Genomic DNA, 49,405 nt, shown 5'->3' with positions numbered 1-49,405 from the left:
CACCGGGCGGGGCCGCCGGCCCATCGGTGGCGCCCACACCCTGCGCGTCGGCCGACCCGGGTCGAGGCTCCGCCGGCTCGGCGGGGCGTGTCGTCGGGGCCTCGCCCGGTGCCGGCGCGGCGTCAGCCTGCGGCTGGTCGCCGCGGTCGGCGTTGCGTGCCGCCTCGCGGTCGGCGCGGGCGGCGGCGAGCAGTTCGGCGCCGCGGCGGCGGGAGGTGGGGGCGGCGGGCGCGGAAGGGGGTGCGGGGGTGGCGGTTTCGCGGTCGTCGGCGCGCGGGGCGCCGCCCGGCGCGGGGGCGGCCGGGATCGCGCCGCCGGCGAGACCGCGTTCGAGCCGTTCCAGCCGCTGGAGGGTCGCCGACTCGGCGTCGGAGACCGAGGGCAGGAGCATGCGCGCGCAGATGACCTCGAGCAGCAGGCGGGGGGCCGTGGCGCCGCGCATCTCGCCGAGGCCGGCGTGCAGGAGTTCGGCGTAGCGGGCGAGGGTGGCGGGGCCGAGGCGGTCGGCCTGGTCGCGCATGCGCTCGAGCACGTCGCCGGGGCCCGAGACCAGGCCGCGCTCGGCGGCATCGGGCACGGCGCGCAGCAGGATCAGGTCGCGGAGGCGTTCGAGCAGGTCGACGGCGAAGCGGCGCGGATCGTGACCCGCTTCCATCACCCGGTCGACGGTCCCGAACAGGGCCGCGCCGTCGGCGGCGGCCAGCGCGTCGATCGCGTCGTCGATGAGGGCGATGTCGGTGACGCCGAGCAGGGCGACCGCGCGGGGGTAGGTGACGCCCTCGGGACCGGCGCCCGCCAGCAGCTGATCGAGGACGCTGAGGCTGTCGCGCGGGGAACCGCCGCCCGCCCGGATGACCAGCGGATAGACCGACTCCTCGACCGGCACGTGCTCCTGTTCGCAGATCTTGCCGAGCAGGCCGCGCATGGTGGCGGGCGGCAGCAGGCGGAACGGGTAGTGGTGGGTGCGCGAGCGGATGGTCGGCAGCACCTTGTCCGGCTCGGTGGTGGCGAAGATGAAGATGAGGTGCGCGGGCGGCTCCTCGACGATCTTGAGCAGCGCGTTGAAGCCCGCGGTGGTGACCATGTGCGCCTCGTCGACGATGAACACCCGGTACCGCGACTCGGCGGGCGCGTAGAACGCGCGGTCGCGCAGCTCGCGGGTGTCGTCGACGCCGCCGTGGCTGGCGGCGTCGAGCTCGATGACGTCGAGGTTGCCCGCGCCGCCGGGGCCGAGCGCCACGCAGGAGGCGCAGGTGCCGCAGGGCGTGGAGGTGGGGCCCTGCGCACAGTTCAGCGAGCGGGCCAGGATGCGCGCGGACGACGTCTTGCCGCAGCCGCGCGGACCGGAGAAGAGATAGGCATGACTGATACGGCCGGTGTCCAGCGCTGTACTGAGGGGTTCGGTGACGTGCTCCTGCCCTACCACCTCAGCGAACGTTGCCGGTCGATACTTCCGGTACAGAGCCACGCCAAGAATCTACAGACAACCACCGACAGGCGGCACCGCGGCCGGAGCCCCAGGTTGTAACCGATTTGCACCCGGCCAAACAGTGATCTAAATCACACATACACGCAGGGTGGGCATCTCCGGGCGTTTTCCGAGTTACCCCATCCGGACGGGGCGATCCCACCGACTTCCGGTACGCCGAAGACGCCCGTAACGACCGCGCGGTGCACAACCGTCGCGATCAACGGACATTGCCTCGGCTGAACGCCGTTTTTCCGGAAGTCACGAAAGCATCACCCGCCATGACAAGTGCGCAATTCGCTGGCTACCGTTGATAACGGCAACTTCGGTGGCCAAACCTTCATCAGGTTGGTGACCCCGGCCGGTCCCTCATCCCGACCGGGGCACAACATTCACGCACTCCATATCGCCCCCTCGCATCCGGCGTTACACCCCCGCGCCATGCCCGTCGATCGCTCCCCCACCGCGCCTACGGAGGAACGTTTCACCGTGCTGTCGTGTGACGACATCGCAGCCGCCTGGCTCGCCAACACCGACTTCGCCGGCGACGTCGCCGCTGTCGGCCTGCTCAGCCGCGCCATCAGCCCGCAGGACTACGCCATCAAACGCGATTCGCTACCGGTCGCCGCCGCGGCCGACCCGGCGACCTCGGCGGCCATTCTGGAACTCCTCGAACGCGGCCAGGTCCCCACGATGGCGGCGATCCGCACGCTCACCGCGCAGAACGAGATGCGCCGCGAAGCCGAGCGCATCGAACGCCTCGGCCGGCGCGCGCAGCGGCACATCGACGAGTTCGGCCGCATCCTCGCCCGGGTGGCGGCCACGCACTGGAGCGAGCACGGCGTCGGCCCGACCCGCCGGGACGCGCTCGGCGACCCGCAGATCATGGCCCTGATCCAGGAGAAGGTCGGCGACATCGCGCCGTCGGCGGTCAAGCACCTGTGGCTGATCGAGCGCGCGCAGCGCGCCGGCTGGATCGCCTCCAGCGCCGCACCGGGTTCGCTGTGCGCGGCGCGGCGCTGGCACACCACCAAGTACGGCAACCGGGTGTCGCAGAAGCCGGTGAACATGATCGGCAAGATGGTCGCCGCGTTCGCCGCCGACTACGCCGCGACCCGGGAGCGGCCGCCGTCGTGGGCGACGCTGTCGCGGGATCTGCGCGACGATCGCGGGCGCCGGGTCTTCTTCGACGTCGCCGACGCGCACCGCCAGCGGCTGTGGCTCACCACCGCCGAATGGCTCACCGACGGCACCGAGCTGCCCGTTCCCGGCAGGCGCGGACTGCGTGCCCTGGCCAAGGGCCAACGCGCCTGAAACCCATCTGCCGCAGGTGGGGCCGGTGACTGTTCGGTAATTTCTTCGCGACGCATTCACGCGTGAAAGGAGTTACCGTGCCCGCAACGATCGATCCCGCGGCCACCGCCTGGCTTCTCGCGGCCACCGCCATGGTGCTGCTGATGACGCCGGCGCTGGCCGTGTTCTACGGCGGGATGGTGCGCTCGTCAGGCGTGCTGAACATGCTGATGATGAGCTTCATCGCGATCCCGCTGGTCACCGTGGTCTGGCTGATCGCCGGATACACCCTCGCGTTCGGCGACGACGCGGGCGCCGGGCTCATCGGGGGGCTCGAGCATCTCGGCCTGGCCGGGATCAATCCGGAGTCCGTCCGCGGATCGGTGCCGGAGCTGCTGTTCGTCACCTTCCAGCTGACCTTCGCGGTGCTGACCGCGGCCCTGGTCTCGGGCGCCATCGCCGACCGCGCCAAGTTCTCCGGCTGGATGCTGTTCGTGCCGCTGTGGACCCTGGCCGTGTACGCGCCGATCGCGCACTGGGTGTGGGGTCCGGACGGCTGGCTGAGCGCCTTCGGCGCCCTGGACTACGCGGGCGGCCTCGTCGTGGAGATCGCCTCGGGCGCCTCCGCCCTCGCGCTGGCGCTGGTGCTCGGCCCGCGCATCGGGTTCAACGTCGAGGCGATGCGCCCGCACAGCCTGCCGCTGGTGCTGCTCGGCGCGGGCCTGCTGTGGTTCGGCTGGTTCGGTTTCAACTCCGGCTCCGCCCTCGGCGCCAACGGCACGGCCGCGGCCGTCTTCCTCAACACCCTCGTGGCGGGCAGCCTCGGCATGCTGGGCTGGCTGCTGGTCGAGCAGGTCCGCGACGGCAGGCCGACGACCTTCGGCGCGGCGTCGGGCGCGGTGGCGGGCCTGGTCGCCATCACCCCGTCCTGCGGCGTGGTCAACACCGTCGGCGCGGTCGTGGTCGGCCTGGCCGCGGGCGTGGTGTGTTCCTTCGCGGTCGGCTGGAAGCACAAGGGGGGCTACGACGATTCGCTCGACGTGGTCGGCGTGCACTTCGTCGGCGGCGTGATCGGCACCCTGCTCATCGGCCTGCTGGCCACGCATGTGATGACCGGCGGCGTCGACGGGCTGTTCTACGGCGGCGGGCTCGCCCAGCTCGGCAAGCAGATCGTCGGCGTCCTCGTGGTCGCCGCCTGGGCGTTCGGGATGTCGTTCGGCCTCGGCAAGCTCATCGACAAGGTGATCGGATTCCGGATCAGCCCCGAGGACGAGACCTCCGGCATCGACTTCGCGCTGCACGCGGAGACCGCCTACCCGGAGGGTGTCCAGGCGCACGGCCAGCGCCGCTTCGGGCACTGACATACGAACGAGGGGCCCGTCGTCGGGAAGACGGCGGGCCCCTCGGGTGTTCCGGGTCAGCTGACGTCGCTCGCCGAGGCGGTGAAGGTGTTGCACTGGGCCGTGCGATTGCGGTCGAGACCGAGCTCGAACCACTCGCCGCCGTGCTGGGAACTGCCGTGGTCGCGCATGTCGCCGGGACCGTCGCCGCGGCCGTACGCGTCGCGCTTGGCGACGGTGACCTGCCCCGCGCTCAGCGAGCCCGCCTTGTTGGACACCCCGATGTACATGCCGTCGAAGCAGTTGGCCTGCAACTCGACCCGCCGCGAGAGCTCGAGGCCCTTGGCGGACCGCACGCCCGCGTCGACCCGATCGCTGTTGGCCTTCTTCAGGATTCCGGACTGCGCCTGCACGTGGTGCCCGAACTCGTGGGCGAACACCGACAGGTAGACCACCCAGTTGTCCTTGAAGATGTCGGTCTGCAACTGGCTGATCGGCATGTAGATGGTCTTGTTCGCCGCGCAGTAGAAGGCGGCGAAATTACTGGTCGACCCCGTGCAGGGGGTGGTGATGCCGTCGGTCGTCGCGGTGACGCTCAGCGCGGGCGACTGGTACGGCAGCTGGTTCTTCTCCAGCAGCGGTTTCCACGCCGACTCCAGGCAGCGTGCCGCGGATTCGAAGAACGCCCGCGCCTTGGCCTCGGCGGTGCCCCACGGGGCGTAGTCGCAGGAGGCGGGCACGAGGGCGCCGTTGCTGTCGGTGAGCAACGGGTTGGTGCCGGTCTCGGCGGGCGCGGCCGCGCCGCTGGTCGGGGTGAAGGTGAAACTCGGTGCGAGGCCGCCCGTTCCGGCCTCCAGGTCGAAGCCGTGCCGGACGCCGTAGCGGACCAGGCCGCCGACGACGAGGAACAGCACGACGAGCAGGAAGGCGGTGAAGCCGCCACCGCGCTTGCGCCGGGGCGGCGGCTGACGGCCGGGCGGCCCGTACGGCATGGGCGGCGGCCGGTATCCCTGCGGCTGCCCGTACCCCGCGGGCGGGTATCCGGGCTGCTGGTACCCGGGATGGCCGTACTGCGGCGGGTAACCGGGCGCGCCGTAGCCGGGCCGGTAGCCGGGCGGACCCTGCGGTGCGCCGTAGCCGGGCCGGGGCGGGATCGGACGTCCACCGGGCCCGGTGGGCCCATATCCGTACGGTGGTTGTGTCACCCCGCCGTACCCCCTCGTCTAGTAGGTAGCCGACAGCAGGATAGCAAGCTGTCTAGAGTAGTCAGCCATGCTCACATTTCGGGGGGGCACCGCCGCCGCACTGCTGCTCGCCACGGCGGGCCTGCTCGCGTCCGCGCCGGTAGCCCACGCGGAGCCCTCGCCAACCGCCGTCTCCATCACCGCCGACCTGACCCTGGACCGGGCCGGCGTGCTGAAGGTCGACGAGACCGTCTCGGTGCCGCCGGAGGGCTCGTTCACCATGTCGCTGCCGCTGCGGGTGAAGATCGGCGAGGACGTCGAACGGGTCTTCCGGGTCACCGACGTGCAGGCCGAGGGCACGGGCACGGCGACGACCGTCGGCGAACAGTTCGTCGTCAAGTCCTCGCCGGGCGAATCCCGGTTCCGCTATTCGGTGCACAACACCGTCGCCGACGCCCCGGGGACGCAGACCTTCCACTGGGTCGGCGCGGTCGGCGCCGACATCGCGAAACTGGACGTCTCGGTGATCAGCCCGAGCTTCCAGATGGGCATCGTCGACTGCAAACTCGGCTCGGCGGGCAACAGCCGCGGCTGTGCCGACGTCCGGGTCGAACCGGACGGCACGCTCTACCTCACCCAGACCGACGTGCGCAGAGGCGACGTCATCGACCTGACCCTGCAGCTGCCGCCGGGCACGGTGCCCGCCAACGCCGACATCCGGGACGGCAAGTCCGGCAACGCCTTCGCCTTCACCACGCCGGTGCTGGTCGCCTTCGGCGTGCTGCTCGCCGCCCTTGCCGCGATGGTGGCCTGGGTGCTGCTGGCCCGCAGGCGCGCGGCCGCGGCGGTCGCGGGCACCGAGGAGTTCGATCCGCTGGTGACCGGGCCGGGCGGCGACCTCGCCTTCGCCTCCCCCGACGGCGTCCTGCCCGGCGAGGCGGGCCTGGTGCTCGACGAGCACGTCGATCCGGTCGACATCACCGCCACCGTGGTCGATCTCGCGGTCCGCCGCTACCTGTGGATCGCGCCGGTGAACGCGCGCGGCGAGGACGACTGGCGGCTGACCCGGGTGAACCCGCCCGACGATCAGCTGCGCGACTACGAGCGGGCGGTCTACGAGGCGCTGCTGCCCGAGGGCACCGATTCGGTCGCCGTGCGGGAGCTGCGCGCGCCGGGCAGGCTCGCGCTGGAGCCGCTGCGCGCCGCCATGCGCGCCGACGCCGTGTCCGGCGGCCTGCTCGCCGATGCCAGGCAGCGCTCGCTGCCGCTGTGGGTCGGCGGCGCGCTGATCGTGCTCGGCGTGATCGCCACCGTCGCGCTGGCGCTGGCGTCCGGGCAGGCGCTGGTCGGCGTCGCCGTCGCGCTCGGCGGCGTGGCCGCGGCGCTGCTGCCCAAGTACCTGCCGGTGCGCACCCCGCACGGCGATGTGCTCGCCGGGCGGATCCGGGCCATGCAGCGAGGCCTGGACAACGTGCGGCGCGAACAGATCCCGCCGCAGGACCAGGAGACGGTGTTCTCCCGCGCCCTGCCCTACACGGTCATCAGCGGCCGCGCCGACAATTGGATCCGCGCGTTCCGCGACCTGGACCCGAGCGCCGACTCCCAGCCCGGCCTGTACTGGTTCGGCGGCTACGACAACGACCGCAACCTGTACCGCTTCGCCTCCCAGTTCCCGTTCTTCATCACGGCACTGGAGTCGGCGTTCAAGTAGCGTCCCCGAAACGTGCGGCGCCCCGGCGGTTTCCCGCCGGGCGCCGTCGTCGGTGCGGTCAGACCCGCCGCAGGGCGGCGAGCGGGTCGGCGTAGATCGCGCTCAGCGAGGTGACCACGGCCGCGAATTCCTGCACCTTGCCGCCGAATCCGCTGATCCGGATGTCGGTGGGCGGCAGCTGGGTGCTCGCGGTGAAGGCGCGCGCGGCGTGCGCGACGGCCGGGCGGTAGCCGGTGAACGCCTGGCCGCCGAGCACGACGCGGTCGGGGTTGAGCATGTCGCGGACCAGCGCCACGGTCTGGCCGAGCATGGTGGCGCGCTCGGCGAGCAGTTCCCGCGCGTCCTCGGAACCGGATTCGGCGGCCCGGTAGACATCGGTGATCGCGGTCGGGGTGGTGCCGTTGTAGGCGGGGACGATGCCGCGGCCCACCGCCCTGGCGTGCAGCGCCCGGTCACCGACGGTCACCTCGAGGCAGCCGCGTCGGCCGCAGTCGCACTGCACGTCCGAGCCGGTCGGCAGGTGGGCGATGGAGCCGGGCCCGTTGCTCGGGGTGTGCACGCGGCCGTCGAGGGTGACCGCGATGCCCGCGGTCTCGCGGACGTAGAAGTACAGGCTGGAGCCGCGCTGCGGATCGGTGCCGGCCGTGCGGTCGACGCGGCGCGCGTCGACGGTGGGCAGCAGCAGTTCGGAGGCGGCCATGGCCTCCACGTGCGGCGCCACCGAGACCGGCAGTTCGAGCACCTCGGACAGCACCGCGCCGATGGGGGCGCCCTGCCAGCCGAGCTTGGGGTGGTCGACCACACCGGTCAGCGCGTCGACCCGGCCGCCGATGGCGATACCGGCCCACAGCGGCTTGCGGCGATGCCAGCGCTGCAGGAACGCCTTGGCGCTGCGGGCGACGGTGGTCACCGCGAATTCCTGGCCGGTCTGCGGGGTCGCGATGGCCAGGCCACCGAGGATGCGGCCGCGCAGGTCGGCGGCGACGATCTTGGTGGCCGCGGCGCCGATGTGGATGCCGAGGGTGAGGTAGGCCTCGTGGTCGATCTCGAACGGCACGCGAGGACGGCCGACCGCGCCCGCGGCGGTGAGGTCGGGGCGTTCCCGCAGGAGACCGGCGGTGAGCAGCGCGGCGACCTGGCGGTTGACCGTGGCGATGCTCAGGCCCGTCGCCCGCGCGGCGTTGTCGCGCGAGACCGGGCCGGAGGCGGCGGTCCGCAGGACGGCGGCGGCGGGGTTGTCGCTGCGACGGAGCTCGGGGGCGACGACGGGGCGGACGGCGCGGGCGCGACCGCTACCGGCCCGGGAAACGCCAGGACGGTCGAGAATGGGGGCAGACATATGAAGTTCCTTGCTGAAATCCCGTTGTCCCAACGGAATTGCCTACACGGGCCACGTGGCAGCACACGAGCCGGAGAGGGCTCAGCTGCAGCAGCAGGAACGACACAGTTCACGAGTCAACGGCAGACGCAGACCCAGCGCGGTGGTCACGTAGGTGACCCGCGGGAGGAGAGCGTGGGTGCCGGACATAACGATCAGGCTAACCCGAATCCGGATGCCAGACAACCGAAACCGGCGCAATGTGGGGTTGGCAACAGAATAGTCGCTGGTCAGCGCCCCGCCACCGGGCTCGCGGAGCAGCGCGAAACCCCACCCGAAGTATTCGGGTGGGGTCGCGGGACCTGACCGGGCGGTATTACTTGGCCGGGGTCGGCGCAGGCTGGTTGATGGTGCTGAAGTACTGGATCGCGGCGGCGATGGCGACCGGCGCGGTGATGAAGATCTGGCCGATCAGGGTGCCGAGGAAGCCGACACCGGCGGCGCCGACGACGCAACCCGCGATCGGGCCCGCACCGAACAGGGCGAGCAGGACGCCGGTGGCGGCCAGACCGGCGATGGCGCCGGCGACGCAACCGATGGCCGCGCCGCTCAGGCCGCCGACCAGGGTGCCGATGGTGGCGCCCATGGAGATGGTGGAAGTCAGACGCGACCAGGCCGCGACCTCACGGTCGTACTCGTTCTTGAACGGGGCCTTGTCCTCGTAGGGCAGGGCGACCGGCTTGTACACGGCCTGGGAGGCGTCGACCACGGGGGTCAGGGTGGCGGTGTTGCCCGCGATCTCGGCGGCGATGGGCAGCTCGAAGTCGTCGATGCGGTACTTGAGCTCGGTGCCCGCGACCGTGGTGCCGTTGGCGGCCTTGATCTTGAAGACGCCGTCCTCGACGACCAGCGAGCCTGCGTCGGTGGTGATGACGGACTTCTGGCCGTCGACGACCTTGGCCTCGTAGTTGATCGGGGCAGCGGCCTCGGCAGCCGGTTCGGCGTAGGAGGTGCCGGAGACAACCGCGGTGGTCGCCGCAACCAGTGCCGCGACCACGGCGAACTTCCGCATCTTCATATCTGTGTCCTCATCTGGAGTGGAGCTTGCGGCAGCCAGCCTGAAGCACATCCACCGAGGGCGCGAGACATAAAAACAACGTGATTCGGACTATCAGAACTTTCTATTCACGACGCGGATCGCGCGGCCGCCTTGGCCCGCTTCTTGAAATCTCTTACCTCGCTCAACGTTTCGGCGTCGACGACATCGGCCACCGAACGCCGAGATCCTTCATCTCCGTAGGAACCGGCCGATTCGCGCCATCCGGTAGGACGAACGTCACATTGTTTTCCGAGAAGTGCCAGGAAGATTTTCGCTTTCTGTTCACCGAAACCGGGGAGTTCGCGCAATCTGCGCAACACCTCTTTTCCATCGGGTTCGCCCTCGGTCCAGATCCGCGACGGCTCCCCGTCGTAGTGCTCGATGATGTACTGCGCGAGCGCCTGGGCGCGCCGGGCCATCGAACGGCCGTAACGGTGAATGGCGGGTGGCGTCGCGGCCAATTCCTCGAACGCGGCCGGATCGGCCTCCGCGATCGCGCGCAGACCGAATCCACCCATCCGCTCCGCCAGTTTTTGCGGTCCGCGAAATGCGTGTTCCATCGGATACTGCTGATCGAGCAGCATCCCGAGCAGCAGCGCGAAGTCGTCCGTGCTCAGCAATCGGTCGGCTTCGGGATCCTGGGCCAGGCGGAGGCTGCGAGGTCTGCGGGGCATGCTCCCATCGTGGCACAACTCACATTAGGCTCGATACATGTCGTCGTCCCTCGTGTTCACCCCACGTCCCGACCGATTCGACCAGGCGGGCCGGGATCAACTCGTCGATGCCCACGATCTCGCCCTGACCGCGGCGGGCCTACAGCGGCTGCGGCAGTGGACCCACGGCGCGCTGGCGCTACAACCGGGTGAGCGGGCCCTCGACGTCGGCTCGGGCACCGGTTCGGAGGTCTTCGCCTTCGCCGAGGCCGTGGGGCCGACCGGCGCCGCGATCGGCGTCGAACCCGATCCGCGGCTGCTCGCCACCGCCGAGCGCAAGGCCGCGACCAGCGGTTCCAGCGCGACCTTCCACACCGGCGACGCCTACGGCCTGCCGTTCGGACCGGAGAGTTTCGACGCGGTGCTGTGCGAGCAGGTGTTCCAGCACCTCACCGCGCCCGCGCGGGCGGCCGCCGAGATCGCCCGCGTGCTGCGTCCCGGCGGCCGGACCGTCGTCGCCGACGCCGACTGGGCCACCGCCATCGTCCACCCGGGCGACCCGCGCGTGGTGCGCGCGGTGGTCGACACCCTGATCTCGGCGACCACCAATCCGCTCTCGGGCAGGCGGCTGCCCGGCCTGCTGACCGGGGCCGGACTCACCGTCACCGACATCGGCTCGGCGGCGCTCATCCAGGACGACGCCGCCGGGGCGGGCGCGCTGGTCGGGCGGATCTCCTCGATGGCGGTCCAGCGCGGCGCGATCACCGTCGCCGAGCGCGATCAGCTCCTGGCGGACCTGACCGCGGGCGCCGCCCGCGGGGACGTGCACATCTCGGTGACGCTGTTCGCCGTGCTGGCCGTCCGCTAGCCGAGCAGCTTCTCGGTCGCCGCGAGCAGCACGCAGGTGGCCAGTCCGTCCATCGCCTTCGCCAGCTCCTCCTCCTTGGGGAAGCTGGGGGCGATGCGGATGTTGCGGTCCTCGGGGTCCTTGCCGTACGGGAAGGTCGCGCCCGCCGCGGTGAGCGCGATACCCGCCGCCTTCGCCAGCTCGACCACCCGGGAGGCGGTGCCCTCGAGCACGTCGAGGCTGATGAAGTAGCCGCCCTTCGGCTCGGTCCAGGACGCCACCTTGGACGGGCCGAGGCGGTCCTCGAGGATCTTGCGGACCAGGGCGAACTTGGGCTCGAGCAGCGCGCGGTGCTTCTGCATGTGCTCGCGGACGCCGTCCGCGTCGGTGAAGAAGCGCAGGTGCCGGAGCTGGTTGACCTTGTCCGGGCCGATGGTCTTCTTGGCGGCGTGCCCGAGGTACCAGTCCAGGTTCGCCTTCGAGGCGCCGAAGAAGCTCACGCCCGCGCCGGCGAAGGTGATCTTGGAGGTGGACGCGAAGACCAGCGGGCGATTCGGGTTGCCCGCGGCCGCGGCCATGCCGAGCACGTCGAGCACCGGGGCCGCGGTCGCGGTCAGCGGATGCACCGCGTAGGCGTTGTCCCAGAACAGCCGGAAGTCCGGCGCGGCGGCGGGCAGCGAGACCAGCTCGCGCACAACCTCTTCGGAGAAGACGACGCCGGTCGGGTTGGCGTAGTTGGGCACCGCCCACAGGCCCTTGATCTGCGGATCGTTCGCGATCAGCTCGGCGATCGCGCGCACGTCCGGGCCGTCGTGGCGCATCGGCACGGTGATCATCTCGATGCCGAGGCTCTCGGTGATGGCGAAGTGGCGGTCGTAGCCCGGGGCGGGACACAGCCACTTGATCGTCTCCTCCGACGCCCAGCGCCGCGGCGAGTCCGGGGTGCCGTGGAGCATGGCGAAGACGATGTTGTCGTGCATCAGCTCGAGGCTGGCGTTGTTGCCCGCGATGAGGTTCTCGACCGGCAGGTTCAGCAGTTCGGCGAAGATCGCGCGCAGCTCGGGCAGGCCGTGCAGCCCGCCGTAGTTGCGGCAGTCCGTTCCCGCGGCGTCGCGGAAGTCACCGTCGCCGGGCAGCGAGAGCAGCGCCGCCGATAGGTCGAGTTGTTCCGGAGACGGCTTACCTCGGGTGAGATCCAGCGTGAGCTTCTCGGTGCGGAGCGTCGCGTAGTTGGCGTTCTGGGACTCGTGCTCGGACACGAGCTCCTCGTGGCTCATCAAACCGATCTGCAATTGCCGGGGCATCCTGGGCAGCCTTTCAAGCAGCAAGGTGACGGGGGGTTGTCGATGCCAACGTTACCCGGCGTTTGCCCGAAATCGGTGGGGTATCCGGGGCGGATCGGATCGCCGGACCCCGACAGAGGATTGAGGGGACCCCGCGCACCCGGCAGAGCCCGTTGACCCTTGCTGCCTTCCGGCCCTGGGGGAGTTCACAGGATGCGCGCCGCGCGGGATCCGTCGGCCAGTGTAGCGGGTCACCGGGCTGCGTCCAACGTGGCCGGTCATCGGGTACTCCGCGGGCCGTTCGCGGCGCCGGCGGCTACGATCCGACCGGCAGCCGGGGAACGCCCGCACTGACCGAGGGGAGCGTGCAGTGAGCGACGACAGGAACAAGGACGAGCAGGCCGACCGGCAGTGGTGGTCGACCCCCGCGCCGGGCGCCGTCCCCGACCCGACCGTGTTCAACGCGAATCCCGGTGTCCCGCAGGCCGACCCGACGCTGTTCAACGCGAATCCCGGTGTCCCGCCCGCGGACCCGACCCTGTTCAACCCCAACGCCGCCGTCCCGCAGACCGGTCCGGGCGTCTTCGACGGTGGCGGCGCCTCCCGGGCGGATCCGACCATCCTGGCGGGCGGGCAGCAGCCCTACACCGCGCCGCCGCAGGGCTACGGCGCGCCGCCGTCCACGCCCGCCTACCCGCAGGCGTCGGCGCCCGCGTATCCCCAGGCGTCCACACCGGCCCATCCCCAGGCCGGTGGGTACGTCCCACCGTCCGTGCCCGCCTATCCCCAGGCCGGCTACCAGCAGGCGGTGCCGCAGCCGCCGGTCGCCCAGCCGTACGGCTACGGCGCGGCGCCCGGCTATCCGCCGCGGCCCCCGCAGCGCTCGGGCGGCAGCACCACCTGGATCGTGCTCGGCGTGCTCGGCGCGGTCGTCCTGCTCGTCGGCGGCGTCATCGCCGCGTTCGCCCTCGGCGGCGGCGCGGGCGACGAGAAGAACGCCTGGGACGGCGACTACAGCATGAGCAAGGTCACCGACGCGTGCGCGCTGCTCGACCGTTCCGTACTCGACACGTGGGCCACCCGCCAGAACAAGGCTCCCGAGCACACCGAGCAGCAGCCGAACAGCCGCACCGGCGGCGGTTCGCTGCGCTGCTCGATGGAGAACGAGACCGCCCCGACCAAGTACGGCAGCACCGACGACGCGAGCCTCGCGGTCGACGTCGACTTCGCCAGCAAGTACGGCAGCGACCGGATGGAGACCTGGAAGTCCTCGCACCTGTCGACCACCGGCTCGGGCCGCACCTCGGGCGCCGTGCCGGGCCTCGGCAGCGAGGCGCACTTCAGCGCCTGGAGCGTGTCCGACACGACCTACCACTACACCCTCGCGGTCAAGGACAGCAACGTCTTCTTCGAGGTCGAGCTGGACGTCTCGATGATCTTCAGCGACCGCACGGTCGACCAGCTCCAGGTCGCCACGGCGGCCGAGGGCCAGGCCCGCAAGGTCCTCGCCGCGCTGCGCAAGTAGCCGCCCGCGAGGGGGCGATTTGCCTTGCCAGGGGGTGCTCCCGCTATGCTGCTCAGCGGAGGATTCGCCTAGTGGCCTATGGCGCTCGCCTGGAACGCGGGTTGGGTTAACGCCCTCAGGGGTTCAAATCCCCTATCCTCCGCCATCGGGAACGCCCGTGACCGTCCGGTCACGGGCGTTTCTCGTGGAAACCCGTTGAACCTGTCGGTGGTCACCCGTATGGTTCTTCTCGGCCGGGCCAGGGGGCCTGCCGGCCGACCCCTACTCCTTCTCACCACGCCGCACCACGCGGCGCCCCTCGCGAAACTGTCGCCGTTCGGATGCGTGCCGACGTGCCGCAGGGGGTACTCATCCGCATGCCGCGCGATAACGCCGCGGTATGCGCGCGTCGATGTCGCTGTGCCGCCCGATGCGCACGAACCAGAAAGCCGACATACCCGTGTTGAAGACTTCCGACACCGACATCGGTCGCCGAACGGCCGAGTCACCCGTCCGCCTGCTGCTGCGCGACCGGGACACCGCTCCCGGGCCGATCGACGGCGCGTGGTGGCCGCGTACCCTGCGTCCCGTCGACGAGATGCACGAGGTCGTCAGTGCCGTCGCGCCGCGCATCGGCCGCCTCGTGCGCCTGGTGTTCGACTGGCGCGGCGCCGAGACCGGTTCCACGGCGCCCAACGCCCGCATCATGCACCTCGAGGGCAGCAACGGCGCCCGGCTCGCACTGCTCGTCGTGCCCGCGGGCACCGCGCCCGAGTCGGCGCGCAGCCAGATGCGCTGGGCGATCGGCCTGCCGCTGATCCTGGACACCCCGGCCGAGCCGGGTCAGTTCTCCCCCGTGTAGGCGGGGTCGAACGCGCGCGGCGCACCACGGCGGGCCAGCAGCCGGTCGAACCATTCGCCCAGGATGACGCCCGCGGCGAGCGCGCACCCCACGCCGAAGGCGCCGAGCACCTGCCCGAGCCCGAGCACGAGCTCGTCGTGCAGCAGGGCGTACAGCCCGCGGTAGACCTTCAGGCCGGGCAGCAGCGGCGTGATGCCCGCGACCGCGACGACCAGCGGCGGCGTCAGCGCCCGCCGGGCGAGCAGACCACCGGCCAGGCCGATCAGGATCGCCGCCATGCCCGAGGACGTGACCGGCCCGAAGCCGAAGTCCTGCGCGACCAGGTAGACCAGCGTGCCGCCCGCGCCGCTGAGGCCGGCGCTGAACACCGCCCGCCGCTCGGCGTAGCAGGCGAGCACGAAGGCCATCGCCGCGGCCGCACCGGCCAGCAGCTTGACCGGCAGGTTCTCGATGTCGCGCCCGACGGCGGTGCCGATGCCGGGGACGGCGAGCCCGAGCACGGTGGCGAACCGCAGCGCCAGACCGATGCCCGCGACGATCCCGCCGGTCATCATCACCACCTCGAGCATGCGCGCGGCCGCGGTGATCGGCGCGCCGGTGATGGCGTCCTGCACCGAACCGACCAGCTGCTGCCCGGACAGCAGCACCGTGATGCCCGCGGCCACGATGAGCGCCGCGTCGGCGCGCTGGGTACCGACCGCCGCCAGTGCGATGGCGGGCGCCGCGGCCAGCACGCCGCCGACCATGTGCTGGAAGAACATCGGCAGGCCCAGGTGGTTGAGCCCCCGGTTGACCACGTCGATCACCGCCGTCGCCGCGAAACTCACCGCGACGACGAGCAGGCCGCCGCCGAGCAGCACCGCGATGGAGGCCGCCAGCAGCGACCAGCCCAGCGTGGACACCCAGCGCGGATACGGGTGGCGCACCGCGATGATCTCGTCCAGCGCCGCGTGCGCCTGGTCGACCGGCACGGCCAGGGTGCGGATGCGCCGGGTGAGGCGGTCGACGGCGGCCAGCCGGGTGAAGTCGAGCGAGCGGTAGGTCACCACGCGCATGTCGCTGGCGGGCGGCAGCCGCGGGCCCCGGTCGGCCCAGATGCGGATGGCGTCGAAGGTGACGTCGATGTCGCAGCTGTCCAGGCCGTAGGTCGAGGCGATGAACCGGACCTGCGCGGAGGTGTCGGTGACACCGGTGCCCGCCGCGAGCACCACCTCCCCGACCCGGACCGCCAGGTCGAGGACCTGCGCGACCTCGGCGTCGTCGGTGAGGTCGATCGGCTTGAGCGGGGTGGGGGCGGTGATGATGTTGTCGGCGGTGGCGCGCTGACTGGGCAGGCGGAACGGCCTGCGCAGCCGCAGGCGGTCGCGCCAGCCCTGCCGCAGCGGCAGGGCCAGGATGTCGTCCTCGGGGAGCGCGTCGGACATACTCGCGACGGTAGCGGCGGATCGCGCCCGGGTCAGGTTGCGGGACGCGATCGTCCGCGTGTCGAAATATTCGCCACCGGGATGCCGAGTAGCCTGCGTCACCCCGCGAACTGCCCCGCCGTCGGCGGGAATTCGGGCGTGGAGGGGTCAACAGTCGTCGATCAGCCCGGTGCTGTAGGCGGTTGCCGCCAGGTGCTGCAGGCAGGTGGGGCCGCAGCGGCCGTGCTGGTTCAGCACGAAACGAGCCTGCTGCAGCGAAGAAATGGAAGAATCGGCGGCGCAGTCGGCATGGTCGGCGCGCCACCGGTCGTGGAGGCGGGCGCGCGCACCGCCCTGCGCTGCGCGGGTTTCGGGGTGCACGGGTTCGGGCAGGGGTTGACGGTAGGGGCCGGCAGGAGAGGCGATGACTGAATGAACACCGGAACGGGGAAGGTGATCCAGGAGCGGCGGCGGCTGCTCGGGCTGTCGCAGCCCGCGCTGGCCGCCGCGATCGGGGTGAGCTCGCGGCAGATCACCCGGTACGAATCGGAGGAACAGTCGCCCACGCTGCCGGTCGCCATCCGGCTGGCCGACGCGCTGGAGATCTCGCTGGCCGAGCTGGCGGGCATCGTGGACACCCGCGTCGACCTGGGCGGCGACTGGTGGGCCGCATGGCAGCGCCCCGAGCACGGCGACGACGTCGAGGTGGCGCCGGTGACCATCCGGCACGAGGGCGACCACCTGCTCATCGACTCCGCCGCCGAAGCGCTTGCCGCCGAGGTGGATTCGGCCCGGGTGCGCGGCGAGATGCGGATGTGGGACGGCGAGGCGCTGACCGGCTGGGTCCGCGGCATGGATATCGCACGCCCCGTCGGCACCATCTACTACGCGCTCGATCCTCAGGGCGCGCACGCGGTCGGCTCCTGGGTGACGAAATCCGTTGACGGCCGGGTCCTCCGGGGGTGGAGCGCCCTGGCGCGCGACCGGTCGGACGTGGAGAAGCTCCTCACCGAGCTGGTGCGCGGCGAGGGGGCCGCGCCGGGCCTGCCCGGCGCGCGCCGGTGACGGCCCGGCTCCGCCGGGACGCCCAACGACGCGTGGGTGATGCTGCCGAAAACCAGTAAACCCACGACGATCCACACGAATACGTCCATCGGATCCCTTTCGGAACAGTCCTGCGTGAACGGGGCGGGGGGTAGGGTGACTCTCGAAGGCGCCGGATCCGAGTATGGTCGCCGCCAAGACCTTTAGGACAGCAAAAACCGTCTACAGATCGTCTACACCTTCTACGATGTGCGCCATGTCCAGTCGGGGCGAGCATCGGAACGAGGCCGGGATCGTCGGAACGCGGTTGCGGCGGCTACGGGAGCAGGCGGGGCTGTCCCTCACCGCCATGGCCGCCCGCGTGCCCTACAGCAGGGCGGCGCTCGGCCACTACGAAACCGGCACGCGCGCCGCGCCTTCCGCCGTGGTCGCCTGGTACGAGCGGCTGTGCGCCGACCCCGGCGGCGGCCGGGTCCTCATCGAGATCGGGATCCCACGGCGCACCGGCGCCGCCGCGGACTACTCCTGCCCGTTCCGCATCGACGGGCTGGTCTCGGGCGCGGCAGCGGGCACCGACGCGGTCGCCGCGGTCTACTCCGCGCTGCACGTCGTGGGGACCGAGCTGGAGCGGGCGGGCGGGCCCTGCGGCGCGCCCGTCGCGCTGGCCGACCTGCTCGATCAGGTGCTGCCGCCCGACCCGTCCCGCAGGGCCGCGCCGACCTCGGCGACCGCCGAATCCAGCAGCGCCAGATAGCGTTCCGGATCCGGCAGCACGGCGGCGTCGGCGTGGACCGACAGCGTCACCGTGTCGCCGAGCCCGTGCACACCGTGGGTCAGGTGCATGACCGTGCCCAGCGCCGGGAAGCCGCCCGTCCAGCGCACGTCGCCGCCCGCCAGCGCCAGGTCGGCGGGCCCGCGGTGCACGCTCGACACGACGGTGTTGCCGTCCAGTGCGCCGGGCACCGAGGACAGGTCGGCGCGCGCGATGTCGCGCGCCGCGAAAACCGCTGGGACGACGGCGTCGACGGCGTCCTGCGCGTCCTGTAGGGGGTGCGTGGCGCGGGCGCGGCGGGTCCGCAGGGACTCGGCGAGGGCGGCGGCGCGCACACGGAGATCCGGTTCGTCCACCCGCAGATCGATCGACAGCCCCCGGTAGTGGTTGCCCGCGGCGCCCGCGCCGGGCAGCGCCATCGGCACCTGGGCGCCGAGCCGGTCCGCGGGCGAGAACCGCTCGAGCGCACGGGATATGGCGGTGAGCGCGGACACGGTGACCGTGTACCCGGGCACCCGCAGCTCGGCCGCGTCGTAAACCCGGACGCCGGCCCGATGCGCGCACGCGTCGACGGGATGCGGCGGGTTGAGCGCGGTAGGCGCGAAAGGCACGGTGGGCGCGGGGATCTCGCCCGCCGCGGTGCGCCCGGCCAGTTCCCGGCGGGCGCGACCCGCGGCCGTGCCGCGGATCACCGTCCGGCGCAGCTGATTCGGGAATCGGGCGATTCCGGCGATGGCCGAGTTGTCCACAACCGCCGACCCGAGTTGTCCACAGGCTGTGGGCTTTTCCGGGGAGTGATCCACAGGGTTATCCACAGGCTTGGGGAAATCCATGCCCGGCGCGAACAGCGCGCGGGCGATCGCCGCCGCGCGGGTGCCGTCGGCCAGCGCGTGGGACAGCTGCAGGACGACCACGACCGAGGGACCGTCCGTCGCGGGCGCGCCGTCGACGCCCCGGAAGACGTGGGCCCGCCACGGGCAGCGGGTGGCGTCCAGCCCGGTGCCCAGAAGTTCGCCGAGGCGAGCAGACACCGATGGCCACGGGAGGTTTACCTCCTCGTGACCGAACAATTGCCGGGACCCGAATTCGACGAATTCCCACCGTGGATATTCCAGGTTTCCGGCGACGGTGCGCAGCCGTAACCGCAGATCATCGATCCGCGCGCTGCGGTCGACGAGAATTGTCCGCAGATCTTCGGCGGAAGCGCCGGAATCGGCGAAACAATAGACGAGGAACAGATCATTGGGTGCGCGCCGCGACAGCCAGTACATGGTCGCGTCCCGCGGGGCCAGCCGGGTCACCCGTCACACCATAGGCGTGGACACCGCGACGGCCCCGAGCCTCCCCCGTGCCCGGGGCCAGAAGAGCCGTCTACGTACTGCTACGTGTCAGGCGCGGGTGAACTCGCCGGCGGACACTCCCGACAGGAAGGTCTGCCAGTCACCGGGCGCGAAGGCGAGAATCGGCCCACGGCCGTGATCCTTGGTGTCGCGGACGGCGACATTGCCGTCGGCGAGAAAGGCGACCTCGACGCAGTTCCCGTCGGGACCGCTGTAGGTGCTCTTCCGCCACGCAGCATCAGTCACGTCAACCTCCACCGCACTTGCTCCTTTTCGTTCGTAGAGAACCGGATAACTTCTGATTTCGCTTGCACCACGTGGTCATACCTGGGGCGGCCCCTGCGCTGGAAACCCTAGCAGGTCTTCCGCAAGTTTGCGGATGAGAATTTGCGTTCTCATCCGCCTTTGCCAAGCTTGCGAAGATCCGTGTTTGCGGAGACATTGCCGGAAGATCCGGCGGATTAGGTGACGCGCGATCGGAACCTTTGTCGTGTCACAGGAAAGTGCGTGATGCGTCAAATTCACTTGCGCCACTTCCGTCACATGGGCATCCACATTCCGCGGGGAGGATGATGGGGTAATGATCTTTCGCGACCGCGACGACGCTGGTAGGGCACGTAATTCCCGTCCGCGCGACCGGCTCGGCCGTCCGCTACCCCCGGGTAGCGTCGGCGTCCCCCGGATACCCGACGACCTCGACCTGCCGCCCCAGCAAACTCTGGACTTCGCTCAGCAACTGCTGGACGACGGTTTGGCATTCAACGCCCACGAAGTATTGGAAGCCGCCTGGAAGGGCGCCCCGGTTGCGGAACGGATGCTGTGGCAGGGGCTGGCCCAGTACGCCGTCGGCATCACCCACATCCAACGTGGAAACGCCAAGGGCGCGGGTACCCTATTGCGCCGCGCGGCGGGCAGGCTGGCGAGCTGTCCCCAGGACGAGCCCGCCCACGACGTGGACCTGGCGGGGCTCATCGCCCACGCGCGGACCCTGTGCGACCTGCTCGACGCCGACGAGGAGATCCCCGGCGACCTGCTCCGCCCCCGGCTGCGCGGCGGCTCCTAAGATGACCGGCATGGCCGCCACCCCGGCGCCCGGCGCCGGGCGCTACGCCCCCAGCCCCTCGGGCGACCTGCACCTGGGCAACCTGCGCACCGCCGTCCTCGCCTGGCTGTTCGCCCGGACCACCGGCCGCCGCTTCGTCCTTCGCGTGGAGGACCTCGACCGCGTCCGGCCCGGCGCCGCCCAGCGCCAGCTCGACGACCTGGCCGCGATCGGCCTCGACTGGGACGGACCGGTGCTCTTCCAGTCCGAACGGCTCGCCGGCTACACCGCGGCGATCGACCGGCTCACCGCCGCCGGACGCACCTACGAGTGCTATTGCACGCGCGCCGAGATCCAGCAGGCCGCGACCGCGCCGCACGCGCCGATGGGCGCCTACCCCGGCACCTGCCGCGAGCTCTCCGATCGGCAGCGCCGGGAACGCCGGGCCGCGGGCCGCCCGGCCGCCCTCCGCCTGCGCGCCGAGGTCACCGACTACGAGATCACCGACCTGCTGCACGGCGCCTACCGCGGCGGGGTCGACGACCTGGTGCTGCGCCGCGGCGACGGTACGCCGGCCTACAACCTCGCCGTCGTGGTCGACGACGCCGACAGCGGCATCGACCAGGTGGTGCGCGGCGACGATCTGCTGTCCTCCACCCCGCGCCAGGCCTACCTCGCCGAACTGCTCGGCCTGCCCGTGCCGACCTACGCCCACGTGCCGCTCGTGCTCAACGGCGAGGGCAGGCGCCTGGCCAAACGCGATGGCGCGGTGACCCTCTCCGACCAGCGCGCCCTGGGCAACACGCCGTCGGACGTGCTGGCCCTCCTCGCGCGCTCCCTCGGTTACGAGGCCCGCACGATGACGGAGCTACGTGGGCTTTTCGACCCGGTGACGATTCCCGCGGAGCCCTGGATTCTCGAAGACATCGGGTTGTTGGAACGTCACTGATATCCGTAACGTACCTATTCGACCGATCTTTGATCTCGAGTAGGACGAATTTATGACCAGCGGTGGTTACGACCCCAATCAGTACCCGCAGGGCGGCCAGCCCTACGGGCAGAATCCGTACGGCCAGCCGCAGCAGCAGCCCGGCTACGGCCAGGACCCTTACGGCCAGCAGCAGGGCGGCTACGGTCAGCAGCCGCCGGCCTACGGTCAGCAGCCGGGTGGTGGCTACGGTCAGCAGCAGTACGGTCAGCCCCAGCAGTACGGCCAGCAGCAGGGCGGCTACGCCCAGCAGCCGCCCGCCTACGGGCAGGACCCCTACGCCCAGCAGCAGCCCGCGGGCTACGGCCAGGACCCCTACGGCCAGCAGCAGTTCCAGCAGCCGAGCCCCGGCGGCACCCAGCCGGGTGACCTGGGCATCCGGCTCGCGGCCCGCGTCATCGACTACCTGATCGTCGGCGTCCCGATCACGATCGTCCTGTCGCTGATCCTCGGCGGCGGGATCGGCAGCACGGGGATCGGCGTCAACATCCTGTCCGCGGTGATCACCACCGCCGCCATCCTCGGCTACTTCGTCGGCATGGAGGTCACCCAGGGCGCGACGCTGGGCAAGAAGATCCTCGGCCTGCGGGTCGTCGCCCCCGGCGGCGGTCAGCTCGACCCGGTCACCTCGCTCAAGCGCAACCTCTACATCCTGCCCGCCGTGATCTACTGCCTGGGCAACCTGGTCAGCGCGGGCCTCGCGATCTACATCGCGATCACCATCGAGCAGGACCCGAACAAGCAGGGTTGGCACGACAAGTTCGCCGGCGGCACCCAGGTCGTCAAGGGCTGACACCCGCACCCCACGCAGCACGAAGGGCGCTTCCGATCATCTCGGAAGCGCCCTTCGCGCATCGGTATTCGAATCAGTAACTGGTGCTGCTGCTGCTCGCGCCGAGAATCAGCATCAGCACGATGTACAGAATCCAGCCGACGATCGTGATGCCGCCGATCACGATGCCCGCGATGGCCAGGCCCTTGCCCTCACCGCCGCGTTCCTTGATCTGGTTCATCGCCATGAAACCGAGCACGATGCCGACGATCGAGCCGACGCAGGTGCAGCCGCCGATGAGCGAGGCGACCAGCGAGCCGATGGCCAGGCCGTTGGTGCCCTGCGGCTGCTGCGGGTACGCGCCGTAGGGCTGGTACGCGGGTGCCGCCGGGTAGGGCGTCGCGCCGTAGGGCTGCGGCTGCGGCTGGGCCGGGTACGACGGCGCGGGCTGCTGCGGGTAGGCCGGATAGGACGGGGCCGAGGGCGGCGGCGTCGGCTGCTGCGGCGCCGACGGGTAGCTGGACGGCTGGCCGGTCGGGTACTGCGGCGCCGAGCCGGACTCCGGGGACACGCCGGAGCCGCCGTACTGCTTCCACCATTGGTCGGAATCGCCGGGATTCGTCATTGCTACAGCCTAATCGGTTGTTCCCGGAGCGCACATCGATAGGCCGGACTACGGAATCGCCGGGCACGAACGCCGCCGGTGACCCACCCTTGGTTGGATGAGCGATGTGACTGCTTCAGAGAAACCCGACCGCGCGAGCGAGTCTGGACACCCCGCGCCACCGCATCCGGCATTCGCCCAGGTCGCGCGGGGGTACTACCCGGTTATCGTGGCGTTCTTCACCGCCACCCTCATCATCTCCAACATCTGCGCGACCAAGGGCGTCGAGTTCTTCGGCGATCGTTCGCTGTCGCTCGGCCCGCTGCAGATCCTGCCGATCGTCACCGACGGCGCCTTCTTCCTGTTCCCCCTGGCCTACGTGCTCGGCGACGTGCTGAGCGAGGTCTACGGATTCCGCGCCACCCGGCACGCCATCTACACCGGTTTCGCCGCGCTGCTGCTCACCGTCGCGTGCTTCGCGATCGCGATCCGGCTGCCCGCGGCCGGGTTCTACGAGAACCAGGAAGCCTTCCGCACCGTCCTCGGCACCACCCCGCAGCTGGTGCTGGCGGGCCTGGCCGGGTACGTCGTCGGCCAGCTGCTGAATTCGGCGACGCTGGTGCTCATCAAGGAGCGCACCAAGGAGAAGCACCTGTGGGCGCGGCTCATCGGGTCCACCGTCGTCGGCGAGTTCGCCGACACCCTGATCTTCTGCTCCATCGCGGCCACCGCGATCGGGATCGACTCGTGGAAGTCCTTCGTCAACTACGTGATCATCGGCTTCGTGTGGAAGACCCTGGTCGAGGTCGTCGTGCTGCCGATCACCTACGCGGTGATCGCCTGGCTCAAGCGCAACGAACCCACCTACGCGCCGGCGCCCGCCGACGCCCTGCACGACTGAACCGGCGCGAGGCCCCCGCCGGAATCAGCTGGTGGGGGCCTTGATCCGGCCCTGCCAGCGGCCGAGGGCCTCGGCCTTGAACTCGTCGAAGTAGCCGCCCTCGATGCTCTCGCGGATCCGGTCGACCAGCCGGATGGTGTAGCGCTCGTTGTGGATCGTGCACAGCGTCGCCGACAGCATCTCCTTCGCCTTGAACAGGTGGTGCAGGTAGGCGCGGGTGTAATTGGCGCAGGTGTAGCAGTCGCAGTTCTCGTCGATGGGGGTGAAGTCGCGGCGGAAGCGGCTGGTGTTGATGTTGAACCGGCCCTCGTCGACGTAGATGGCCGCGTTGCGCGCGACCCGGGACGGGTTCACGCAGTCGAAGGTGTCCGCGCCGTTCTCCACGGCGACGAAGATGTCCTCCGGCTCGCTGATGCCGAGCATGTGGCGCGGCTTGTGTTCGGGCAGTTCGTCGCAGCACCAGCCGACGATGGTGCCCAGGTTGTGCTTCTCCAGCGCGCCGCCGATGCCGTAGCCGTCGAAACCCGTTCCCGCCGCGCCCCGCAGCTGTTCCAGGTCGCGGCAGGCCTTGCGCCGCAGGTCCTCGTACTGCGCGCCCTGGATGACGCCGAACAGCGCCTGGTAGGGCCGGTGCGTGCGGGCGGCGGTGAGCCGCTCGTGCTCGTCGAGGCAGCGCTGCGCCCACCGGCGCGTGCGTTCGAGCGATTCCTCCTGGTAGCCACGGGTGTTCATGAGTGTGGTCAGCTCGTCGAAGGCGAACATGATGTCCGCGCCGAGCTGATGCTGGATGCTCATCGACACCTCCGGCGTGAACCGGTGCCTCGACCCGTCCAGGTGCGAGCGGAACGTGACCCCGTCGTCGTCGACCGTGGCGAGGCGCTCCTTGCCCGCGGCGATGACCTGGTCGGACCGCACGTCGACCGCCTCCATCGCCAGCACCTTCTTGAACCCGACCCCCAGCGACATCACCTGGAAGCCGCCGCTGTCGGTGAAGGTGGGCCCCGCCCAGTTCATGAACGCGCCGAGCCCACCCGCCTCGTCCACGATGTCGGCGCCCGGCTGCAGGTACAGGTGATAGGCGTTGGCCAGCAGCGCTTGGGCCCCCATCTCCCGCATCGTCTCCGGCAGCACCGACTTCACCGTCGCCTTGGTCCCCACCGGCACGAACGCCGGCGTAGCGATCTCCCCGTGCGGGGTGGCGATCACACCGGCACGACCGTGGCGCCCCCCGGAGAGACGGGCACCGACGCGGAAGGAGAACGAGCTGGGTTCGGACACCCCGCCATCCTGCCAAACCCCCCGACCCCCGCCCCCGCCGCAACCCGGCCCCGCCTCCGACGGCCCCCGCCCCCGCACCAACCCAGCCCCGCCTCCGACGGCCCCCACCAACCCAGCCAGCACGGGCCGACCCCGAGGAGGCCCCGCCGCGCAGCGGCGGTCGCGGCCGCCCCGACGAAAAGAGACCCGAGACAATGCGCCGAAGGCGCGAGTATCGGGTCTCTTTTCGTCGGGGCCCGAAGGGCCGCGACTCGAGCGCGCCAGCGCTCCTAAGACACAGCCCCCGCGAATTGGGCGTTGTAGAGGCGGTAGTAGGCGCCGCGTTCCCCGAGGAGCCGGTCGTGCGATCCGTGTTCGACGATGCGGCCCTTCTCCATGACCACGATCATGTCCGCGTCGCGGATCGTCGAGAGCCGGTGGGCGATGACGAAACTCGTGCGGTCGCGGCGGAGCGCGGCGGTGGCGTGCTGGACGAGCAGTTCGGTGCGGGTGTCGACCGAGCTGGTCGCCTCGTCGAGGACCAGGATCGAGGGCTTGGCGAGGAAGGCGCGGGCGATGGTGATGAGCTGTTTCTCGCCCGCGCTGACGCCGCCGCCCTCTTCGTCGATGACGGTGTCGTAGCCGTCGGGGAGGGCGTGCACGAACCGGTCGACGTAGGCGGCGCGGGCGGCGGCCAGGATGTCGGTCTCGGAGGCGTTGGGGTTGCCGTAGGCGATGTTCTCGCGGATGGTGCCCCGGAACAGCCAGGTGTCCTGCAGGACCATGCCGATGCGTTCGCGCAGGTGGTCGCGGCTGATCGTGGTGATGTCGACGTCGTCGATGGTGATGGTGCCCGCGTCGAGTTCGTAGAAGCGCATGAGCAGGTTGACCAGGGTGGTCTTGCCCGCGCCGGTCGGCCCGACGATGGCGACGACGTGCCCGGGTTCGGCGACGAGCGAGAGCCGTTCGATGATCGGCTTGCCGGGTTCGTAGCCGAAGGACACGGCCTCGAATTCGACGCGCCCTCGGTCGACGGGGCGCACGATCTCCTTCGCCGGGTCGGGGCTCTGCTCCTCGGCGTCGAGGATCTCGAAGATGCGTTCGGCCGAGGCGACGCCGGACTGCAGCAGGTTGGCCATGGCGCCGATCTGGGTGAGCGGCTGGGAGAACTGGCGCGAGTACTGGATGAACGCCTGCACCTCGCCGAGCGACAGGTTGCCGGTGGCGACCCGCAGGCCGCCGACGAGCGCGATGAACACGAAGTTCACGTTCCCGAGGAACATGATCGAGGGCATGATCAGGCCGGAGATGAACTGCGCCTTGAAGCTCGACCGGTAGAGGTTCTCGTTGCGTTTGTCGAACTCTTCGCCGACCTCGCGGCTGCGGCCGAACGCGGTGACGATCTCGTGGCCGGTGTAGGCCTCCTCCACCGAGGCGTTGACCTCGCCGGTGTAGCGCCACTGGTCGACGAAGTGCGGCTTGGACCGCTTGGCGATCTGCGCGGTCACCACGATGGCGGCGGGCACGGTGAGCAGGGCGATCAGCGCCAGCAGCGGCGAGATCCAGAACATCATGATCAGGATGCCGATGACGCTGAAGACCGAGGTGAGCAGCTGGCTCATGGTCTGCTGCAGGCTCTGGGAGACGTTGTCGACGTCGTTGGTGACGCGGCTGAGGACGTCACCGCGCGGGGCGGTGTCGAAGTAGCTCAGCGGCAGGCGGTGCAGCTTGTCCTCGACGTCGTCGCGCAGGCGCTTGACCGTGCGGTTGATGACGAGGTTGAGCAGGTAGCCCTGCAGCCAGCCGAACACCGCGGCGGCGAGGTAGAGCGAGAGCACCAGCAGCAGCAGTCTGCCGACGGCGTCGAAGTCGATGCCCATGCCCGGGGTGACGTCCATTGCCGAGAGCATCTCGGCGAAGGTGTCGTCGCCGCCGGCGCGGGCGGCCTCGATCGCCTGGTCCTTGGTGATGCCCGCGGGCATCTGTTTGCCGATGAACCCGTCGAACACCAGGTTGGTCGCCTGGCCGAGCAGGTAGGGCCCGAGGGTGTTGAGCACCACCGCCGCGATGACGAGCCCGACGATGGCGATGACGTAGACCCGCTCCGGCAGCAACCTTCTGAGCAGCCGTTTCAGCGAGGGTCCGAACGACTTCGCCTTGGTGCCGGGTGCTCCCGGCACGGCCCCACCCGGCCTCATCGAGCCTCCTCCACACTCAGCTGGGACTCGACGATCTCGCGGTATTCCGAGCAGGTCCGCAACAACTGGTCATGGGTGCCGATGCCGGCCATCCGGCCGTCCTCGAGCACCACGATCTGATCGGCATCGCGGATGGTCGCGATGCGCTGGGCGACGATGATGACCGACGCGTCGGACGTCTCGGGTGCCAGGGCCGCCCGCAGCCGGGCATCGGTGGCGACGTCGAGCGCGGAGAACGAATCGTCGAACAGGTAGACGCGCGGCTTCCGGACCAGTGCGCGGGCGATGCACAAGCGCTGGCGCTGGCCGCCGGAGACCGTCGTGCCGCCCTGGGCGACGGGGGTTTCCAGGCCCTGCGGCATCTCGCGGACGAACTCGGCGGCCTGGGCGATCTCGAGCGCGTGCCAGAGTTCGTCGTCGGTGGCGTCGGGTTTGCCGTAGCGCAGGTTGGAGGCGATGGTTCCGGAGAACAGGTACGCCTTCTGCGGGACGAGGCCGATCTCGCCGCGCAGCGTGGCCAGGTCGAGGTGGCGGACGTCGGTGCCGCCGACGTGGACCGCGCCGTCGGTGACGTCGATCAGGCGCGGGATCAGGTTGAGCAGCGTGGTCTTGCCCGCGCCGGTCGAGCCGACCATCGCGGTGGTGGTGCCGGGCGCGACCTGGAAGCGGATGCCCTGCAGCACCGGCTTCTCGGCGCCGGGAAAGGCGAATTCGGCGAATTGGATGTCCACGGCCGCGGGGTCGGCGGCGAACGGTCGCGGCTGCCGGGGCTCGCGCACGGAGGACTCGGTGTCGAGGACGCCGCCGATGCGGTCGGCCGACACCGCCGCGCGCGGCGCCATCATGGCCAGGAACGAGGCCATCATGACCGCCATGAGGATCTGCATGATGTAGGACAGCATCGCGGTGAGCGAGCCGATCTGCATGGTGCCGTCGTCGATGTGGTGGCCGCCGAACCAGATGACACCGACCGCGGTGACGTTGCTGATCAGCATGACCGTCGGGAACATCAGCGCCATCAGCCTGCCGACGCGCAGCGCGGCTTCGGTGAGTTCGAGGTTGGCCACGCCGAAGCGCCAGATCTCCTGGCGTTCCCGGACGAACGCGCGGACCACCCGGATGCCGGTGATCTGTTCGCGCAGGACGCGGTTGACGTTGTCGATGCGTTCCTGCATCTGCCGGAAGCCGGGCACCATGCGGGCCACGATGATGCCCATGGCCAGCGCCAGCGCGGGGACCGCGATCAGCAGCAGCCAGGACAGGCTGAGGTCCTCGCGCAGCGCCATGATGATGCCGCCGACGCACATGATCGGGGCCATCACCAGGATGGTGACCGACATGACGATGAGCAGCTGGACCTGCTGGATGTCGTTGGTGGAGCGGGTGATCAGCGAGGGGGCGCCGAACATGCCGACCTCGCGCGCGGAGAAGGTGCCGACCCGGTGCAGCACGCCGCCGCGCATGTCGCGGCCCGCGCCCATGGCCGCCTGGGCGCCGAGGTAGACCGAGAACGACGAGGCGACGATCTGGACGCCGGTGACGAGCAGCATCCACAGGCCGGTGCGCCAGATGAATCCGATATCGCCCTTCGTCACGCCGTCGTCGATCAGGTCGGCGTTGAGGCTGGGCAGGTAGAGCATGGCGATCACCGAGATCAGCTGGAGCACGACCACCCCTGCCAGCTGCGCCCGGTAGGGAGAGAGATACGTCCTGAGCAGCGAGATCAACATGATCCTCGCAGGCTACCGCCTGCGGGTGACCGGTGGCCCGTCGTTTTCGATCAGTATCCGGTTGTGTCCGATTCCGCCGGACTCGCGGTCGGTTCCCGCCGGGCCCAGGCCCCCGGGTCCGCGGTCAGCTCCCCCACGAATCCGGGCAGCTCGCCCGCGGCCAGCTCGGCGATGGAGACGTTCTCCAGCACCGCGCGGATGTTGACCCGCAGCGCTATCCACACCCGTTGCAGCGACGCGGCCGCGCCCGGGTAGCGCACGTCCTCGGGCCGCTGCCCGCGCACCGAGGCCAGCGGCGACTCCACCGCGCGGATGACGTCGGCCACCGAGATGGCGGCGGCGGGCCGGGCCAGCCGGTAACCGCCGTCGGGGCCGCGCCTGCTGCGCACCAGCTCGGCCCGGCGCAGCTCGGCGAGCACCGTCTCGAGCACCTTGGGCGGGATCTCCTGGGCCGCGGAGATCGCCTCCGCCTTGACGACGCCGTCGGTGTGCGCGATCTCGAGCAGCGTGCGCACGGCATAGTCCACCCTCGCGGTGATATGCACGTCCGCGCTCTCCTGTCTGCGATCGAAATCCGGCGTCGGGTGCGAATCTACGCGGTCCCGCAGGCCGTCAGCACGCAGGTCGCCGCGTCGAGCAGGGTGGCTTCGATGACGGCGTCGGAGGCGCCGGGGGCGCTCTCGTCCGACACGAGGGCGACGCCGAGGACGTTGAGCGCGGCCGCGGCGCGCAGCCGCTGTTCGCTGCTCGGGTCGGGCCCGGCCAGCCAGGTGCGCAGGGTGCGGGAGGACTCGACCAGGTCGGGGTACCGGTCGGCCATGGCGTTGAGGATGGCGACGGTGTCGCGCACGCACAGCGCGCCCGCGGCCCGGTGCCGGATCATGCCGCGCAGGTAGGTGCGCAGGACCGCGCGGATGCCCTCGGCGTCGTAGGGGACGGCGTCGATGTCGGTGACCACATCGCGCAGGTGATCCATGATCGGATCGAGGATCGCCAGGAGCAGATCCAGCTTCGAGGCATAGTGGTAGTAGAGGGAGGCTTTGGTGATCCCTACCACATCCGCGACCTCGCGCAGGCTGGTTTGCTCGAATCCCTTGGCGGTGAACAACTCCACAGCGGCGTCCCGAATCGCCTGCTTGGTGCCTCCACCTGCGGTAACGGAGTCGACGGTGTCTCGCGCTGCCATGGCGCAATCCTCCCATCATTCGATGTGACTGACCGGGCAGCCCCGAAATTGAGGTTGCCTCTCCACTTATGCGCTCGGTAATCTACCTACCGCACGGTAGGCAGACTAGAGGAGCACCGAAGTGTCCGTATACCTGTACCGATGGGGGAAGTTCGCCTTCCGCCGCAAATGGATAGTGCTGCCGGTCTGGCTGCTGCTGTTCGTGCTACTCGGCGGCCTGGGCGCCACGCTCAGCAAGCCGATGAGCAACGACTTCAGCATGCCGGAGCTCCCGTCGGCACGCGCCAACGAAATTCTCGACAAGCACTTCCCCGGCATGTCCGAACAGTTCGCCATGGATGCCGTCTCCGGCACCTACGTCATCGGCGCGCCGGAAGGCACCGCGCTCACCGACCCGGCCAACCGCGCCGCGATCGAGGCCCTGATCGGCAAGCTCGGCGAACTCGACATCGTCGACCACGACAAGAAGATCGCCGACCCCATCACCGCCACCGAGCAGATGGGCTGCCTGACCGACCCGGACCCGTCCAAGTGCTCCGCCGCCCCGCTCAACGTGCTCAGCGCGGGCGCCCCGGGCACCGTCGCGGTGATGAGCGTGCCGTTCGGCATCGCCAAGATCACCGACGTCACCGACGCCCAGCGCGACATCGCCTACCAGGTCGCCGACGACGCCCGCCACGCCGGCCTGACCGTCGAGCTCAGCGGCTCGATCGCGATGAAGCAGGAGCAGCCGAGCGGCAAGTCCGAGATGATCGGCATGGGCGTCGCGCTCGTCGTCATGGTGGTCGCCTTCGGCGCCATCGTCGCCGCGGTCGTCCCGATCATCACCGCCATCGTCGGCCTCGGCGCCGCGACCTCGCTGATCATGCTCGGCACCTCGGTCATCGAGGTCCCCGGCTTCACCACGTTCCTCGCGTCCATGATCGGCATCGCGCTCTCGATCGACTACGCGCTGTTCATCGTCTCGCGCTACAAGCACGAGCTGGCCGTGCAGGATTCGCCCGAGGAGGCCGCGGGCACCGCGCTGGGCACCGCGGGCTCGGCGGTGGTGTTCGCCGGCCTGACCGTCATCATCGCCCTCGGCGCGCTCGGCATCGTCGGCGTGGAGTTCCTGACCTTCATGGGCCTCGGCGGCGCGATCGCCGCAGGCTTCGCGGTGCTCACCGCGATCACCCTGATGCCCGCGCTGATGGGCGCCTTCGGCAAGTACCTGTTCAAGCCGAAGCTGCCGATCGTGGCCCAGCACGACCCCGAGGACGAGAACTCCGTCACCAACGGTCAGCGCTTCGCCCGCCTGATCGGCAAGGCACCGTGGGTCGCGCTGATCCTGTCGGTGGTCGCGCTCGGCGCGCTGGCCGCGCCCGCCGCCAACCTGAACCTCGGCCTGCCGGGCGACGACAGCATGCCCAAGCACTCCACCATCCGCAAGGCCTACGAGCTGCGGACCGCGGGCTTCGGCGAGGGCAGCAACGGCGTGCTCATGGTCGCGGTCGACCTGGCCGGGGTCGCCCCGGATCAGCGCGACGCCGCCGTCGACGCGCTGCGGGCCAAGCTCGCCGCCTACGAGGGCATGGACTACGTCACCGCCCCGCAGTTCAGCGAGAACGGCGAGGGCGCGATGCTCAACGGCGTGCCGAAGTCGGGCCCGAACAACCAGGCCACCAAGGATCTGGTCGCGGACGCCCGCGAGGCCGAGGGCGAGCTGAAGTCGCAGTTCGGCATGGAGTACGGCATCACCGGCACGACCGCCATCTACGCCGATGTCGACCACGTCCTGCTCAGCAAGATCGTGCCCTACCTGGCGATCGTGGCGGGCGCGGCGTTCATCCTGCTGATCCTGGTGTTCCGCTCGATCCTGGTCCCGCTCACCGCCGCACTCGGCTTCCTGCTCTCCATGGCGGCCACCTTCGGCGCGACCGTCCTGATCTTCCAGGAAGGCAAGCTCGGCCTGATCAGCGACCCGCACCCCCTGGTCAGCTTCCTGCCCATCATGCTCATCGGCCTCGTCTTCGGCCTCGCCATGGACTACCAGGTGTTCCTGGTCACCCGCATGCGCGAGGAGTTCGTGCACGGCAAGTCGCCCAAGGGCGCGATGGTCTCGGGCTACCACCACGGCGCCCGCGTGGTGACCTCGGCGGCCATCATCATGATCTCGGTGTTCGGCTCGTTCCTGCTCGAATCCGACGTCACCGCCAAGTCCTTCGGCTTCGCGCTGGCCGCCGGTGTCGCCATCGACGCCTTCGTGGTCCGCATGGTCGTGGTCCCGGCCCTGCTGGTGATCATGGGCAAGTGGTCGTGGTGGATCCCGAAGTGGCTCGACCGCATCCTGCCCGATATCGACGTCGAGGGCGCCAAGCTCGAGGAGCTGCGCCGCCGCAACGCCGACACGCTGGTCAAGGAGCCGGTGAGCGTCAGCTGACCGATCCCGCCGAGGCACCCACCCCCGCAACCCGTCCCGGGTTGCGGGGGTGTTGCTTTCCCGCGAAACAGCCACGTACATGCTTGCCAGCGCGGTAGCCGGACAGCAGACTCGACGGGGTTAGACCGTCCGTGCCGTGGCCCACCGCGAGGAGCACCGTGTCCGTCTATCTGTATCGCTGGGGAAAGTTCGCCTTCCGGCGCAAGTGGATCGTCCTGCCGGTCTGGTTGCTGTGCTTCATCGTCCTCGGCGCGCTCGGCGCCCAGCTGAAGAAGCCGATGACCGACGACTTCTCCATGCCGAACCTGCCCTCCGAGCGGGCGACCGAGATCCTCGACAAACACTTCCCCGGCATGTCGGAGGCGTTCGCCTTCGACGCGGTCACCGGCACGTACGTGGTCGCCGCGCCGCCCGGGGAGAAGCTGACCGATCCGGAGAACCGCGCGGCGATCACCTCGCTGATCGACTCGCTCGGGCAGCTGGACATCGTCGACCACAGCAAGCCCATCGTCGATCCGGTCACCGCCACCGAGGAGATGGGCTGCCTCGGCGCCCAGCGCGATCCCTCCACCTGCAGCGGCGCCCCGCTCAACGTGCTCAACCGGGAGAACCCCGACACGGTCGCCTACTTCAGCGTGCCGTTCACCATCACCGAGTTCGCCGACATCACCGCCGAGGACCGCGACGCGGCCTACGCCGCGGCCGACAGCGCCCGCGCGGCGGGCCTGACGGTCGAGGTCAGCGGCACCATCGCCATGGAACAGCAGGCGCCGAGCGGCAAGTCCGAGATGATCGGTATGGCCGTGGCGCTGGTGGTCATGGTGGTCGCCTTCGGCGCGATCGTGGCGGCGTTCGTCCCGATCATCACCGCCATCGTCGGCCTCGGCGCGGCGACCTCGCTGATCTTCCTGTCCACCTCGGTGCTGTCGGTGCCGAGCTTCACCACGTTCCTCGCGTCCATGATCGGCATCGCGCTCTCGATCGACTACGCGCTGTTCATCGTCTCGCGCTACAAGCACGAGCTGGCCGTGCAGGATTCGCCCGAGGAGGCCGCGGGCACCGCGCTCGGCACCGCGGGCTCGGCCGTCGTGTTCGCCGGCCTGACGGTCATCATCGCGCTGGTCGGCCTCGGCATCGTCGGGGTGCGGTTCCTGACCTTCATGGGTCTGGGCGGCGCGATCGCGGCGGCCTTCGCGGTCCTCACCGCGATCACGCTGATGCCCGCGCTGCTCGGCGCGTTCGGCCGGTTCCTGTTCAAGCCGAAGCTGCCGCTGGTGGCCCAGCACGACCCCGAGGACGACACGGTCGTCACCAACGGACAGCGGGTGGCCCAGGCCATCGCGCGCTGGCCGTGGGTGGCGATGATCGCGGCCATCGCGGTGCTCGGCGTCCTCGCCGCGCCCGCGGTCAACCTGAACCTCGGCCTGCCGGGCGAGGACAGCCTGCCCAAGACCACCACCGTCCGCAAGGCCTACGACCTGCGCACCGAGGGGTTCGGTGAGGGCAGCAACGGCGTCCTCCAGGTGGCGGTCGACCTCAGCGAGACCCCGCCCGATCAGCGGACCGCGGCGCTGACCGCGCTGCGCGACACCCTGGCCGCCTACCCGGACATGGAGCTGGTCACCGAGCCGCAGCTCAGCCGGGACGGTGCGGGCGCCCTACTCAACGGCATCCCCCGGACCGGCCCGAACAACCAGGCGACCAAGGACCTGGTGAAACAGGCGCGCGACGCCGAGGCCGGGCTCCAGGACCGGTACGCGATGACCTACGGCATCACCGGAACGACGGCGATCTACGCCGACATCGACAACGTGCTGCTCAGCAAGATCGTCCCGTACATGGCGATCGTGGCGGGCGCGGCGTTCATCCTGCTGATCCTGGTGTTCCGCTCGATCCTGGTCCCGCTCACCGCCGCACTCGGCTTCCTGCTCTCCATGGCGGCCACCTTCGGCGCGACCGTCCTGATCTTCCAGGAAGGCAAGCTCGGCCTGATCAGCGACCCGCACCCCCTGGTCAGCTTCCTGCCCATCATGCTCATCGGCCTCGTCTTCGGCCTCGCCATGGACTACCAGGTGTTCCTGGTCACCCGCATGCGCGAGGAGTACGTGCACGGGGAGGGACCGACCGAGGCCGTCGTCAAGGGCTATCACCACGGCGCCCGCGTGGTGACCTCGGCGGCCATCATCATGATCTCGGTGTTCGGCTCGTTCCTGCTCGAATCCGACGTCACCGCCAAGTCCATGGGCTTCGCGCTGGCCGCCGGTGTCGCGCTGGACGCGTTCGTGGTCCGGATGTGGCTGATCCCGGCGCTGCTGGTGCTGCTCGGCCGGTGGGCGTGGTGGATCCCGGGCTGGCTCGACAAGATCGTGCCCGACATCGACGTGGAGGGCGCGCGCCTGCGCGAACTCCGGCAGCGGGAGACCGAGAAGGTGCGCGCGCCGGTCTGACCGGGGCCGCGGCGGCCGGGAGTCCCTCGGGCTCCCGGCCGTTCCGTGTCACGGGGTCATTGACTCGGCTGCGGCACCTGGCACTTGCCGACCTTCGGGTTGAGCCCGATGTAGTTCACCGGCCCCGCGGCCGCCGTCACCCCGATGGTCGCCCATTCCGAGCACTCCCGGGGAAGGGAGGTGAAGTAGTGACGCTGCCCTGCGGCGAGCAATCCGATTGCCACCCAGCCGAGTACGAGCAGGATGAGCAGTTTCCCCCCGATACCCATCCCGGCCTTCGCGGGTGGCGGCTGTCGCCCGCGCATAAACATCGGTTCCTTCCGAGTACGAATGCCCCAGTAACACAGTCTATTACGCGGGGGCCCGACGGCGGCCCGCTTAATGGGTGAACAGCGGACGAAAAAGCCCCCCACCTGGGTCAACCAGGTGAGGGGCTTCATGGCGGTGGCGGAGGGATTTGAACCCTCGGAGGGGGGTTACCCCTCACACGCTTTCGAGGCGTGCTCCTTAGGCCGCTCGGACACGCCACCGCCGAGAACAATACCGGAACGCCACCCGAATCGATAAATCGGCAGGTCAGCGCTGCCGATGGAAGAAGTCCTCCAGCAGGGCGACGCACTCCGCCTCCAGCACCCCGCCGCGCACCTGCGGCCGATGATTGAGCCTGCGGTCGCGGACCACGTCCCACAGCGAACCGACGGCGCCCGTCTTCGGCTCCCACGCGCCGAACACCACCTTCCCCACCCGCGCGAGCACGAGGGCGCCCGCGCACATGGTGCACGGCTCCAGCGTGACCGCCAGGGTCGCGCCCTCCAGCCGCCAGCCGTCACCGAACGCGCGCGCGGCCGCCCGCAGGGCGAGCACCTCGGCGTGTGCGGTCGGATCACCCAGTGCCTCACGGGCATTCGCGGCCCTGGCCAGTTCGCGGCCGTCCGGGCCGAACACCACGGCGCCGACCGGGACGTCGCGCGGGTCGGCCGATCCGGCCGCCGCGACGGCGGCGCGGATCATGTCCGCCTCGGTGGGCAGCGAGGTCACTTGTGCAGGGTGTCCAGCACCGCGGCCAGCTCGTTCGCGAAGCCCAGTTCCTGGGCGATCCGGGACAGCTGCTCGTCGGGGTAGAGGTCGTGCTCGGCCAGGATGACGCCGAGGACCGGCTCCGGCAGGCCGAGGTCGGCCAGGACGCTCAGGTCGCCCTCCTCCCAGGGCTCGATGTCGTCCAGCTCGTCGGGGTCGATGTCGGGGATCTCGACGTTGAGCGCGTCGAGCACGTCGGCCGCGATGTCGTAGTCGATCGCCGCGGTCGCGTCCGAGACCAGCAGGCGGGTGCCGCTGGGCGCCGGGCGCACCACGACGAAGAATTCCTCGTCGACGTCGAGCAGTCCGAACACCGCGCCGGAACTGCGCAGCGCCTTCAGTTCGGTCTCGGCGACGGCCAGGTCGTGCAGGGCGTCGCCGGACAGTGCGCTGCACTTCCAGGTGCCTTCTTCCCGGACCACCGCCACGGCGAATCCTTCCAGGTCGTCGTAATCGTCCGACGTCGCCCTGTTGGTGCCCGAGCGCTGTGCTGCCATGGGTCAAACGGTAGTCTGTCGCGCGCCCGATGATGAACTCGTGTGCCAATCTGTAGCGATGACCTCTGACCCGTCAGCCCCTGTCTGCGTCCTCGGCACCGGTCTCATCGGCGGCTCGCTGCTGCGCGCGGCGGTCTCGGCGGGGTACACGGGATTCGGGTACAACCGGTCGGAGCCGGGCGCGGCGGCCGCGCGCGCGGACGGCTTCGACGTCTCCGGCGACCTGCCCGGGGTGCTGCGCCGGGCGGCGAGCACCGACGCGCTGCTGGTCCTCGGGGTGCCGATGCCCGCGATCGACCACCTGCTCGCCGAGATCGCCACCTTCGCGCCCGGATGCGCGCTGACCGACGTGGTCAGCGTCAAGGGCCCCGTCCTCGACGCGGTCCGCGAGCACGGCCTCGACCGCCGCTACGTCGGCGGGCATCCGATGGCGGGCACCGCGCGATCCGGCTGGGACGCGACCGACGCCGACCTGTTCCGGGACGCGGTCTGGGCCATCGGGGTGGACGAGGGCACCCACGCCGAGACCTGGCTGCGGGTGGCGCGGCTCGCCCTGGACTGCGGCTCGGTGCTGGTGCCCGTCCGGGCCGAGGAGCACGACGGCGCCGTCGCGCGGATCTCCCACCTGCCGCACGTCTTCGCCGAGGCACTGGCCGCGGCGGGCACGGCAGGCGGTCCCCTCGCGCTCGGCCTGGCCGCCGGCTCGTTCCGCGACGGCACCCGGGTCGCCGGGTCCGCGCCCGACCTGGTGCGCGCCATCTGCGAGCCCAACGCCGCCGCCCTGCTGCGCGTCCTCGACGAATCCCTGGCCGCGCTGACCGCCGCCCGCGACAGCCTGCGCGCCGACGGCACCCTCGGCCCGCTGGTCGACGCCGGCTACAGCGGACGCGTCGACTTCGAGGACCGGCAGCGCGCCGAGATCACCGGCATCGCGCCGGGCGAGCACGACTGGCTGGACAGGTACGCCGAGGCCGGGCGAGCCGGCGGCGTGATCACGACCCTGCCCTGACCCGGACGCCGGCCGAACCGGCTATCGACGTCTCAGATCCGCTCGGCCAGGCCGGGATAGTCCAGCAGGAAGCCGTCGCCGTCCACGGTCAGCGTGGCGCTCGACACCGGGGACAGCACGCTGATCCCGTCCGAGGCGCTGGAGTAGGTCAGCTCGGCCTCCTGGACGAGCAGGTCGGGCAGCCGCACGTAGACGACCGGCACCTGCACGTCGCCGGGGCTGGTGTGCAGCCCGAAGCGGCGGATCGGCAGGGTGTTGAAGAACGGGCTCAGCACCACGTCCACGTCGAGGGCGCCGCCGAAGGTCGAGCGCACGTGGCTGCCGCCCGCGTCGACGAGCCAGTAGTTCTCCTCGTCCCGGGAGATCGAGGCGTGCCGCTCCCCCGCGGCGGTGGTGGCCCGCAGCGACAGCCGCCGGGTCGCGCCCGCCTCGTCGGTGACCAGGTCGTAGGAAGCGCTGAACGCCGGGTGCTCGTCGGAGGCCCCGCCGATGAGCCTGCCCGCCGCGCGGATGCGATTGCCGTTGAGGGTGACCCGGACCGACTCCATGCGGGTGTTGTCGTGCGCGCGCCAGGTCAATACCGCGGGCCACCGCGAGGCGGGGCGGTTCGCGGTGGGATCGGTTTGCGGGCCCGGAGCTGGCGTCGTCACACTCTCTACGGTAAGCGACACCGGCCCCGGTTCCCCACAACACGGTCGCATCAGACGAGCGAATCTCGCCACGCCGCGTGCAGGCCCGCGTAGCGGCCCGTACCGGCGGCGAGCACATCGGGGGCGCCGTCCTCGACGATCCGGCCCGCCTCGAGCACCAGCACCCGGTCCGCGATGGACACCGTCGACAGCCGGTGCGCGATGATCACCGCGGTGCGGCCGTGCAGCAGCGTCTCCAGTGCCCGCTGGACCAGCCGCTCGCTGGGGATGTCCAGGCTGGAGGTGGCCTCGTCGAGCACGATCACCGCCGGGTCGGCGAGGAAGACCCGCGCGAAGGACACCAGCTGCCGCTGCCCCGCGGACAACCGGCCGCCGCGCTTGTGCACATCCGTGGCGAACCCCTCGGGCAGGCTCGTGACGAAGTCGTGCAGCCCGACCGCGCGGGCCGCGGCGCGCACCTCGGCGTCGGTCGCGTCCGGTTTGCCCAGCCGGATGTTGTCGGCGATGGAACCGGAGAACAGGTACGCCTCCTGGGTCACCATCACCACCCGCCTGCGCAGATCGGCGTCGGCGATCCTGGCCAGGTCGACGCCGTCGAGGGTGACGACGCCGCCGCTCGGGTCGTAGAACCGGGTGATCAGCTTGACCAGCGTCGACTTGCCCGCGCCGGTCGCGCCGACCAGCGCGACCACCTGGCCGGCCGGGATGTCGAGGTCGAGCTCGTGCAGCACCGGCTCGGCCGGGTCGTAGCCGAACCACACCCGGCGCAGGCGCACCTCGCCCGCGGCGGGCGCGAGCTCGGCGGGCGCGTCCGGCTCGGCCACCTCCGGGTCCTCCTCCAGCACGCCGGAGATCTTCTCCAGGGCGGCCGCGGCGGACTGGTAGCTGTTGAACACCTGCGCCAATTCGTCCAGCGGACTGTAGAACTGGTTGAGGTAGAGCAGGAACGCCGCCAGCACGCCGATCGCCATCCGGCCCTCGATGACCTGCCACGCCCCGGCGAGCAGCACGAGCACCAGCGAGACCGAGCCGATGGCCGAGCTGAGCCCGATGTACTCGCCGATGCCGCGGATCGCGGTCGCGTTGGCGGTCCGGTACTCGCCGTCCTCGCCCGCCAGCACGGCGTCGTTGCGGTGCTCGCGGCGGAAGGTCTGCACGGCGCGCATGCCGCTCATCGCCTCGACGAAGTGCACGACCACCCGGGCGACCGCGCCGCGGGTACGCCGGTAGCCGGCCCGCTGGCGCCGCTGCGCCCACCGGGTCACCAGGAACAGCGGGACGAAGCCGGCCAGCACGATGGCCGCCATCGCCGGGTCGAGCCACACCAGCACGACCGAGATGGCGACGACCGAGATGATCGAGCCGAAGGCCAGGTTCAGCGCGCCGTCGAGGAATTCCTGCAGGGCCTCGATATCGCTGGTGAGCCGGGTGACCACCTTGCCGGAGGTGTAGCGCTCGTGGAAGGACACGCTCAGCCGCTGGCTGTGTGTGAACACCCGCGCCCGCAGGTCGTAGAGCACCCGCTGGCTCAGCCGCCCCGCCAGCCGCATGAACAGGAACGTGGTGACGCCGGAGAACAGGGTCACCGCGAGGAATCCCGCGATGATCCGCGCCAGCGGACCCCAGTCGCCGCGCGCGCCCGCGGTCACACCGTGGTCGAGGGCCGCCGCGACGAACAGGGGCAGCGTCATCTTGGCGAGGCTGTCGATCACGATGAGGGCGGCGGTCAGCGCGGCGAGGCCGCGGTAGGGCCGCAGCAGCTCCTTCAGCAGCTTCCGCGACCGCGCGGCCAGCACGACGTTGCCGGTGTCGGTGACCGCGTCGTCCTCCTTGGCGATGCCGCGCCAGCCCGCCGCCGTCTCGGGTCGCGAGGCGGCGGTGTCCTTCTCGGGGAGTTCGTCGATCGTGTCGACGCTCATCGGTCGCCTCCCATCAGGGTGCGGTAGCGGTGGTCGGTGCGCAGCAGGGTGTCGTGCGGGCCCTCGGCGACGACACGGCCGCCGTCGAGCAGGGCGACCCGGTCGGCCAGCGCGGCGGTGGACGGGCGGTGCGCCACCAGCAGCGTGGTGACCCCGGACAGCACCGAGCGCAGCCGTTCCTGCACGCGCGCCTCGGTTTCCACGTCGAGGGCCGACAGCGGGTCGTCGAGCACCATGATCCGACCCCGGTGACCGTCGGTGCCGTTGCTGAGCACCGCCCGGGCCAGCGCGAGCCGCTGCCGCTGCCCGCCGGACAGGCTCAGGCCCTGCTCGCCGATGCGCGTGTCGAGGCCCCACGGCAGCGCGGCGACGAAGTCGCTCGCCTGGGCGATGTCGAGGGCCCGGTGCACGTCGGCGTCGGAGGCCCCCGGATCGCCGAGGGCGACGTTCTCCCGCACGCTCGCCGAGAACAGCACCGGCTCCTCGAACGCCACCGTCACCAGCTGCCGCAACCGGCTCAGCCGCAGGGTGGCGATGTCGACGCCGTCGATGGTGATCCGGCCGCCGGTGACGTCGTACAGCCGCGGCACCAGTTCCAGCAGCGCGGTCTTGCCGCTGCCGGTGGCGCCGACCAGGGCGACCGTCTCCCCCGGCCGCACCCGCAGCGACACCTCGGTCAGCACGTCCGTGCGCGGACCGCCGTCGACGGGCGGGTAGGAGAAGCGCACCCGGTCCAGCACCAGTTCGCCGCGCACCGGGTCGGGCAGCTCGACGGGGTCGGCCGGGTCGACGATGTCGAGCGGGGTGTCCATGATCTCCCAGAACCGGTCCGCCGCGGTGCGCGCGTTGAACAGGTCCGAGAGATTGAAACCCGCCCAGATGATCGGGAACTGGAGGAAGGTCGCCACCGAGACGCTCGCGACCAGGGTGCCGAGGGTCATGGTGCCGTGCACCACCGAGTAGGCGCCGACACCGAGCACCAGCGCGATGGCGATGCTGGGCAGGCTGACCAGGGTGGCCCACAGGGTGGCGTCGAGGCGGACCTTCTCCAGTTCCGTCCGGCGCAGTTCCCGCGACAGCGCGGTGAAGCGCAGGCCGAAGAACGGGCCGCGACCCAGCGCCTTGAGCACCCGCACGCCCTGCGCCGATTCCTGGGCGATGGTGGCCAGGTCGCCCGCCTGGTCCTGTGCCCGCCGCGAGGCGATCTGGAACCGCTGCACGAACCGCAGGCAGAACCAGGTCAGCGGGACGACGGTGACGGTGAAGATCAGGCCGACCTGCCAGTTCATCACGAACAGCACGGCGAGGCCGATCGGGATGATGGCGAAGTTCACGCTGAGGAAGACCACGGTGAAGGCGAAGCACCGCCGGATGGTGGGCAGGTCCTCCACCGCGCGCGACAGCAGCTGGCCGGACTGCCAGCCGTCGTGGCGCCCGATGGCCAGCGCCTGCAACCGGCTGAACAACGCGGCCCGCAGCGAGACCTCGAGCGTGGTGGTCGAACCGGCGATCAGCAGCCTGCGGAACCAGGCCGTCACCGCGTCGAACAGGCCGAGGGCGAGCACGACCAGCGCGGCGGGCAGCACGCCGGCGAAGTCGCCGCGGGCGATCGGGCCGTCGATGACGCGGGCGATGATCACCGGGATGATCAGTTCGGTGGTGGCCGCCGCCAGCAGCAGGACGGTGGCCAGGATCAGCTTCGCCGCGTGCGGGCGCACGAACGGCCACAGCCGGAACAGCGAGCGCAGGTGCGCGCTGGGTTGTGGTCGTGCCGATGTCGCGGGATCGGCCTCCGTCTCAGCGGCCGTATCCAGGGTGACGGACAAAGCTCCCCCTCCAGGTGTGGCGGATCGCGGTGTCGAACGGACGCCAGGCGATGTTCGCACCGGGATCCGACAGAAATTGCCTGTCTCCAGGGTGACACCGGCGGGCACGCGGGCCAACCGAATTTCGGGCCACCGTGATGCCACCGTTCGCGTCACCACCTGGGCCTCGAGTACCGTGAGCACGCACGGGTAGCGGTCGGTTCGCGGCGGAAGGGACTGGAGTGGGCGCGCGGATGGTGGGTCTGTTCGCCGGGATCGGCGGACTGGAACTCGGCCTCGCGCGCGGCGGCTGGTCCACCGAATTGCTGTGTGAGATCGAACCGGGCGCCCAGGGCGTCCTCGCCGCGCGCTTCCCCGACACCGACCTGCACCCCGACATCACCCGGCTGCGCGCCCTGCCCGCCGGCACCGAACTGGTCGCGGCGGGTTTCCCGTGCCAGGACCTGTCGCAGGCCGGGCGGACCGCGGGCATCACCGGCCGCCGCTCCGGCCTGGTCGACGAGGTGTTCCGGCTGGTGCGCCGCCGCCGCGGCCCGCGCTGGCTGCTGATCGAGAACGTGCCGTTCATGCTCCAGCTGGGCCGCGGCGCGGCGATGCGCCACATCACCGCCGCGCTGGAGGACCTCGGCTACACCTGGGCTTACCGCGTCGTGGACGCGCGCGCCTTCGGCCTGCCGCAGCGCAGGCAGCGGGTGCTGATGCTGGCCTCCCGCACCGACGACCCGAGGGCGGTGCTGTTCGGCGACGACGCGGGCGAGCGCGAATACGGCGACCCGGATCGCGATCCGTGCGGGTTCTACTGGACCGAGGGCGTGCGGGGGCTCGGCTGGGCGGTCAACGCGGTGCCGACGCTCAAGGGCGGGTCCGGCCTCGGGATCGCCAGCCCGCCCGCGGTGCGGCTGCCCGCGGGCGAGATCGTCACCCCGGGCATCACCGACGCCGAACGCCTGCAGGGCTTCGACGCGGGCTGGACCGAGCCCGCGCTCGACGTGCCCGGCGTGCGGCAGGGGCACCGCTGGAAGCTCGTCGGCAACGCGGTGAGCGTGCGCATGGCCGACTGGGTGGGTCAGCGGCTGGCCGCGCCGCTGACCGCGCTCACCGAGGGCGAGCCGATGCGGCCGGGCGAGGCGTGGCCGTCGGCGGCGTGGGGCCGGGCGGGCACCGCCTACCGGGTGCCGCTGTCGTCCTGGCCGGTGCACGAGCCCTACGAGGACCTGAAGAACTTCCTGACCGAGCCCCGCCTGCTCTCCCCCCGGGCCACGGCGGGTTTCCTGCGCCGGGCCTCGATGGGCAACCTGCGATTCCCGCCGGGCTTCCTCGAGGACGTCCGCGATCACCTGGACCGGATGGGCGGGTGGGCGGCGTGAGCAGGCCGGCCACCGACGCGGCGACCAGCGCGCGGATGTCGCGGCAGCGCCGCACCGGCACCGACCCGGAGATGGCACTGCGCCGGGAACTGCACCGGCGCGGGTTGCGCTACTTCGTCGACCGGGCGCCGCTGCGCGGTCAGCGCAGGCGCGCCGACGTGGTCTTCCCGCGGGCGCGGGTCGCGGTCTACGTGGACGGTTGCTTCTGGCATCGCTGCCCCGAGCACGCCACGCATCCGAAGAACAATGCCCGATGGTGGGCGGACAAGCTGGCGGGCAACGTCGCCAGGGACCGCGCCACCGACCTCGCGCTCGCCGAGGCGGGGTGGCGGGTCATCCGGGTCTGGGAACACGAGGACCCGGTCGCGGCGGCGGATGTCGTCCAGTCCGCGGTGGCCGCCGCCCGCCGCTGACCCGCGCTCAGAACCGCCCGCGGGGCCGTGGCCGGGGCGCGTCGGCGCGCACCCGCACCCGGACCAGGTCGCGCGGCGCGTGCGCCGCCAGGTAGCCCGAGCAGACCATGGCCAGCAACAGGATCGTCCCGGCGAGTGCCGCCAGATACACCGTCATGAACCCTCCGTTCGTCGGCTACCAGCCTGCCCGCTCAACCTGACAGAAACCTGTGCGCCCGGTGCGGAAACGCTCCGATCCCGACCCGACGCGGCCGGATCGACCGGGGAGCGGACCAGACCGCGCGCCCCGATCTGGACAATGAATCCGGTGAGCGAATCCGACAAGATCACCGACCGGCGCGTGCGCCTGCTGTCGTGGGTGATCGCCGCGGCCGTCGCCCTCGCGGGTATCTGCTACTCGTCCTGGGTGCTCGAGTTCGTTCTGCGCATCCCGGCCGATCCGGTCAACCAGTTCCTCAGCGAACTCGACGCCGAGGGCAAACCGTATCGGTGGGTGTTCGCGACCGGGGACAAGATCAGCGGGGCCCTGCTGATCCCCGCCGCCGTCGGCGGGCTGCTGCTGTTCCCCCGCCGCAGGCTGACCACCGTCGGGTGGGTGGCGCTGCTGTGCTTCGGGCTGGCCACCATCGCCGACGCGCTGATCCCGCTGCACGACTGCGCGGCGGGCGACACCTCCTGCGGTGGCGGCCCGAACAGCCCGCTCTTCCCGCAGCTGCACCAGCCCCACGCGCTCACCAGCTCGCTCGCGGTGACCGGTATCGCGGTCGCCATGTTCGCCTTCAGCGCCGCCGCCTTCCGCTACCACCGGTGGCGGATCCTGCGGGAGTTCGGGGCGGCGGTGCTGGTCCTCGCGACGGCGGCGACGGTGTGGATGCTGGTCGCGGACAACCTGCCCGGCAACTACGCGCTCGGCATCGCCCAGCGCATCCAGGTCGGCTCCATGTCGGTATGGCTGCTGACGCTGGCCGCCGCCGTCGTCCTCGAGGGCCGGGAGTGGACCTCGGACGGCTAGCCGACCGTGATCCGGACCTTGTAGCCGCCGACCCGCGCGGGCAGCTTCGTGGTGTCGACCTCGAGGATCTCGCCGGTGTCCTGCCTGCCGTCGGGAAGGATCTTGGGCTCGAGCCCGAACGGCGGCTGCTCGCCCTTGCTCGCCTTCAACCCGAAGTCGCTGTCGTTGGCGATGTAGAGCGTCGCGCCGCCGTCGCGGGTGGCGACGCCCTCGATCTTGTCGTGGCCGAAGAACCCGCCCTTCTCGTCGAGCCCGACGACGAGGCCGGCCAGGTCCAGCGAGGACTTCTTGGCCACCGGGGTGATGCCCGCCGCGGCCAGCGCCGCCACCCCGTCCGCGGTGCCGACGCCGCCGACAAGCGTCTCCAGCGGCTTGCCGCCGACGAGCAGGCCGCCCGCGGCCGCGTCGTAGGTCGCGCCCGGGACGGCGGCGTTCGGGCCGACATCGGTGGCGCCCGCCAGGTCGACGGTCCACAGCTTCTTGTCGGCCTTCGGGGCCAGGTTGCCGTCGCGTTCGTCGACGAGGAAAGTGGTCGGGCCGAGCGCTGTGATCTCGGAGACGGCGACCTTGTTCTGCTTCGGGTTCTCCAGCGGGTACAGGAACTCCTTCTGCGCCTTGGTCTTCAGGTCGACGGTGACGATCCGCGCGAACGGCACGTCCTTGGCCGACCCGGCCAGCCCGGGGGTGTTCAGCGCGCTCTGCACCACGCCGACCAGGGTGCTGCCGTCGGGCGTGATGGTCAGGCCCTCCATGCCCTGGTTGGGGGTGCGCAGGGCGATCTCCTTCGGCAGGCCGCTGCCGGGCGCGAGCCGCTCGATCTCCTTGCCGTCGGCGCCGAAGTGCACCAGGAACGGCCCGTACTCGTCGGACACCCAGAACGTCCCGTCGGCCAGGGCGACCAGGCCCTCGGGGTCGAGGCCGTGGTCGGTGGGCGGCAGCACCGCGCCGGTGAGGTCCCTGATGGTCTCGCCGGTCGTCGCGTTCACGTCGACCTGCCCGTTGAACGGCAGGCCCGCGGCGTTGCGCAGCTCGATCGTGGACTTCAGGACCGCCCGCGTGCCGACCAGCTCGAACCGGCCGATCTTGGGCACGAACGACGGTGTCGGCGAGAGCTTCTCGTTCTTGTTCGGCCCGTCGACGTTGGGCCCACGGTCGGTGAGCCCGTAGAACTCGGAGCCGCTGCCGGGCACCGGCGTCCACGCCGAGCCGAAACCGCTGCCCTGCACGGTGGCGCCGCCGAACTCGCCGAGCGCCGGAATGTCGGTGGTGTACAGGCGGACCGCGTCGGTGGTGGTGACGGTGAACTGGTCACCGCCCTTGAACCCGGCGGCGGGCGAATAGACGTAGGCGCCGTCCGCGCGGCGGGTGAGGCTGCCGTGCTCGGGCTGGATGCTCACCCCGAGCACCGCCTGCGCGCCGGCGCGGGCGACCAGGTCGTCGAGGGAGATGACCAGCTCCTGGTCGGTGCCGGTCCGGAAGTCGGCGTCCGGACCCGGGGAGCAACCCGCGAGGACGGCCGCCGCGCAGAGGGCGGCGGTGAGCGGGAGAAGGCGTAGACCAGATCGTGCGTTCACCCGATGTGCGTACCGCGCCCAGCCGACACGTGGGCGTCCGACAGGTGAAATCTGCCAGTCTTGAGCCTGTGAGCACACGGATCAACATCTCCTCGCCCTCGGACTTCGAGGACGTCGTCGGCTATTCGCGGGCCGTCCGCATCGGCGATCACGTCGCCGTCAGCGGCACCACCGCCGCGGGTCCCGGCGGCACCGCGGTCGGCGGCGACGACATCGGCGCGCAGGCCCGCGAGGCGCTGACCCGCATCGCCGCCGCGCTGCGCGAGGCAGGTGCCGACCTGGCCGACGTCATCCGGACCCGGATCTTCGTCACCGACATCGGCCGCTGGCCGGAGGTGGCCGCCGCGCACGCCGAGTTCTTCGGCGCGATCCGGCCCGCGGCGTCGATGTACGAGGTGAAGGGCTTCATCACCCCGGCGCTGCTGGTCGAGATCGAGGCGGACGCGATCCTCGGCGGCCGGGTGACGCCGGACTAACCTCGAAACCGTGACCAGCGCTGAGGCATCCACCGTCATCGACCAGGTCGTCGCGGGCACCGCCCGCCTCGAGGCGGGCCTCGCCGACCTCACCGACAGCGACTCCGCGGCCCCCTCCGGGCTCCCCGGCTGGACCCGGGGGCACGTCCTCGCCCACCTGTCCCGCAACGCCGACAGCCTGCTCAACCTGCTGCTGTGGGCCCGCACCGGCGTCGAACTCCCCCAGTACGCGAGCACCGCGCTGCGCGACGCCGACATCGAGGCGGGCGCCCCGCGCCCGATCATCTTGCACCGCGAGGACTTCCACGCCAGCGCCGCCCGCTGGCAGGCCGTGGCCGCGACCATGCCCGCCGAGCGCTGGGCCGCCGAGGTGCGCAACCGCCAGGGCGGCACCCTCCCCGCCGCGGGCGTCCCGTGGATGCGCCTGCGCGAGATCGAGATCCACCACGTCGACCTCGCCATCGGCTACACCCCCGCCGACTGGCCGGCCCCCTTCGTCGCCCGGCTCCTCCCCGAGGCCACCGCCGACCTCGCGGCCCGCCTCGACCCGGCCGCCACCCCCACCTTCGACGTCCAGACCACCGACACCGGCTTCGCCGCCACCCTCGGCCCCGGCCACCCCAACCACACCGTCCTCGGCGAGTCCCACTCCCTGCTCGCCTGGCTCCTCGGCCGCTCCCCCGGCACCGACCTCACCGGCCCCCTGACACCACTCCCCGCCTGGAAGTGACCCGGACATGACGAAAGGCCCGGTACCTGAGTACCGGGCCTTTCTCTGTGCGCCCGAAGGGATTCGAACCCCTAACCTTCTGATCCGTAGTCAGATGCTCTATCCGTTGAGCTACGGGCGCATGGTGTGTTTTTCAGTTGTACCCGGCGAACCGGGCTTGGCGGAGGCGAGAGGATTTGAACCTCCGGTCCCCGTGAAGGGACAACTCATTAGCAGTGAGTCCCATTCGGCCGCTCTGGCACGCCTCCTGGAGCCTTCTCTTCGAGGGCATCGGATCCTTTCGGAACCGCCGGGAATGAAGATTACACGAGGGTACGAACAGCTCCAAAACGCCTGGTCAATCAGCGTAAGTTGCTGTCGAACCAGTCGTAGATCCTGGTCTGCGCGTCGACCCCGTCGCCGTCGCTGTCGGCGCGGGAGTCGGGGCGGTGCGCCAGGCCGGGGAAGGTGAGGGTGAGAGTGGCCACAGTCGCGGCGGCGGCGGCCTCGCGGAGCCGGTCGACCTCGTCGGCGGGGGTGGCGGGGTCGTCGGCGCCGAACAGGCCGAGCCAGGGCGCCTGCAGGTCGCCCGCGATGTCGACCAAGGCGGCGTCCTGGGCGGGCAGCGGGGTGACGATGCCGGGCGCGGCGACGCTCACCGCGGCGCCGATGCTGCGGTTGGTGGCGACCAGGAAGGCGGCGGTGCCCGCGGTGTCGAAGCCGAGCACGCCGACCGTGTCGGGGAACACCCCGCGGCGGCGCAGCCAGTCGAAACCCGCGTCGAAGTCGTCGAAGAGTTCCTGGCCGAAGACCTCGTGGACGTTGTCGTCGTCGACGCGGTGGAACAGGTGCGGCGCGACCACGATCCAGCCCTCCCCCGCGAGCGAGACCATGAAGCGCTGCAACGCCGGTGGGAACTCGCGCGATTCGTGCAGCACCACGATGCCGCCCCGCGCGGTCCGCTCCGGTTCGATCACCGTGATGGGTACCGATCCTGCCCCGGCTGTTGTCTCGTCTGCGCCGCGCAGCGGGGCGGCGCTGGTGTAGCTGCCCGACATATTCCCAGCGTAGGCGGCCGAACTGATCTTGGGTAGGCATTGGCAGCGCGGTGTGGCCGCGCCGTAATGTGGGTAACCGTGACTGCGCGTATCCGGCCCGACCTCGCCACCATCCCGGCCTATGTGCCCGGCCGCAACCATCCCGGTGCGGTGAAGCTGGCGTCCAACGAGACCACCTTCGGGCCGCTGCCGACGGCGTCCAAGGCGATCGCCGAGGCGGCCGAGCAGTCCCACCGCTACCCGGACAACCAGATCACCGAGCTGCGCGCCGCGCTCGCGGAGTTCCTCGCGGTCGAGCCGGCCAACGTCGCGGTCGGCTGCGGGTCGGTGGCGCTGTGCCAGGAACTCGTGCAGATCACCTGCGACGGCCCGGCCGACGAGGTCCTCTTCGCCTGGCGCTCGTTCGAGGCGTACCCGATCGTCACCCAGGTCGGCAACGCGACGGCGGTGACCGTGCCGCTCACCGAGGGCCACGCGCACGATCTGGACGCCATGGCCGCGGCGGTCACCGACCGAACCAAGCTGATCTTCGTCTGCAATCCCAACAACCCCACCGGCACCGCGCGCACCCGCCAGGAGCTCGAGGCGTTCCTCGACCGGGTGCCGCCGCACATCCTGGTCGTCCTGGACGAGGCCTACTACGAGTACGTCCGGCTGACCGCCGAGACCAGGCCCGACGGCGTCGAGCTCGGCCGGACCCGGCCGAATGTGGTTGTGCTGCGCACCTTCTCCAAGGCCTACGGCCTGGCCGGGCTGCGGGTCGGCTACGCGGTCGGCGATCCCGAGGTGATCACCGCGCTGATGAAGGTGCACATCCCGTTCAGCGTGAGCCGGGTCGCGCAGGCCGCCGCGATCGCCTCGCTCGAGGCGCGCGAGGAACTGCTCGACCGGACCGCGCACGTGGTCGCCGAGCGGGCGCGGGTGCGCGAGGCGCTGCTCGCGGCGGGCTTCGAGGTGCCGCCGAGCGAGGCGAACTTCGTCTGGCTGCCGCTGCGCGAGCACAGCGCCGCGTTCGCCGCGGCCAGCGCCGAGGCCGGCGTGCTGGTTCGCCCGTTCGCGGGTGACGGGGTCCGGGTGACCATCGGCGACCCGCACGAGAACGACCTGTTCCTCGCCTTCGCCACGGGCGCGGGCCGGGTGGCCGCGGGCCTGG

At 70.9% G+C, this 49,405-nt stretch carries 46 protein-coding genes, 4 tRNA genes and 1 other RNA gene; 22 read left to right on the top strand and 29 right to left on the bottom strand.

Translation table 11 applies throughout. The features are described from left to right. Nucleotides 1-1,426: DNA polymerase III subunit gamma and tau (locus ON36_RS01345; RefSeq protein WP_373281756.1), on the bottom strand; the 1,426-nt coding region annotated here is incomplete at its 3' end. A 483-nt stretch (nucleotides 1,427-1,909) separates the two neighbouring features. Between ON36_RS01345 and ON36_RS01340 the strand changes: the two genes are divergently transcribed. Next, a complete protein-coding gene (locus ON36_RS01340; protein WP_245557817.1) occupies nucleotides 1,910-2,782 on the top strand; it encodes a hypothetical protein in 873 nt (290 codons plus the stop codon). A 77-nt stretch (nucleotides 2,783-2,859) separates the two neighbouring features. After that, nucleotides 2,860-4,122 carry an ammonium transporter gene (locus tag ON36_RS01335; protein ID WP_043646747.1) on the top strand — a complete coding sequence of 421 codons (1,263 nt, stop codon included), beginning with the start codon at nucleotides 2,860-2,862 and terminating at the stop codon, nucleotides 4,120-4,122. Nucleotides 4,123-4,178: 56 nt separating this feature from the next. Here the strand turns inward: ON36_RS01335 and ON36_RS01330 are convergent, their stop codons facing one another. Then, on the bottom strand, nucleotides 4,179-5,306 hold the full coding sequence (locus ON36_RS01330) for a neutral zinc metallopeptidase (protein ID WP_245557815.1): 1,128 nt from the start codon (nucleotides 5,304-5,306) through the stop codon (nucleotides 4,179-4,181). A 67-nt stretch (nucleotides 5,307-5,373) separates the two neighbouring features. Here ON36_RS01330 and ON36_RS01325 point away from each other — a divergent pair, with 67 nt between their 5' ends. Further along, nucleotides 5,374-6,996 carry a DUF2207 family protein gene (locus ON36_RS01325; RefSeq protein WP_043646743.1) on the top strand — a complete coding sequence of 541 codons (1,623 nt, stop codon included), beginning with the start codon at nucleotides 5,374-5,376 and terminating at the stop codon, nucleotides 6,994-6,996. Between the two features lie 58 nt (nucleotides 6,997-7,054). On the opposite strand, the gene ON36_RS01320 is transcribed toward ON36_RS01325, so the two are convergent. From ON36_RS01320 to ON36_RS01310, 3 genes are all read right to left on the bottom strand, one after another. Further along, nucleotides 7,055-8,335: an ROK family transcriptional regulator gene (locus ON36_RS01320; RefSeq protein WP_043646740.1), complete on the bottom strand. Its 1,281-nt coding sequence runs from the start codon at nucleotides 8,333-8,335 to the stop codon at nucleotides 7,055-7,057. 355 nt (nucleotides 8,336-8,690) lie between these two features. Beyond that, nucleotides 8,691-9,392, bottom strand: a complete 702-nt coding sequence (locus ON36_RS01315) for a DUF8020 domain-containing protein (protein WP_043646737.1) — start codon at nucleotides 9,390-9,392, stop codon at nucleotides 8,691-8,693. A 107-nt stretch (nucleotides 9,393-9,499) separates the two neighbouring features. Next, nucleotides 9,500-10,087, bottom strand: coding sequence for an HhH-GPD-type base excision DNA repair protein (locus ON36_RS01310; protein WP_043646734.1), 588 nt, complete (start codon nucleotides 10,085-10,087; stop codon nucleotides 9,500-9,502). A gap of 37 nt (nucleotides 10,088-10,124) precedes the next feature. On the opposite strand from ON36_RS01310, the gene ON36_RS01305 reads away from it, so the two are divergent. Beyond that, on the top strand, nucleotides 10,125-10,934 hold the full coding sequence (locus ON36_RS01305) for a methyltransferase domain-containing protein (protein ID WP_043646731.1): 810 nt from the start codon (nucleotides 10,125-10,127) through the stop codon (nucleotides 10,932-10,934). On the opposite strand, the gene ON36_RS01300 is transcribed toward ON36_RS01305, so the two are convergent. Both ON36_RS01300 and ffs read right to left on the bottom strand, forming a co-directional pair. Then, nucleotides 10,931-12,217, bottom strand: a complete 1,287-nt coding sequence (locus ON36_RS01300) for an aspartate aminotransferase type Ic (RefSeq protein WP_043646728.1) — start codon at nucleotides 12,215-12,217, stop codon at nucleotides 10,931-10,933. The genes ON36_RS01305 and ON36_RS01300 overlap by 4 nt on opposite strands. A gap of 120 nt (nucleotides 12,218-12,337) precedes the next feature. Next, nucleotides 12,338-12,432: signal recognition particle sRNA small type (ffs, locus tag ON36_RS33285), an RNA gene on the bottom strand. Between the two features lie 134 nt (nucleotides 12,433-12,566). Here ffs and ON36_RS01295 point away from each other — a divergent pair. The 3 genes from ON36_RS01295 to ON36_RS01285 all read left to right on the top strand — a co-directional run bounded on the left by ON36_RS01295 (nucleotide 12,567) and on the right by ON36_RS01285 (nucleotide 14,562). Further along, the gene (locus ON36_RS01295; RefSeq protein WP_043646725.1) at nucleotides 12,567-13,721 is read left to right on the top strand and encodes a hypothetical protein; all 1,155 of its coding nucleotides are present in this window, start codon (nucleotides 12,567-12,569) and stop codon (nucleotides 13,719-13,721) included. Between the two features lie 57 nt (nucleotides 13,722-13,778). Further along, nucleotides 13,779-13,866, top strand: a tRNA-Ser gene (locus ON36_RS01290). A gap of 294 nt (nucleotides 13,867-14,160) precedes the next feature. Beyond that, nucleotides 14,161-14,562: a DUF5994 family protein gene (locus tag ON36_RS01285; RefSeq protein ID WP_157224729.1), complete on the top strand. Its 402-nt coding sequence runs from the start codon at nucleotides 14,161-14,163 to the stop codon at nucleotides 14,560-14,562. Here the strand turns inward: ON36_RS01285 and ON36_RS01280 are convergent. Both ON36_RS01280 and ON36_RS34395 read right to left on the bottom strand, forming a co-directional pair. After that, a complete protein-coding gene (locus ON36_RS01280) occupies nucleotides 14,544-15,986 on the bottom strand; it encodes a threonine/serine exporter family protein (RefSeq protein WP_083884832.1) in 1,443 nt (480 codons plus the stop codon). The two genes, ON36_RS01285 and ON36_RS01280, sit on opposite strands and share 19 nt — an antisense overlap. A gap of 147 nt (nucleotides 15,987-16,133) precedes the next feature. After that, on the bottom strand, nucleotides 16,134-16,346 hold the full coding sequence (locus ON36_RS34395) for a hypothetical protein (RefSeq protein WP_157224728.1): 213 nt from the start codon (nucleotides 16,344-16,346) through the stop codon (nucleotides 16,134-16,136). Between the two features lie 51 nt (nucleotides 16,347-16,397). Here ON36_RS34395 and ON36_RS32475 point away from each other — a divergent pair, with 51 nt between their 5' ends. Then, on the top strand, nucleotides 16,398-17,030 hold the full coding sequence (locus ON36_RS32475) for a helix-turn-helix transcriptional regulator (RefSeq protein WP_052313525.1): 633 nt from the start codon (nucleotides 16,398-16,400) through the stop codon (nucleotides 17,028-17,030). A gap of 235 nt (nucleotides 17,031-17,265) precedes the next feature. Further along, entirely contained in the window at nucleotides 17,266-17,763 is a 498-nt protein-coding gene (locus ON36_RS35995; protein WP_043646719.1) for a helix-turn-helix domain-containing protein, read from the top strand. On the opposite strand, the gene ON36_RS01265 is transcribed toward ON36_RS35995, so the two are convergent. Together ON36_RS01265 and ON36_RS01260 are read right to left on the bottom strand one after the other, a co-directional pair. Then, complete coding sequence (locus ON36_RS01265; RefSeq protein ID WP_043646715.1) at nucleotides 17,688-19,082, bottom strand: wax ester/triacylglycerol synthase domain-containing protein; 1,395 nt, start codon at nucleotides 19,080-19,082, stop codon at nucleotides 17,688-17,690. The two genes, ON36_RS35995 and ON36_RS01265, sit on opposite strands and share 76 nt — an antisense overlap. An 87-nt stretch (nucleotides 19,083-19,169) precedes the next feature. After that, entirely contained in the window at nucleotides 19,170-19,367 is a 198-nt protein-coding gene (locus ON36_RS01260; RefSeq protein ID WP_245557813.1) for a DUF397 domain-containing protein, read from the bottom strand. Between the two features lie 334 nt (nucleotides 19,368-19,701). Here ON36_RS01260 and ON36_RS01255 point away from each other — a divergent pair, with 334 nt between their 5' ends. Genes ON36_RS01255 through ON36_RS01245 form a run of 3 tightly spaced genes read left to right on the top strand, consistent with a single transcriptional unit; the run spans nucleotide 19,702 to nucleotide 21,944 of the window. Beyond that, nucleotides 19,702-20,184 carry a DUF309 domain-containing protein gene (locus ON36_RS01255; protein WP_043646709.1) on the top strand — a complete coding sequence of 161 codons (483 nt, stop codon included), beginning with the start codon at nucleotides 19,702-19,704 and terminating at the stop codon, nucleotides 20,182-20,184. A gap of 1 nt (nucleotide 20,185) precedes the next feature. After that, entirely contained in the window at nucleotides 20,186-21,112 is a 927-nt protein-coding gene (gene gluQRS / locus ON36_RS01250) for a tRNA glutamyl-Q(34) synthetase GluQRS (protein WP_373281755.1), read from the top strand. A 52-nt stretch (nucleotides 21,113-21,164) separates the two neighbouring features. Next, nucleotides 21,165-21,944 carry an RDD family protein gene (locus tag ON36_RS01245; protein ID WP_043646706.1) on the top strand — a complete coding sequence of 260 codons (780 nt, stop codon included), beginning with the start codon at nucleotides 21,165-21,167 and terminating at the stop codon, nucleotides 21,942-21,944. A 73-nt stretch (nucleotides 21,945-22,017) separates the two neighbouring features. On the opposite strand, the gene ON36_RS01240 is transcribed toward ON36_RS01245, so the two are convergent. Then, nucleotides 22,018-22,548 carry a DUF4190 domain-containing protein gene (locus tag ON36_RS01240; protein WP_043646703.1) on the bottom strand — a complete coding sequence of 177 codons (531 nt, stop codon included), beginning with the start codon at nucleotides 22,546-22,548 and terminating at the stop codon, nucleotides 22,018-22,020. A 97-nt stretch (nucleotides 22,549-22,645) separates the two neighbouring features. On the opposite strand from ON36_RS01240, the gene ON36_RS01235 reads away from it, so the two are divergent. Next, nucleotides 22,646-23,428: a queuosine precursor transporter gene (locus ON36_RS01235; RefSeq protein ID WP_083884831.1), complete on the top strand. Its 783-nt coding sequence runs from the start codon at nucleotides 22,646-22,648 to the stop codon at nucleotides 23,426-23,428. 24 nt (nucleotides 23,429-23,452) lie between these two features. Here the strand turns inward: ON36_RS01235 and tgt are convergent, their stop codons facing one another. The 5 genes from tgt to ON36_RS01210 form a co-directional block, all read right to left on the bottom strand. Continuing rightward, nucleotides 23,453-24,706 carry a tRNA guanosine(34) transglycosylase Tgt gene (gene tgt / locus ON36_RS01230; RefSeq protein ID WP_043646699.1) on the bottom strand — a complete coding sequence of 418 codons (1,254 nt, stop codon included), beginning with the start codon at nucleotides 24,704-24,706 and terminating at the stop codon, nucleotides 23,453-23,455. 269 nt (nucleotides 24,707-24,975) lie between these two features. Next, nucleotides 24,976-26,883, bottom strand: a complete 1,908-nt coding sequence (locus tag ON36_RS01225) for an ABC transporter ATP-binding protein (RefSeq protein WP_043646696.1) — start codon at nucleotides 26,881-26,883, stop codon at nucleotides 24,976-24,978. Next, nucleotides 26,880-28,613, bottom strand: coding sequence for an ABC transporter ATP-binding protein (locus tag ON36_RS01220; RefSeq protein WP_043646692.1), 1,734 nt, complete (start codon nucleotides 28,611-28,613; stop codon nucleotides 26,880-26,882). Before ON36_RS01220 ends, ON36_RS01225 begins: the two co-directional genes overlap by 4 nt. A gap of 50 nt (nucleotides 28,614-28,663) precedes the next feature. Next, a complete protein-coding gene (locus tag ON36_RS01215) occupies nucleotides 28,664-29,158 on the bottom strand; it encodes an RrF2 family transcriptional regulator (protein ID WP_043646689.1) in 495 nt (164 codons plus the stop codon). Between the two features lie 47 nt (nucleotides 29,159-29,205). Next, on the bottom strand, nucleotides 29,206-29,799 hold the full coding sequence (locus ON36_RS01210; RefSeq protein ID WP_043646686.1) for a TetR/AcrR family transcriptional regulator: 594 nt from the start codon (nucleotides 29,797-29,799) through the stop codon (nucleotides 29,206-29,208). A 121-nt stretch (nucleotides 29,800-29,920) separates the two neighbouring features. Between ON36_RS01210 and ON36_RS01205 the strand changes: the two genes are divergently transcribed. Further along, complete coding sequence (locus ON36_RS01205) at nucleotides 29,921-32,218, top strand: MMPL family transporter (protein ID WP_043646683.1); 2,298 nt, start codon at nucleotides 29,921-29,923, stop codon at nucleotides 32,216-32,218. Nucleotides 32,219-32,376: 158 nt separating this feature from the next. After that, the gene (locus ON36_RS01200) at nucleotides 32,377-34,665 is read left to right on the top strand and encodes an MMPL family transporter (protein WP_043646767.1); all 2,289 of its coding nucleotides are present in this window, start codon (nucleotides 32,377-32,379) and stop codon (nucleotides 34,663-34,665) included. Between the two features lie 56 nt (nucleotides 34,666-34,721). On the opposite strand, the gene ON36_RS01195 is transcribed toward ON36_RS01200, so the two are convergent. The 4 genes from ON36_RS01195 to ON36_RS01180 form a co-directional block, all read right to left on the bottom strand. Further along, the gene (locus tag ON36_RS01195; protein WP_306306893.1) at nucleotides 34,722-34,970 is read right to left on the bottom strand and encodes a hypothetical protein; all 249 of its coding nucleotides are present in this window, start codon (nucleotides 34,968-34,970) and stop codon (nucleotides 34,722-34,724) included. Between the two features lie 134 nt (nucleotides 34,971-35,104). Continuing rightward, nucleotides 35,105-35,195 (bottom strand) — tRNA-Ser (locus ON36_RS01190). A 46-nt stretch (nucleotides 35,196-35,241) separates the two neighbouring features. Then, on the bottom strand, nucleotides 35,242-35,676 hold the full coding sequence (locus ON36_RS01185; RefSeq protein WP_043646761.1) for a nucleoside deaminase: 435 nt from the start codon (nucleotides 35,674-35,676) through the stop codon (nucleotides 35,242-35,244). Nucleotides 35,677-35,699: 23 nt separating this feature from the next. Next, nucleotides 35,700-36,239 (bottom strand): tRNA adenosine deaminase-associated protein, encoded by a 540-nt coding sequence (locus tag ON36_RS01180; RefSeq protein WP_043646679.1) that lies wholly within the window; start codon nucleotides 36,237-36,239, stop codon nucleotides 35,700-35,702. Nucleotides 36,240-36,297: 58 nt separating this feature from the next. Here ON36_RS01180 and ON36_RS01175 point away from each other — a divergent pair, with 58 nt between their 5' ends. Next, complete coding sequence (locus ON36_RS01175) at nucleotides 36,298-37,248, top strand: prephenate dehydrogenase (protein WP_043646676.1); 951 nt, start codon at nucleotides 36,298-36,300, stop codon at nucleotides 37,246-37,248. A gap of 32 nt (nucleotides 37,249-37,280) precedes the next feature. Here ON36_RS01175 and ON36_RS01170 read toward each other — a convergent pair whose 3' ends face one another. From ON36_RS01170 to ON36_RS01160, 3 genes are read right to left on the bottom strand one after another with little or no spacing between them, the layout of a single operon-like run. Then, nucleotides 37,281-37,898, bottom strand: a complete 618-nt coding sequence (locus tag ON36_RS01170) for a putative glycolipid-binding domain-containing protein (protein WP_083884830.1) — start codon at nucleotides 37,896-37,898, stop codon at nucleotides 37,281-37,283. 50 nt (nucleotides 37,899-37,948) lie between these two features. Next, nucleotides 37,949-39,817: an ABC transporter ATP-binding protein gene (locus tag ON36_RS01165; protein WP_043646673.1), complete on the bottom strand. Its 1,869-nt coding sequence runs from the start codon at nucleotides 39,815-39,817 to the stop codon at nucleotides 37,949-37,951. Further along, nucleotides 39,814-41,643 carry an ABC transporter ATP-binding protein gene (locus ON36_RS01160; RefSeq protein ID WP_043646670.1) on the bottom strand — a complete coding sequence of 610 codons (1,830 nt, stop codon included), beginning with the start codon at nucleotides 41,641-41,643 and terminating at the stop codon, nucleotides 39,814-39,816. The genes ON36_RS01165 and ON36_RS01160 overlap by 4 nt, the downstream gene beginning before the upstream one ends. Nucleotides 41,644-41,876: 233 nt before the next feature. On the opposite strand from ON36_RS01160, the gene ON36_RS01155 reads away from it, so the two are divergent. Both ON36_RS01155 and ON36_RS01150 read left to right on the top strand, forming a co-directional pair. Further along, on the top strand, nucleotides 41,877-43,010 hold the full coding sequence (locus ON36_RS01155) for a DNA cytosine methyltransferase (RefSeq protein WP_043646755.1): 1,134 nt from the start codon (nucleotides 41,877-41,879) through the stop codon (nucleotides 43,008-43,010). After that, complete coding sequence (locus ON36_RS01150) at nucleotides 43,007-43,423, top strand: very short patch repair endonuclease (RefSeq protein WP_281004800.1); 417 nt, start codon at nucleotides 43,007-43,009, stop codon at nucleotides 43,421-43,423. Before ON36_RS01155 ends, ON36_RS01150 begins: the two co-directional genes overlap by 4 nt. Before the next feature lie 7 nt (nucleotides 43,424-43,430). Here the strand turns inward: ON36_RS01150 and ON36_RS34390 are convergent, their stop codons facing one another. Beyond that, on the bottom strand, nucleotides 43,431-43,580 hold the full coding sequence (locus ON36_RS34390; protein ID WP_157224726.1) for a hypothetical protein: 150 nt from the start codon (nucleotides 43,578-43,580) through the stop codon (nucleotides 43,431-43,433). Nucleotides 43,581-43,730: 150 nt separating this feature from the next. Between ON36_RS34390 and ON36_RS01145 the strand changes: the two genes are divergently transcribed. Continuing rightward, nucleotides 43,731-44,435, top strand: a complete 705-nt coding sequence (locus tag ON36_RS01145; RefSeq protein ID WP_245557812.1) for a DUF998 domain-containing protein — start codon at nucleotides 43,731-43,733, stop codon at nucleotides 44,433-44,435. On the opposite strand, the gene ON36_RS01140 is transcribed toward ON36_RS01145, so the two are convergent. Beyond that, the gene (locus ON36_RS01140; protein ID WP_052313524.1) at nucleotides 44,432-46,009 is read right to left on the bottom strand and encodes an esterase-like activity of phytase family protein; all 1,578 of its coding nucleotides are present in this window, start codon (nucleotides 46,007-46,009) and stop codon (nucleotides 44,432-44,434) included. The genes ON36_RS01145 and ON36_RS01140 overlap by 4 nt on opposite strands. Nucleotides 46,010-46,077: 68 nt before the next feature. Between ON36_RS01140 and ON36_RS01135 the strand changes: the two genes are divergently transcribed. After that, nucleotides 46,078-46,485 carry a RidA family protein gene (locus ON36_RS01135; protein ID WP_043646668.1) on the top strand — a complete coding sequence of 136 codons (408 nt, stop codon included), beginning with the start codon at nucleotides 46,078-46,080 and terminating at the stop codon, nucleotides 46,483-46,485. Nucleotides 46,486-46,495: 10 nt separating this feature from the next. Beyond that, a complete protein-coding gene (locus tag ON36_RS01130; RefSeq protein WP_052313523.1) occupies nucleotides 46,496-47,215 on the top strand; it encodes a maleylpyruvate isomerase family mycothiol-dependent enzyme in 720 nt (239 codons plus the stop codon). A 48-nt stretch (nucleotides 47,216-47,263) separates the two neighbouring features. On the opposite strand, the gene ON36_RS01125 is transcribed toward ON36_RS01130, so the two are convergent. The 3 genes from ON36_RS01125 to ON36_RS01115 form a co-directional block, all read right to left on the bottom strand. Beyond that, nucleotides 47,264-47,336: transfer RNA gene (locus ON36_RS01125), tRNA-Arg, on the bottom strand. 37 nt (nucleotides 47,337-47,373) lie between these two features. After that, a tRNA-Ser gene (locus ON36_RS01120) sits at nucleotides 47,374-47,463 on the bottom strand. 93 nt (nucleotides 47,464-47,556) lie between these two features. Further along, nucleotides 47,557-48,252, bottom strand: a complete 696-nt coding sequence (locus tag ON36_RS01115) for a dienelactone hydrolase family protein (protein WP_043646666.1) — start codon at nucleotides 48,250-48,252, stop codon at nucleotides 47,557-47,559. 78 nt (nucleotides 48,253-48,330) lie between these two features. Between ON36_RS01115 and hisC the strand changes: the two genes are divergently transcribed. Beyond that, nucleotides 48,331-49,405, top strand: a 1,075-nt coding sequence (gene hisC / locus ON36_RS01110) for a histidinol-phosphate transaminase (RefSeq protein WP_043646662.1), incomplete at its 3' end; no start/stop codon positions are given.

The sequence above is a fragment of the Nocardia thailandica NBRC 100428 genome, from assembly GCF_000308795.1.
Classification (GTDB): Bacteria; Actinomycetota; Actinomycetes; order Mycobacteriales; family Mycobacteriaceae; genus Nocardia; species Nocardia thailandica.
The sequence above is the reverse complement of the archived record's forward strand: the minus strand, read 5'-3'. Positions and strand labels throughout refer to the sequence as shown.

What these genes read in the sequence shown, in the direction of transcription:
- ON36_RS01220 (WP_043646692.1), bottom strand. Translation starts at nt 28,613, where the DNA reads ATGTTGATCTCGCTGCTCAGGACGTATCTCTCTCCCTACCGGGCGCAG.
- ON36_RS01325 (WP_043646743.1), top strand. Translation starts at nt 5,374, where the DNA reads ATGCTCACATTTCGGGGGGGCACCGCCGCCGCACTGCTGCTCGCCACG.
- ON36_RS01165 (WP_043646673.1), bottom strand. Translation starts at nt 39,817, where the DNA reads ATGAGCGTCGACACGATCGACGAACTCCCCGAGAAGGACACCGCCGCC.
- ON36_RS01235 (WP_083884831.1), top strand. Translation starts at nt 22,646, where the DNA reads ATGAGCGATGTGACTGCTTCAGAGAAACCCGACCGCGCGAGCGAGTCT.
- ON36_RS01280 (WP_083884832.1), bottom strand. Translation starts at nt 15,986, where the DNA reads ATGTCCGACGCGCTCCCCGAGGACGACATCCTGGCCCTGCCGCTGCGG.
- ON36_RS34390 (WP_157224726.1), bottom strand. Translation starts at nt 43,580, where the DNA reads ATGACGGTGTATCTGGCGGCACTCGCCGGGACGATCCTGTTGCTGGCC.
- ON36_RS01210 (WP_043646686.1), bottom strand. Translation starts at nt 29,799, where the DNA reads ATGGCAGCGCGAGACACCGTCGACTCCGTTACCGCAGGTGGAGGCACC.
- ON36_RS01115 (WP_043646666.1), bottom strand. Translation starts at nt 48,252, where the DNA reads ATGTCGGGCAGCTACACCAGCGCCGCCCCGCTGCGCGGCGCAGACGAG.
- ON36_RS01245 (WP_043646706.1), top strand. Translation starts at nt 21,165, where the DNA reads ATGACCAGCGGTGGTTACGACCCCAATCAGTACCCGCAGGGCGGCCAG.
- ON36_RS01315 (WP_043646737.1), bottom strand. Translation starts at nt 9,392, where the DNA reads ATGAAGATGCGGAAGTTCGCCGTGGTCGCGGCACTGGTTGCGGCGACC.
- ON36_RS32475 (WP_052313525.1), top strand. Translation starts at nt 16,398, where the DNA reads ATGAACACCGGAACGGGGAAGGTGATCCAGGAGCGGCGGCGGCTGCTC.
- ON36_RS01340 (WP_245557817.1), top strand. Translation starts at nt 1,910, where the DNA reads ATGCCCGTCGATCGCTCCCCCACCGCGCCTACGGAGGAACGTTTCACC.
- ON36_RS01255 (WP_043646709.1), top strand. Translation starts at nt 19,702, where the DNA reads ATGATCTTTCGCGACCGCGACGACGCTGGTAGGGCACGTAATTCCCGT.
- ON36_RS01225 (WP_043646696.1), bottom strand. Translation starts at nt 26,883, where the DNA reads ATGAGGCCGGGTGGGGCCGTGCCGGGAGCACCCGGCACCAAGGCGAAG.
- ON36_RS01305 (WP_043646731.1), top strand. Translation starts at nt 10,125, where the DNA reads ATGTCGTCGTCCCTCGTGTTCACCCCACGTCCCGACCGATTCGACCAG.
- ON36_RS01195 (WP_306306893.1), bottom strand. Translation starts at nt 34,970, where the DNA reads ATGCGCGGGCGACAGCCGCCACCCGCGAAGGCCGGGATGGGTATCGGG.
- ON36_RS01300 (WP_043646728.1), bottom strand. Translation starts at nt 12,217, where the DNA reads ATGCCCCGGCAATTGCAGATCGGTTTGATGAGCCACGAGGAGCTCGTG.
- ON36_RS01175 (WP_043646676.1), top strand. Translation starts at nt 36,298, where the DNA reads ATGACCTCTGACCCGTCAGCCCCTGTCTGCGTCCTCGGCACCGGTCTC.
- ON36_RS01180 (WP_043646679.1), bottom strand. Translation starts at nt 36,239, where the DNA reads ATGGCAGCACAGCGCTCGGGCACCAACAGGGCGACGTCGGACGATTAC.
- ON36_RS01320 (WP_043646740.1), bottom strand. Translation starts at nt 8,335, where the DNA reads ATGTCTGCCCCCATTCTCGACCGTCCTGGCGTTTCCCGGGCCGGTAGC.
- ON36_RS01155 (WP_043646755.1), top strand. Translation starts at nt 41,877, where the DNA reads ATGGTGGGTCTGTTCGCCGGGATCGGCGGACTGGAACTCGGCCTCGCG.
- ON36_RS01310 (WP_043646734.1), bottom strand. Translation starts at nt 10,087, where the DNA reads ATGCCCCGCAGACCTCGCAGCCTCCGCCTGGCCCAGGATCCCGAAGCC.
- ON36_RS35995 (WP_043646719.1), top strand. Translation starts at nt 17,266, where the DNA reads ATGTCCAGTCGGGGCGAGCATCGGAACGAGGCCGGGATCGTCGGAACG.
- ON36_RS01240 (WP_043646703.1), bottom strand. Translation starts at nt 22,548, where the DNA reads ATGACGAATCCCGGCGATTCCGACCAATGGTGGAAGCAGTACGGCGGC.
- ON36_RS01185 (WP_043646761.1), bottom strand. Translation starts at nt 35,676, where the DNA reads ATGATCCGCGCCGCCGTCGCGGCGGCCGGATCGGCCGACCCGCGCGAC.
- gluQRS (WP_373281755.1), top strand. Translation starts at nt 20,186, where the DNA reads ATGACCGGCATGGCCGCCACCCCGGCGCCCGGCGCCGGGCGCTACGCC.